General features: G+C 60.2%; 39 protein-coding genes (1 of these 39 running past the window's edge). 24 read left to right on the plus strand and 15 right to left on the minus strand.

Annotated elements, in window-relative coordinates; translation table 11 throughout:
- The 3 genes in view from AWX27_RS12490 to mtnN are tightly spaced (at most 22 nt apart) and all read right to left on the minus strand, a layout consistent with a single transcriptional unit that may run on beyond the window.
- Nucleotides 1-291, minus strand: the 5' portion of a protein-coding gene (locus AWX27_RS12490) for a TRIC cation channel family protein (RefSeq protein WP_038873529.1). It extends 324 nt beyond the left edge of the window; 291 of the gene's 615 nt are visible here — the first part of the coding sequence; its start codon is at nt 289-291; its stop codon lies beyond the left edge, outside the window.
- A complete protein-coding gene (btuF, locus tag AWX27_RS12495) occupies nt 291-1076 on the minus strand; it encodes a vitamin B12 ABC transporter substrate-binding protein BtuF (protein WP_060422567.1) in 786 nt (261 codons plus the stop codon). Before btuF ends, AWX27_RS12490 begins: the two co-directional genes overlap by 1 nt.
- A gap of 22 nt (nt 1077-1098) precedes the next feature.
- Entirely contained in the window at nt 1099-1800 is a 702-nt protein-coding gene (gene mtnN / locus AWX27_RS12500; protein ID WP_049200308.1) for a 5'-methylthioadenosine/S-adenosylhomocysteine nucleosidase, read from the minus strand.
- Nucleotides 1801-1929: 129 nt separating this feature from the next.
- Here mtnN and dgt point away from each other — a divergent pair, with 129 nt between their 5' ends.
- Both dgt and degP read left to right on the plus strand, forming a co-directional pair.
- On the plus strand, nt 1930-3447 hold the full coding sequence (gene dgt / locus AWX27_RS12505) for a dGTPase (protein ID WP_025301593.1): 1518 nt from the start codon (nt 1930-1932) through the stop codon (nt 3445-3447).
- A gap of 179 nt (nt 3448-3626) precedes the next feature.
- The gene (degP, locus tag AWX27_RS12510; RefSeq protein ID WP_033637134.1) at nt 3627-5066 is read left to right on the plus strand and encodes a serine endoprotease DegP; all 1440 of its coding nucleotides are present in this window, start codon (nt 3627-3629) and stop codon (nt 5064-5066) included.
- Nucleotides 5067-5133: 67 nt separating this feature from the next.
- On the opposite strand, the gene barA is transcribed toward degP, so the two are convergent.
- Nucleotides 5134-7860, minus strand: coding sequence for a two-component sensor histidine kinase BarA (barA, locus tag AWX27_RS12515; protein ID WP_038873538.1), 2727 nt, complete (start codon nt 7858-7860; stop codon nt 5134-5136).
- A 66-nt stretch (nt 7861-7926) separates the two neighbouring features.
- On the opposite strand from barA, the gene rlmD reads away from it, so the two are divergent.
- The 5 genes from rlmD to eno all read left to right on the plus strand — a co-directional run bounded on the left by rlmD (nt 7927) and on the right by eno (nt 15777).
- Complete coding sequence (gene rlmD / locus AWX27_RS12520; protein ID WP_060422510.1) at nt 7927-9276, plus strand: 23S rRNA (uracil(1939)-C(5))-methyltransferase RlmD; 1350 nt, start codon at nt 7927-7929, stop codon at nt 9274-9276.
- 9 nt (nt 9277-9285) lie between these two features.
- The gene (gene relA, locus AWX27_RS12525) at nt 9286-11517 is read left to right on the plus strand and encodes a GTP diphosphokinase (protein WP_060422513.1); all 2232 of its coding nucleotides are present in this window, start codon (nt 9286-9288) and stop codon (nt 11515-11517) included.
- Between the two features lie 102 nt (nt 11518-11619).
- Nucleotides 11620-12414 (plus strand): nucleoside triphosphate pyrophosphohydrolase, encoded by a 795-nt coding sequence (gene mazG, locus AWX27_RS12530; protein WP_033649234.1) that lies wholly within the window; start codon nt 11620-11622, stop codon nt 12412-12414.
- 348 nt (nt 12415-12762) lie between these two features.
- Nucleotides 12763-14400: a glutamine hydrolyzing CTP synthase gene (pyrG, locus tag AWX27_RS12535; protein WP_033637139.1), complete on the plus strand. Its 1638-nt coding sequence runs from the start codon at nt 12763-12765 to the stop codon at nt 14398-14400.
- Between the two features lie 81 nt (nt 14401-14481).
- Nucleotides 14482-15777 (plus strand): phosphopyruvate hydratase, encoded by a 1296-nt coding sequence (eno, locus tag AWX27_RS12540; RefSeq protein WP_038873548.1) that lies wholly within the window; start codon nt 14482-14484, stop codon nt 15775-15777.
- Nucleotides 15778-15893: 116 nt separating this feature from the next.
- Here the strand turns inward: eno and AWX27_RS12545 are convergent, their stop codons facing one another.
- The 4 genes from AWX27_RS12545 to AWX27_RS12560 all read right to left on the minus strand — a co-directional run bounded on the left by AWX27_RS12545 (nt 15894) and on the right by AWX27_RS12560 (nt 22330).
- Nucleotides 15894-17288, minus strand: a complete 1395-nt coding sequence (locus tag AWX27_RS12545) for an amino acid permease (RefSeq protein ID WP_060422516.1) — start codon at nt 17286-17288, stop codon at nt 15894-15896.
- Nucleotides 17289-17390: 102 nt separating this feature from the next.
- Nucleotides 17391-18926, minus strand: coding sequence for a histidine ammonia-lyase (hutH, locus tag AWX27_RS12550; protein WP_060422520.1), 1536 nt, complete (start codon nt 18924-18926; stop codon nt 17391-17393).
- On the minus strand, nt 18923-20614 hold the full coding sequence (hutU, locus tag AWX27_RS12555) for a urocanate hydratase (RefSeq protein WP_041033306.1): 1692 nt from the start codon (nt 20612-20614) through the stop codon (nt 18923-18925). The genes hutH and hutU overlap by 4 nt, the downstream gene beginning before the upstream one ends.
- Nucleotides 20615-20989: 375 nt before the next feature.
- The gene (locus AWX27_RS12560; RefSeq protein ID WP_015376678.1) at nt 20990-22330 is read right to left on the minus strand and encodes an MFS transporter; all 1341 of its coding nucleotides are present in this window, start codon (nt 22328-22330) and stop codon (nt 20990-20992) included.
- A gap of 327 nt (nt 22331-22657) precedes the next feature.
- On the opposite strand from AWX27_RS12560, the gene queE reads away from it, so the two are divergent.
- Nucleotides 22658-23329: a 7-carboxy-7-deazaguanine synthase QueE gene (gene queE / locus AWX27_RS12565; protein WP_047728915.1), complete on the plus strand. Its 672-nt coding sequence runs from the start codon at nt 22658-22660 to the stop codon at nt 23327-23329.
- Nucleotides 23330-23359: 30 nt separating this feature from the next.
- On the opposite strand, the gene queD is transcribed toward queE, so the two are convergent.
- A complete protein-coding gene (gene queD / locus AWX27_RS12570; protein ID WP_004932638.1) occupies nt 23360-23719 on the minus strand; it encodes a 6-carboxytetrahydropterin synthase QueD in 360 nt (119 codons plus the stop codon).
- Nucleotides 23720-24155: 436 nt separating this feature from the next.
- On the opposite strand from queD, the gene cysJ reads away from it, so the two are divergent.
- From cysJ to cysH, 3 genes are all read left to right on the plus strand, one after another.
- Nucleotides 24156-25958 (plus strand): NADPH-dependent assimilatory sulfite reductase flavoprotein subunit, encoded by a 1803-nt coding sequence (gene cysJ / locus AWX27_RS12575; protein ID WP_060422522.1) that lies wholly within the window; start codon nt 24156-24158, stop codon nt 25956-25958.
- Nucleotides 25958-27673, plus strand: coding sequence for an assimilatory sulfite reductase (NADPH) hemoprotein subunit (gene cysI / locus AWX27_RS12580; protein ID WP_038871907.1), 1716 nt, complete (start codon nt 25958-25960; stop codon nt 27671-27673). The genes cysJ and cysI overlap by 1 nt, the downstream gene beginning before the upstream one ends.
- A gap of 61 nt (nt 27674-27734) precedes the next feature.
- The gene (gene cysH, locus AWX27_RS12585) at nt 27735-28469 is read left to right on the plus strand and encodes a phosphoadenosine phosphosulfate reductase (protein WP_060422525.1); all 735 of its coding nucleotides are present in this window, start codon (nt 27735-27737) and stop codon (nt 28467-28469) included.
- A 55-nt stretch (nt 28470-28524) separates the two neighbouring features.
- Here the strand turns inward: cysH and AWX27_RS12590 are convergent, their stop codons facing one another.
- Nucleotides 28525-29595, minus strand: coding sequence for an aminopeptidase (locus tag AWX27_RS12590; protein WP_060422571.1), 1071 nt, complete (start codon nt 29593-29595; stop codon nt 28525-28527).
- Nucleotides 29596-29856: 261 nt separating this feature from the next.
- Here AWX27_RS12590 and cysG point away from each other — a divergent pair, with 261 nt between their 5' ends.
- The 5 genes from cysG to AWX27_RS12615 all read left to right on the plus strand — a co-directional run bounded on the left by cysG (nt 29857) and on the right by AWX27_RS12615 (nt 34696).
- A complete protein-coding gene (cysG, locus tag AWX27_RS12595; RefSeq protein ID WP_060422526.1) occupies nt 29857-31287 on the plus strand; it encodes a siroheme synthase CysG in 1431 nt (476 codons plus the stop codon).
- Between the two features lie 22 nt (nt 31288-31309).
- Nucleotides 31310-32218, plus strand: a complete 909-nt coding sequence (gene cysD / locus AWX27_RS12600) for a sulfate adenylyltransferase subunit CysD (protein ID WP_004932620.1) — start codon at nt 31310-31312, stop codon at nt 32216-32218.
- An 11-nt stretch (nt 32219-32229) separates the two neighbouring features.
- On the plus strand, nt 32230-33657 hold the full coding sequence (gene cysN / locus AWX27_RS12605; protein ID WP_055316082.1) for a sulfate adenylyltransferase subunit CysN: 1428 nt from the start codon (nt 32230-32232) through the stop codon (nt 33655-33657).
- Nucleotides 33596-34285 carry an adenylyl-sulfate kinase gene (cysC, locus tag AWX27_RS12610; RefSeq protein WP_080432955.1) on the plus strand — a complete coding sequence of 230 codons (690 nt, stop codon included), beginning with the start codon at nt 33596-33598 and terminating at the stop codon, nt 34283-34285. The genes cysN and cysC overlap by 62 nt, the downstream gene beginning before the upstream one ends.
- An 84-nt stretch (nt 34286-34369) precedes the next feature.
- Nucleotides 34370-34696: a DUF3561 family protein gene (locus tag AWX27_RS12615; RefSeq protein ID WP_004932611.1), complete on the plus strand. Its 327-nt coding sequence runs from the start codon at nt 34370-34372 to the stop codon at nt 34694-34696.
- A 52-nt stretch (nt 34697-34748) separates the two neighbouring features.
- Here the strand turns inward: AWX27_RS12615 and AWX27_RS12620 are convergent, their stop codons facing one another.
- The 3 genes from AWX27_RS12620 to AWX27_RS12630 all read right to left on the minus strand — a co-directional run bounded on the left by AWX27_RS12620 (nt 34749) and on the right by AWX27_RS12630 (nt 37059).
- On the minus strand, nt 34749-35471 hold the full coding sequence (locus tag AWX27_RS12620; protein WP_038871895.1) for an amino acid ABC transporter ATP-binding protein: 723 nt from the start codon (nt 35469-35471) through the stop codon (nt 34749-34751).
- Complete coding sequence (locus tag AWX27_RS12625; RefSeq protein ID WP_042706788.1) at nt 35455-36174, minus strand: amino acid ABC transporter permease; 720 nt, start codon at nt 36172-36174, stop codon at nt 35455-35457. Before AWX27_RS12625 ends, AWX27_RS12620 begins: the two co-directional genes overlap by 17 nt.
- A 114-nt stretch (nt 36175-36288) precedes the next feature.
- Nucleotides 36289-37059, minus strand: a complete 771-nt coding sequence (locus AWX27_RS12630; protein WP_039568898.1) for a basic amino acid ABC transporter substrate-binding protein — start codon at nt 37057-37059, stop codon at nt 36289-36291.
- 403 nt (nt 37060-37462) lie between these two features.
- Between AWX27_RS12630 and ftsB the strand changes: the two genes are divergently transcribed.
- The 4 genes from ftsB to truD are packed head-to-tail and all read left to right on the plus strand — an operon-like array spanning nt 37463 to nt 40029.
- The gene (gene ftsB, locus AWX27_RS12635) at nt 37463-37783 is read left to right on the plus strand and encodes a cell division protein FtsB (RefSeq protein ID WP_016929043.1); all 321 of its coding nucleotides are present in this window, start codon (nt 37463-37465) and stop codon (nt 37781-37783) included.
- Between the two features lie 3 nt (nt 37784-37786).
- Nucleotides 37787-38494: a 2-C-methyl-D-erythritol 4-phosphate cytidylyltransferase gene (ispD, locus tag AWX27_RS12640; RefSeq protein ID WP_060422529.1), complete on the plus strand. Its 708-nt coding sequence runs from the start codon at nt 37787-37789 to the stop codon at nt 38492-38494.
- Nucleotides 38495-38504: 10 nt separating this feature from the next.
- The gene (gene ispF, locus AWX27_RS12645; protein ID WP_004932594.1) at nt 38505-38978 is read left to right on the plus strand and encodes a 2-C-methyl-D-erythritol 2,4-cyclodiphosphate synthase; all 474 of its coding nucleotides are present in this window, start codon (nt 38505-38507) and stop codon (nt 38976-38978) included.
- A 4-nt stretch (nt 38979-38982) separates the two neighbouring features.
- Complete coding sequence (gene truD, locus AWX27_RS12650) at nt 38983-40029, plus strand: tRNA pseudouridine(13) synthase TruD (protein WP_060422533.1); 1047 nt, start codon at nt 38983-38985, stop codon at nt 40027-40029.
- Between the two features lie 70 nt (nt 40030-40099).
- On the opposite strand, the gene AWX27_RS12655 is transcribed toward truD, so the two are convergent.
- A complete protein-coding gene (locus AWX27_RS12655) occupies nt 40100-41833 on the minus strand; it encodes a hypothetical protein (RefSeq protein ID WP_148045838.1) in 1734 nt (577 codons plus the stop codon).
- Between the two features lie 418 nt (nt 41834-42251).
- Here AWX27_RS12655 and surE point away from each other — a divergent pair, with 418 nt between their 5' ends.
- From surE to rpoS, 4 genes are all read left to right on the plus strand, one after another.
- Entirely contained in the window at nt 42252-43013 is a 762-nt protein-coding gene (gene surE / locus AWX27_RS12660) for a 5'/3'-nucleotidase SurE (RefSeq protein WP_060422540.1), read from the plus strand.
- Nucleotides 43007-43633 carry a protein-L-isoaspartate(D-aspartate) O-methyltransferase gene (locus tag AWX27_RS12665; RefSeq protein ID WP_047728898.1) on the plus strand — a complete coding sequence of 209 codons (627 nt, stop codon included), beginning with the start codon at nt 43007-43009 and terminating at the stop codon, nt 43631-43633. The genes surE and AWX27_RS12665 overlap by 7 nt, the downstream gene beginning before the upstream one ends.
- Nucleotides 43634-43958: 325 nt before the next feature.
- Nucleotides 43959-44957, plus strand: coding sequence for a murein hydrolase activator NlpD (nlpD, locus tag AWX27_RS12670; protein WP_038871876.1), 999 nt, complete (start codon nt 43959-43961; stop codon nt 44955-44957).
- Between the two features lie 54 nt (nt 44958-45011).
- The gene (gene rpoS / locus AWX27_RS12675) at nt 45012-46010 is read left to right on the plus strand and encodes an RNA polymerase sigma factor RpoS (protein ID WP_004932578.1); all 999 of its coding nucleotides are present in this window, start codon (nt 45012-45014) and stop codon (nt 46008-46010) included.
- Nucleotides 46011-46141: 131 nt separating this feature from the next.
- Here the strand turns inward: rpoS and tnpA are convergent, their stop codons facing one another.
- On the minus strand, nt 46142-46600 hold the full coding sequence (tnpA, locus tag AWX27_RS12680) for an IS200/IS605 family transposase (RefSeq protein WP_060422544.1): 459 nt from the start codon (nt 46598-46600) through the stop codon (nt 46142-46144).
- Nucleotides 46601-46746 lie beyond the last annotated feature (146 nt).

Genomic DNA, 46746 nt, shown 5'->3' on the forward strand with positions numbered 1-46746 from the left:
CCCGACGGCGTCCAGCACCGGCAGCACCCACTTCGGCAGCCGGCGCGGCTGGCGCACCAGCAGCAGCGTCAAGACGCAGGTGATCATCGCCACCACCAAATCGGTGGGATCCTTGACCCAGAACACCGGGCCGTTGGCCAGCGCCATGTCGCGGATGGTGCCGCCGCCGACCGCGGTGACCACACCCAAGACCAGCACGCCGAACGGATCCATGCGCAGCTTGCCGGCCAACAGCACGCCGGAGACGGCGAACACCGCGGTGCCGAGAATATCCAACCAGAACACCAGCATCAGCGGATCTCCGCCAGCTGGCGGCACAGCTGCTGCGCCGCCAACGCAATGCGCGGCCCGCCGCGGTTGAACCAGTCTTCGTTCAGCGCGATCACCGGCACCTGCAGCTGCGGGGCCCAGAAGGCTTTCACACTGGCGGCTGCTTTCGCGCCCCCGGTGATGACGATGGCCTGCGGCTGGCGCGCCAACACCTGCTCGCGGCTGATCTGCGGCCAAGGGGTGCGGCTGTCGGCGAAGACGTTCTGCCCGCCGCACAGCGCCAGCACCTGGCTTTGCAATGTGGCGCCGGCGCTGGTGAACAGTGGCTGGGTGCCGAACTGCAGCAGCACGCGCCGCGATGGGTTAGCGGCATACTGTTGTTTGAGAGCGGCGAACTGGCGGCGAAGGCCCTCCGCCGCCTGATGCGCCTGCTCCGGGTGCGGGCTGTATTGCGCCAGCTGGTCCAGCAAACCGGCGATCCCTTCGAGGGTGTCGGCGTCCGCATAGAAAATCGGGATGCCGAACGCGGCGAGCTGATCCAGCACGCGCTGCGGATTGCCGCCGCGCCAGGCGAGGATCAGGTCCGGCTTGAGCGCCAGCACCCGCTCCAGATTGATGCCCTGCCAGGAGGCTACCTGCTCCAGCTTGGCGGCCTGCGGCGGATAATCGGAATAGGCGCTCGCCGCCACCAGCACATCGCCCATGCCGGCGGCATAGGCGAGTTCGGTCGCGTTGGGCGCCAGGCTGATCACCCGCTGAGCGGCGCCGGCCGGCATGGCCAGCCAGAGCGCCAACAGACAGAGCATCGAGGTGAAGCGCAGCCTCACATCAACCGCGCTTGGCCAGGGTTTGCAGCATGGCGTTGACCATCAGCGTAGACTGCTTGGCCGCTACCACCAGGAACTCGTCAAAGCTCATGTGCGATTCGCTGTCGGCGACGTCGGAAATGGCGCGCACCACCACGAACGGCGTGCCGAACAGATGGCAGACGTGGGCGATCGCTGCGGCTTCCATTTCCACGGCGGCGACGCGCGGGAAGGTGGCGCGAATGCGCGCCAGCGGCTCGGCGCCGTTGATGAAGGCGTCACCGCTGCAGATCAGGCCGCGCACCGCGTGCAGATCCAGCTGTTTGATGCAGCTTTCCGCCAGCGCGATCAGCGCGTCGTCGGCGACGAACGCCGCCGGGCAGCCGGCCATCTGGCCCGGCTCGTAGCCGAAGGCGGTGACGTCGGCGTCGTGGTAGCGCACTTCTTCCGACACCACGATATCGCCCACGCGCAGGGTGCTGGCCAGGCCGCCGGCGGAACCGGTGTTGATCACCAGATCCGGGCTGCAGTGTTCCAGCAGCAGGGTGGTGCCCATGGCCGCCGAGACTTTACCGATGCCGGATTTCAGCAGGGCCACGTCAACGCCGCCGATCTGGCCGGTGTAGATTTCGCAGCCCGCACGCTGGATGGTTTGACGGTTTTCGATTTGATCGCGCAGCAGGGTGACTTCCTGCTCCATTGCGCCGATGATGCCTACTTTCATAAATAACACTCGCTGATTGGCCGTGAGAATTGCGGCATAGTCTATCATGGCTGTGTATGAGAGATAATGCGTTGCATCCGCTGCCGGGAATTGTTATCACGGGGGCAGGGCGCAACGGCGGAGAAACAGATGTCCGGGATCGACTTCAAGCAAAAAATCAGCTTCCAACGGCCTTTCAGCAAACCGATCGAGGCCGAGGAAGAGTACGACATCGTGCGGCAGTTCGAGAGCGATCGCGGGCGCATCGTCAACTCGGCCGCCATTCGCCGTCTGCAGCAAAAAACCCAGGTGTTTCCACTGGAGCGCAACGCGGCGGTGCGCAGCCGCCTGACGCACTCGATGGAGGTGCAGCAGGTTGGGCGCCACATCGCCAAAGAGATCCTCAACCGCTTCAAACAGGCGGGGAGAATTGATGAGCTCGGCCTGACCCGGCTGCTCGATCCGTTTGAAAGCATCGTGGAAATGGCCTGCCTGATGCACGACATCGGCAATCCGCCGTTCGGTCACTTCGGCGAGTCGGCGATCAACGACTGGTTTGCCCAACGGCTCGATCCCGCCAGCTGCGGCAGCGAGCCGGGCAGCCACGATCGCTGCCAGGTGGCGACGCTGCGCCTGCATGAGGGGGAAAGCGATCTGAACCGGCTGCGCAGCCGGATCCGTCAGGATCTCAGCCACTTCGAGGGCAATGCTCAGGCGATCCGCATGGTGTACAGCCTGCTCAAGCTCAACCTGACCTACGCGCAGGTCGGCTGCATTTTGAAATACACCCGCCCGGCCTACTGGGCGAGCGACATCCCCGCCAGCCACAGTTACCTGATGAAAAAGCCCGGCTACTATCTGGCGGAAGAGGCCTTCGTCGATCGGCTGCGGCGCGAGCTGCACATGGGCGAGTTCGATCGTTTCCCGCTGACCTATATTATGGAGGCCGCCGACGATATCTCGTACTGCGTGGCCGATCTGGAAGACGCGGTGGAGAAGAGCATTTTCACCGTCGAGCAGCTGTATCAGCACCTGATTCAGGAGTGGGGCGAGGTGGTGCCGGGCGATCTGTTCGACAAGACCGTCGCCAGCGCGTTTCGCAAGATCGATCGCGGCGGCGCGCGGCGCAGCGCGGAAGATCAGTTCTTCATGTATCTGCGGGTGTTTACCGTGGCGCGTCTGGTGCCGCACGCGGCGCAGCGCTTTATCGACAATCTGGATGCGGTCTATCAGGGCAGTTTCAATCAGGCGTTGCTGGAGGACTCCAGCCCGGCGTACCGGCTGCTGAAAATATTTAAAAATGTGGCGTTCAAGCACGTGTTCAACCACCCGGAGGTCGAGCAACTCGAGCTGCAAGGCTACCGGGTGATCAGCGGCCTGCTGGACATTTACAGCCCGCTGTTGGCGATGTCGCTGGCGGACTTCAGCCAACTGGTGCGCGAGGATAGCCATCGCGCTTACCCGATCGAAACGCGCCTGTTCCACAAGCTGTCCACCAAGCATCGGCTGGCGTATGCGGAGGCGGTAGAGGGGCTGCAGCATTTATCGCCGGAGCAGCAAGCCATTCGGGAATATTATTTCCGCGCGCGTTTATTGCAGGACTATATCAGCGGAATGACCGACCTTTACGCCTATGACGAATATCGTCGATTGATGGCGGCGGAATAATTACGCTGAAGAATAATTTTAGCAATTCCAATCGGTTGGCTGTCTCGAGTTTTGTAAAGACGGACAATATTTGTTTACTATTGCCAATCATCTGTGCCGGAACTTCGGGCTATTAATTAACTCTGAATAAGCACGCAAGACAGCCATTCTTTTTGAACGACTTTATAAGAGACACACAGATGAAAAAAACCGCATTAGTTCTGAGCGCACTGGCATTCAGTATCGGTATGGCGATGGGCCCGGTCACGGCCAGCGCCGCTGAAACCGCCTCTTCCAGCACACAACAGCTGCCGAGCCTGGCGCCGATGCTGGAAAAGGTAATGCCTTCCGTGGTGAGCATTAACGTTGAGGGCAGCACCACGGTCAATACGCCGCGCATGCCGCAGCAGTTCCAACAGTTCTTCGGCGAAGATTCACCGTTCTGCCAAGACGGCTCGCCGTTCCAGGGCTCGCCGATGTGTCAGGGCGGCGAACAGCCTGGGCCGGATGGCCAGCCGCAGGGCACGCAGCAGAAATTCCAGGCGCTGGGCGCCGGGGTGGTCATCGATGCCGCCAAGGGCTACGTGGTGACCAATAACCACGTGGTGGACAACGCCAACAAGATCCAGGTGCAGCTGAGCGACGGCCGCCGTTTCGACGCCAAGGTGATCGGCAAGGATCCGCGTTCCGATATTGCGCTGATCCAGCTGAAAGACTTCAAGAATCTGACGGCGATCAAGATGGCGGATTCCGATCAGCTGCGCGTCGGCGATTACACCGTGGCGATCGGCAACCCGTACGGGCTGGGTGAAACCGCCACCTCGGGCATCGTATCCGCCCTGGGGCGCAGCGGCCTGAACATCGAAAACTACGAAAACTTTATCCAGACCGATGCGGCGATCAACCGCGGTAACTCCGGGGGGGCGCTGGTTAATCTCAACGGCGAGCTGATCGGCATCAACACCGCGATCCTGGCGCCGGACGGCGGTAACATCGGTATCGGCTTCGCCATTCCGAGCAACATGGTGAAAAACCTGACGGCGCAAATGGTCGAATATGGCCAGGTGAAACGCGGCGAGCTGGGCATCATGGGTACCGAGCTGAACTCTGAGCTGGCCAAGGCGATGAAGGTCGACGCGCAGCGCGGGGCCTTCGTCAGCCAGGTGATGCCGAAGTCTTCCGCGGCGAAGGCGGGCATCAAGGCCGGCGACGTGATCGTCACCATGAACGGCAAGGCCATCTCCAGCTTCGCCTCGTTCCGGGCGGAGATCGGCACGCTGCCGGTCGGCAGCAAGATGTCGCTGGGCATTATTCGCGACGGTAAGCCGGTGACGATTGACGTCACGCTGGAGCAAAGCGCGCAGACCCAGGTGGCCTCGGGCAATATCTACACCGGCATTGAAGGTGCCGAGCTGAGCAACACCCAGGTCGGCAACGTGAAGGGCGTCAAGGTTGACAGCGTGAAAGCCGGCAGCGCCGCGGCGCGCATCGGCCTGAAAAAGGGCGACGTGATCCTGGGCGTGAACCAACAGCCGATCCAGAACCTGGGTGAGCTGCGTAAAATCCTCGACAGCAAGCCGTCGGTACTGGCGTTGAATATTCAACGCGGCGAGAGCCAGCTGTACCTGCTGGCGCAGTGATAGGCGTCAGGCGTTAAAAAAACAAAGGCACGCTGCGGCGTGCCTTTTTGCGTTATGGCCTGAGGATTCAGGCGGGTTGCGCCAGATGCGCGCGCGCCGCGTGGATCACCAGTTCAATCTCATCCAACAGCTCCAGCCACTCCGGCTCCAGTTCGTCGTTGGTGATGCCCTGACGCAGCTGCCGCTCGAGGTAGAAACACAGCTGCTTGAGGCGCGGCACGCCGCTGTAGCTGCAGCTGCCGTGCAGCTTATGGACCAGATCGAGGATCTCGTCGTCATGCTGGCCGTCGAGCAGCGCCTGTACCCGTTCGCGCACCTGCGGCAGGAAATCGAGCAGCATTTGCAGCAGATCGCGCGCCAGGTCCGGTTTGTTGGCCGCCTGACGCAGCGCCAGCGGCCAGTCGAGCGACAGCGGTGCGTCGTCGGCGATGGCGTTTTCCACGTCGCCGCTGTGGTAGCGCGACAGCACGCGGGTCAGCATTTTCTCGTCGATCGGTTTGGCCAGATAGTCGTCCATCCCGGCCTGCAGCAGGTGCTCGCGCTCGCCGCTGGCGGCATGGGCGGTAACGGCGACGATCGGCGTGGAGTTGTGATGCGGCAGCTGGCGGATCAGCTCGCTGGCGTGAATGCCGTCCATCTTCGGCATCTGAATGTCCATCAGGATCAGATCCAGCACGTTGTCGCGCGCTAGCGCCAGCGCTTCCTCACCGCTCTCGCACAGCAGGGTTTTTTCTACCTGTTCCCCCAGCAGCGTGCCGATCAGCTTCAGGTTGGCCGGGTTGTCGTCAACCGCCATCACCGTCAGCGGCAGGCGTTTACGCTCAGGCTGCGCGGTGAGGCGTGCCGGCGCTTCCATCCGGAGCAGAGGGAACAGTCGGGTGCTGGTGATCGGCTTGATCAGACAGCCGAGCGCGCCTTGTTGTTTAAGCAGCTCGGCGTCGATCTGCGCCTGGCACGGCAGCGCCAGAATCACCCGATCGGCCAGCTTCAGCGAGGCCAGCAATTTGTCCTCGTGCTGCGCCATGTTGTCGCGGAACGGGATGGGCACGCCGGCCAGCAGGAAGTCATAGTGGCCTGGCGGCAACTGGCCCAGCGTCGGCGAGTGGGTGATCACCAGCTGCGTGATGCTGAGCATGTTGAGCGTCGCCTGCGCCGCCGTCGGGTTGGACTCGATATAGGCGAGCGTTTTGCCGCTCAGATCCGGCAGGCTCGGCGCCAGCGACAGCATGCCCTCGTTCAGATCCAGCGTGATGTGGAACCAGAAGGTCGAGCCGCGGTTCAACTGGCTGTGGAAGCAGATATCGCCCCCCATTTCTTTCACCAGTTTTTGCGTGATCACCAGCCCCAGCCCGGTACCGCCGTGGCGGCGGGAGATGCTGGCGTCCGCCTGACGGAACGCCTGGAACAGCTGCGACTGCTGGCGTTCGGAGATGCCGATGCCGGTGTCGTGGATCTGCACTTCCACTTCCACCCGGCGATCCAGCTGTTTGCGCAGCTCGACGCGAATGTCGATATTGCCGGTTTCGGTGAACTTGATGGCGTTGCCCAGCAGGTTGGTGATGATTTGCTGCAGGCGCAGCGAGTCGCCGATCACCTGCTCCGGCACGTCGTTGTGCACATCCAGCGTCAGCTCCAGCCCCTTGTCGTGGGCGCTGGGCGCCAGCAACACCACCACTTCGTCCAGCGTTTCACGCAGGGCGAAAGGAATATGCTCCAGCACCAGCTTGCCGGCTTCCAGCTTGGAGAAGTCCAGCACATCGTTGATGATGGTCAGCAGGTTGTTGGCCGAGCGTTCGATGGTCTGTAAATAATCGGTCTGGGTCGCGCTCAGATCGGTTTTCAGCATCTGGCGGGTGAAGCCGATCACGCCGTTGAGCGGAGTACGCAGCTCGTGCGACATGTTGGCCAGGAATTCGGACTTGATGCGCGCCGCCTCCTGCGCGCGTTTTTTCGCCAGATCCAGCTCGACGTTCTGGATCTCCATCTGCTCCAGGGTTTCACGCAGGTCGGAGGTGGCCTGATCGATGTTCTGCTGCATCTCTTCGTGATAGGCGGTGAGCGACATCGCCATCGAGTTGATGCCGTTCTTCAGCATGTGCAGCTCGCCGAGCATGTAGCCCTCCACGCGGCTGTCGAGCTGGCCGCGGCGGATACGGTCGACGGTGTTCACCATGTTGCGGATCGGGCCGGTCACGTCGCGCATCAGCCGGTAAGCGAACAGGATGGCGATGCACATGCACAGCAACAGCAGCAGGGTGGAGACGAAGACCTCTTTATATTGCTGCAGCCGCACTGACTGCAGATCCAGCTCGATCGCCACATAGCCCAGGTTGTTGTCGGGGTGGCTGCCGCCGTCGGCGGTTTCATCCGGATACTGGCTTTCCGACAGGATCGGCGTGCGCAGGATCAGCGAATCGCCGCGTCGGGTGAGCATCAGCTCGGTGGGCAACGGCACGCCTTTCGGCAGCTGCAGCTGAGCGAAGTTGTGATGATAATTGGAGGTGACGAACAAATTGTTCTGCGCATCGAACACGGTGATCGAACGCACGATGTCCGAATGGCGGCGGTGCAACAGGCTGACCAACTGCCTGACCGATTCGCGGCTGCGGAACGTCATGCCGTACTCGCTGGCCACCGCCAGCGGCTCGATGATGCTGGCGCCGGCGTCGACCAATTGCTCCTGCAGCTCGTTATAGCGGTGCACCACGAAGAAGGTGCTGAGCAGCAAACCAATCAGCAAGGTCGGGGCCAGAATCAGGATCATCATGCGCGCACGCAGGCTGTATTTGGTCATGGGATTCCAATGTGGGAGAATTGACAGCTGACACTAGCTTAATGAACCAGCACACAATCGACAAATATGGCGCAATTCTACTCTCCCAAACGCCGCGTGACGACCCGGCAGAGCTCACAAATCTTCACCGTGACGGTGAGCGATCTCGATCCTTTCGGCCAGGGCGTGGCGCGCCACGACGGCAAAGCGGTGTTCGTGCCGGGCGTATTGCCGGGCGAGCAGGCGGAAATCCAGCTGACCGAAGACAAGCGCCAGTTCGCCAAAGGCAAGCTCAAACGCTTGCTGAGCCGTAGCCCGCAGCGGGTGACGCCGCGCTGCCCGCATTTCGGCGTCTGCGGCGGCTGCCAGCAGCAGCATGCGGATGAAGCGCTGCAGCAGCAGAGCAAGGCGGCGGCGCTGGTGCGCATGATCGCCCGCGAAACCGGGGTGACCCCGCAGCAGGAACCGGTGATCGCCGGCCCGGAATACGGCTATCGCCGCCGCGCTCGCCTGAGCCTGGCATGGCAGCCCAAGCAGCAGCGCCTGATGATGGGCTTTCGACAGGCGGCCTCCAGCGAGCTGGTGGCGGTGGAGCACTGCCCGGTGCTGCGGCCGGAGCTGGAACAGCTGCTGGCGCCGGTGCGCGCCTGCCTGAGCGGGCTGCAGGCGGTACGGCGGCTGGGGCATGTGGAGCTGGTGCTGGCGGACAACGGCCCGCTGCTGGTGCTGCGCCATCTCGACGCGCTGAAAGAGGCGGATCGGCAGGCGCTGTTGGCGTTTGGCGAGCGGGAAAACGTCGCCGTCTATCTGGCGCCGGACAGCGATCGCGTGGAGAAACTGTGCGGTGACACGCCGTATTATCAGGTTGACGGGCTACGCTTAGACTTCAGCCCGCGCGACTTTATTCAGGTCAATGACGCCGTAAACCAACAAATGGTGGCGCAGGCCCTTGAATGGCTCGATATTCAACCCAATGATCGGGTGCTGGACCTGTTCTGCGGCATGGGTAACTTCACCCTGCCGTTGGCGCGCCGCGCCGCTGCGGTGGTGGGCATCGAAGGTGTTGCCACGCTGGTAGCGAATGGGCAATATAATGCACATAAGAATAAGCTGAATAATGCATCGTTCTTCCACGAGAATCTGGAGGACGACGTTGCGCGGCAACCTTGGGCAGCACAAGGGTTTGATAAGGTGATGCTGGATCCCGCCCGTGCCGGTGCGGCCGGGGTGATGTCACACATTGTAAAACTGGCGCCGGCGCGGGTGGTGTATGTTTCCTGTAACCCCACAACGCTGGCTCGCGACAGCAAAGTGCTGTTGAGCGCCGGTTATCGTCTTGCGCGCGTGCGGATGTTGGATATGTTTCCGCACACGGGGCATCTTGAATCAATGGCGCTGTTTATCAACGAGCGCGCGCCAGAGGTCGCTGCAAAGTAGGGAGAAGTTATGGTTGCGGTAAGAAGTGCACATCTGAATACGGCGGGTGAATTCGCTCTCGATGAGTGGATCGCTGGCTTGGGGCTACCTAACCCGCAGTCATGTGAGCGATTGGCCGCAACCTGGCGTTATTGTGAGCAGCAGACCCAGAACCATCCCGACGCCTCGCTGCTGCTGTGGCGCGGTCTGGAGATGGTGGAAATCCTCTCGACGCTGAGCATGGACAACGACAGCATGCGCGCCGCGCTGCTGTTCCCGCTGGTGGACGCCGGCATCGTGCAGGAAGAGACCCTGACCGAAGCGTTCGGCAAGGGCATCGTCGCGCTGGTGCACGGCGTGCGCGACATGGACGCCATTCGCCAACTGAAAGCCACCCAAAACGATTCGATGGCCTCCGAGCAGGTCGACAACGTGCGCCGCATGCTGTTGGCGATGGTGGAGGATTTCCGCTGCGTGGTCATCAAGCTGGCGGAGCGCATCGCCCATCTGCGCGAGGTGAAAGACGCGCCGGAAGACGAACGCGTGCTGGCGGCGAAGGAATGTTCCAACATCTACGCCCCGCTGGCCAACCGGCTCGGCATCGGCCAGCTGAAGTGGGAGCTGGAGGATTTCTGCTTCCGCTACCTGCATCCGGAAGAATACAAGCGCATCGCCAAGCTGTTGCATGAGCGCCGCATCGATCGCGAACAGTTCATCGACGATTTCGTCGCCGGGCTGCGCACCGAGATGGCCAGCGAAGGTATTCGGGTGGAGATCTACGGCCGGCCGAAACACATCTACAGCATCTGGCGCAAGATGCAGAAAAAGCACCTGGCGTTCGACGAACTGTTCGACGTGCGCGCGGTGCGCATCGTGGCGGAGCGCCTGCAGGATTGCTATGCGGCGTTGGGCATCGTGCATACCCATTTCCGCCATCTGCCGGACGAGTTCGACGACTACGTCGCCAACCCGAAACCCAACGGCTACCAGTCGATCCACACCGTGGTGCTGGGGCCGCGCGGCAAAACCGTCGAGATTCAGATCCGCACCCGGCAAATGCATGAAGACGCCGAGCTGGGCGTGGCCGCGCACTGGAAGTACAAAGAGGGCGCGGGCGTGACCGTGCGCTCCGGCTACGAAGAACGCATCGCCTGGCTGCGTAAGCTCATCGCCTGGCAGGAAGAGATGGCGGACTCCGGCGAGATGCTCGACGAAGTGCGCAGCCAGGTGTTCGACGATCGGGTCTATGTGTTTACGCCGAAAGGCGACGTGGTGGATCTGCCGGCCGGCTCCACGCCGCTCGATTTCGCTTACCACATTCACAGCGACGTCGGTCACCGCTGTATCGGCGCCAAGATCGGCGGCCGCATCGTGCCGTTTACCTATCAGCTGAAGATGGGCGATCAGATTGAGATCATCACCCAGAAGCAGCCGAACCCGAGCCGCGACTGGCTGAACCCGAACCTGGGCTATGTCACCACCAGCCGCGGGCGCTCGAAGATCCATAACTGGTTCCGCAAGCAGGATCGCGACAAGAACATCCTCGCCGGTCGTCAGATGCTGGACAACGAACTGGAGCATCTCGGCATCAGCCTGAAAGAGGCCGAGAAGCTGTTGATCCCGCGCTACAACATGAACTCGCTGGACGAGGTGTTGGCGGCGATCGGCGGTGGGGACATTCGCCTGAACCAGATGGTGAATTACCTGCAGGGCAAGTTCAACAAGCCGAGCGCCGAAGAGCAGGATCGCGAGGCGCTGCGCCAGCTGGTGCAGCAGAAAGCGCCGCCGCCGACCCGCAACAAGGACAATGGCCGGGTGGTGGTGGAGGGCGTGGGCAACCTGATGCACCACATCGCCCGCTGCTGCCAGCCGATCCCGGGCGACGACATCGTCGGCTTTATCACCCAGGGGCGCGGTATTTCGATCCACCGTGCGGACTGCGATCAGCTGGTCGATCTGCAATCGCACGCGCCGGAGCGCATCGTCGACGCGGTATGGGGTGAAAGCTACTCCAGCGGTTATTCGCTGGTGGTGCGCGTGATGGCCAACGATCGCAGCGGGCTGCTGCGCGACATTACCACCATTCTGGCCAACGAAAAGGTCAACGTACTGGGCGTCGCCAGCCGCAGCGACACCAAGAAGCAGTTGGCCACCATCGACATGGATATCGAAATCTACAACCAGCAGGTGCTGAGCCGGGTGCTGGCGAAGCTGAACCAGCTGCCGGACGTGATAGACGCCAAGCGTCTGCACGGCAACTAAGCCCACATCGCCTTTCGGGCCGTATCGATAGCGGATGCGGCCCGAAATCCATGAATTCGGCGGGCGCTCCCCTGCGCCCCCATGCTTTCTCAGAGATTTTTTATGACCCAATCCACTCCGCTGCAGCGTCTGCTGAACATCATGAAAACGCTGCGCGACCCGCAGATCGGTTGCTCGTGGGACCGCAAGCAAACCTTCGCCACCATTGCGCCTTATACGTTGGAAGAGACTTACGAAGTGCTGGACGCCATCGAGCGGCAGGACTACGCCGATCTGCGCGACGAGCTGGGTGATTTGCTGTTTCAGGTGGTGTTCTACGCGCAAATGGGGCAGGAGCAGGGGCTGTTCGATTTCGATGAGGTGTGTACCGCCATCAGCGACAAGCTGGAGCGCCGTCACCCGCACATCTTCGGCGACGCCGAGGGCGGAGACAGCGAAGCCGTGGCGGCGCGCTGGGAGCAGCTGAAGGCCGGTGAGCGCGCCGAGAAAGCGCTGCACTCGGTGCTGGACGATATTCCGCAGGCGCTGCCGGCGTTGATGAAAGCGCACAAGATCCAGAAACGCTGCGCCTCGGTCGGCTTCGACTGGAATACCCTGGGCCCGGTGCTGGACAAAGTGTACGAAGAGATCGACGAAGTGATGCACGAAGCCCGCCAGGCGGTGGTCGACGAGAGCAAGCTGGAAGAGGAGATCGGCGATCTGCTGTTCGCCACGGTGAACCTGTCGCGCCATTTAGGCCACAAGGCGGAGAACGCGCTGCAGGCGGCGAACCGCAAGTTCGAGCGCCGCTTCCGCCAGGTGGAAGAGATTGTCCAGCAAAGCGGGCTGCGGCTTGAAGACGCCACGCTGGAGCAGATGGAAGAGGCCTGGCAGCAGGTGAAACGTCAGGAAAGTTGAATCGCCGCGACAATGTTGATCGCCGACAAGGTTCGCTCAAGCTGAAACGGTTAAGCTTTCGGTCAGGTTAGAGGCGCATGGCTGCCGGCGGCAGCAAAAGGGCAACAAACTGAAATCTAAGGCGTTTTATCGCTCCTGAGGGGCGGTAAAAAGAAATTTTCTCTGCTAACTCTTTGTTTTACCTGGAGGGTTTAGGCGGCGCCGGCGGAGTAAACCCTGATGAACACGGGAGGGCGGCCGAGATGATGGACAGCAAAACGATCGTTTGTAGGTCAGGAGAGGTTCGGGTATACTACTTTCCCGTCCTGGTTCTTCCATCGTCTTTAAACCTAAACTCTCAGGTTCAGCATGACAACTAATTATATTTTTGTGACCGGCGGGGTCGTATCCTCTCTGGGTAAAGGCATTGCCGCAGCCTCTCTGGCGGCTATTCTTGAAGCCCGTGGCCTCAACGTTACCATCATGAAACTGGACCCGTACATCAACGTGGATCCGGGCACCATGAGCCCGATTCAGCATGGGGAAGTTTTCGTCACCGAAGACGGCGCAGAAACCGATCTGGATTTGGGTCACTACGAGCGCTTCATCCGCACCAAAATGTCGCGTCGCAACAACTTCACCACCGGCCGCATCTACTCCGACGTGCTGCGTAAAGAACGCCGCGGCGACTATTTGGGTGCGACCGTGCAGGTCATTCCGCACATCACCAACGCGATCAAAGAGCGCATCATCGAAGGTGGCGAAGGCCACGATGTGGTGCTGGTGGAAATCGGCGGCACCGTCGGCGATATCGAATCGCTGCCGTTCCTCGAAGCCATCCGTCAGATGGCGGTGGAAGTGGGCCGCGAGCACACTCTGTACATGCACCTGACGCTGGTGCCGTACATGGCGGCAGCTGGTGAAGTGAAAACCAAGCCGACCCAGCATTCCGTAAAAGAGCTGCTTTCCATCGGTATTCAGCCGGATGTGCTGATTTGCCGTTCCGATCGCGCGGTTCCTGCTAACGAACGCGCTAAAATCGCGCTTTTCTGCAACGTGCCGGAAAAAGCGGTTATCTCTCTGAAAGACGTTGATTCTATTTATAAAATCCCAGGCCTATTGAAATCTCAGGGGCTGGACGATTATATTTGTAAACGATTCAGCTTGAACGCACCGGAAGCCAACCTGGCCGAATGGGAACAGGTGATCTACGAAGAAGCCAATCCGGGCGGCGAAGTGACCATCGGTATGGTCGGCAAATACGTTGAGCTGCCGGACGCCTACAAGTCGGTGATCGAAGCGCTGAAGCACGGCGGGCTGAAAAACCGTCTGACCGTAAACATCAAGCTGATCGATTCGCAGGACGTGGAAACCCGCGGCGTGGAAGTGCTGAAAGGGCTGGACGCGATCCTGATCCCGGGCGGCTTCGGCTACCGCGGCGTGGAAGGCAAAGTGATGACCGCACGCTATGCGCGCGAGAACAACATTCCTTACCTGGGCATTTGCCTGGGCATGCAGGTGGCGTTGATGGAGTTCGCTCGCAACGTGGCGGGCATGGAAAACGCCAACTCCACCGAGTTTATGCCAGACTGTAAGTACCCGGTGGTGGCGTTGATCACCGAATGGCGCGATGAAGACGGCAACGTCGAAGTGCGCAGCGAAGAAAGCGATTTGGGCGGCACGATGCGCGTAGGTGGCCAACAGTGCAACCTGATCGACAACAGCCTGGTGCGTCAGCTGTACGGCGAACCGACCATTGTCGAGCGTCACCGTCACCGTTACGAAGTTAACAACATGCTGTTGAAGCAGATCGAAGCCGCAGGGCTGCGTGTCGCCGGTCGTTCCGCCGACAACAAGCTGGTTGAGATCATTGAACTGCCGAATCACCCGTGGTTTGTAGCCTGTCAGTTCCACCCGGAATTTACGTCTACGCCGCGTGATGGGCATCCGCTGTTCGCCGGCTTCGTGAAAGCCGCAGGCGAGCATCAGAAGCGCCAGGTGAAATAAAATATTTGGTAGGCGGCGCGCGGTGAGAACCGCGCGCTGTTTGTCTGGAGTTTTAGTTTAACTTGTACTGAGGAAAACCTAATGTCCAAAATCGTTAAAGTCATCGGTCGTGAAATCATCGACTCCCGCGGTAACCCGACTGTTGAAGCCGAAGTTCATCTGGAAGGCGGTTTCGTAGGCCTGGCTGCTGCGCCGTCAGGTGCTTCTACCGGTTCCCGCGAAGCGCTGGAACTGCGTGACGGTGACAAGTCTCGTTTCCTGGGTAAAGGCGTACTGAAAGCCGTTGCTGCAGTAAACGGTCCGATTGCTCAGGCAGTACTGGGTAAAGATGCCAAAGACCAGGCGAACATCGACAAGATCATGATCGATCTGGACGGCACCGAGAACAAATCCAACTTCGGCGCCAACGCCATTCTGGCGGTTTCCCTGGCAGCAGCGAAAGCGGCCGCAGCCTCTAAAGGCATGCCGCTGTACGAGCACATCGCTGAACTGAACGGCACCCCAGGCAAATTCTCCATGCCACTGCCGATGATGAACATCATCAACGGCGGCGAGCACGCTGACAACAACGTCGACATTCAGGAATTCATGATTCAGCCGGTTGGCGCGAAAACCCTGAAAGAAGCGGTGCGCATCGGTTCTGAAGTGTTCCACCACCTGGCGAAAGTTCTGAAAGCCAAAGGCATGAACACCGCCGTGGGCGACGAAGGCGGCTATGCACCAAACCTGGGTTCCAACGCCGAAGCGCTGGCGGTTATCGCTGAAGCGGTAAAAGCGGCGGGCTACGAGCTGGGCAAAGACGTGACTCTGGCGATGGACTGTGCGGCTTCCGAATTCTACAAAGACGGTAAATACGTGCTGGCCGGCGAAGGCAACAAAGCCTTCACTTCCGAAGAGTTCACTCACTTCCTGGAAGATCTGACCAAACAGTACCCAATCGTGTCTATCGAAGACGGCCTGGATGAATCCGACTGGGCGGGCTTCGCTTACCAGACCAAAGTTCTGGGCGACAAAATCCAGCTGGTGGGCGACGATCTGTTCGTGACCAACACCAAGATCCTGAAAGAAGGCATCGAGAAAGGCATCGCTAACTCCATCCTGATCAAATTCAACCAGATCGGTTCTCTGACCGAAACCCTGGCTGCTATCAAGATGGCGAAAGACGCTGGCTACACCGCGGTGATCTCTCACCGTTCCGGTGAAACCGAAGACGCGACCATCGCTGACCTGGCGGTAGGGACTGCGGCTGGCCAGATCAAAACCGGTTCCATGAGCCGTTCTGACCGCGTTGCCAAATACAACCAACTGATCCGTATCGAAGAAGCGCTGGGTGACCGTGCGCCGTTCAACGGCCTGAAAGAAGTTAAAGGCCAGTAAGTTCGACCGATTCGGTTGTTAAATAAAAACCCGCTGCGGCGGGTTTTTTTATGGCCGGCGTTTGGCCAAAAGCGCAATAAAAAACCCGCCGCAGCGGGTTTTATCAGAAGCGAGCGTTACATCTGCTGCGTTGCCGCGCTCACCGGCGAGCCGCCGCCTTTCTTGCGCACCCACAGCCAGTAAGCCACGGTGAGTAAAGCGATCCACACCAGCCCGACGTACAGCGCGATGCGGCTCTCTTCGAAGTAGCCGAGCAGGCCGATGACAAATGCCATAAAGGCGGTCGCCAATGCCGGCGCCACTGGCCACCACGGCACCGGGAAGCTCAGCTGACGGGTTTCCTCCGGTGACAGCGTGCGGCGCATGACGATCTGCGACAGCAGGATCATCAGCCACACCCAGACGGTGGCGAAGGTGGCGATCGAGGCGATGATCATGAAGACTTTCTCCGGGATCAGGTAGTTGAGCACCACCGCCAGCAGCAGAGCGACCGACATCACCAGCACCGTCATCCAGGGCACGCCGCTGGCGGTCAGTTTGGTGAAGCTGCGCGGCGCCTGGCCGTCCTGCGCCATGCCGTACATCATGCGGCCGGCGCCGAAGATGTCGCTGTTAATGGCCGAGATGGCGGCGGTGATCACCACCACGTTCAGTACGTTGGCGGCGGAGCTGATGCCGAGGTTGCTGAAGATCTCCACGAACGGGCTGCCGTTCTGGCCGATGCTGTTCCACGGATAGATCGCCATCAGCACCGTCAGCGTCAGCACGTAGAACAGCAGGATGCGCACCGGCACGGCGTTGATCGCTTTCGGCAGCACTTTGGCGGGGTCTTTCGCCTCGCTGGCGGTAATGCCGATGATCTCGATGCCGCCGAAGGCGAACATCACCACCGCCAATGACGCGACCACGCCGCCGATGCCGTTAGGCATAAAGCCGCCGTGCTGCCACAGGTTGCTGATACCGGTGGCGTGCTGGGTTTGGCCGAAGCCGAACAGCATCACCGCCGCGCCGCCGACGATCATCGCCACGATGGCGGCGACCTTGACCAGCGACAGCCAGAATTCCAGCTCGCCGAATACCTTGACGCTGCACAGGTTGAGCGCGCCGATAAACAGAATGATGCTGAGTACCCAGACCCACTGGGCGACCTCCGGGAACCACAGCCCCATATAAATGCCGAAGGCGGTGACGTCCGCCAGGGCGACGATCACCATTTCGAAGGTGTAGGTCCAACCGGTGAGGAACCCGGCCAGCGGGCCGAGATAGTGGCTGGCGTAGTGGCCGAACGAGCCGGAAACCGGCTGGTGCACCGCCATTTCACCCAGCGCGCGCATCACCATGAACACCGCCGCGCCGCCCACCAGGTAGGCCAGCAGCACGGCCGGGCCGGCCAGCTGGATGGCGCCGGCGGAGCCGTAGAACAGGCCGGTGCCGATCGCCGAGCCGAGAGCCATGAAACGGATGTGCCGCGCGTTTAGTCCGCGTCTGAGTTGTGTCGTTTCGTTACGCATGTTGCTTCCCGTTAAGTGTTTGCCGAACAGGCACGCGCTGCCCGCGCCGGGTGGAACGCACCCGGCGGGGCAGAACAAACTGCGTGATTCAGAGTGTGATGATTATGCCTGGCTAGGCAGCAGCGCCGCAGGCAGCAGCGATGTCAGGTGACCGGCCGCCAAGAGTTGGTTGGCGGCTTCAATGTCGGGGGCGAAGAAACGGTCCTTGTCGTAGAAACTGACATGCTCGCGCAGCAGACGGCGCGCCTGCTCCAGACCTTCCGAGGTCTTCAGGCCGTTGCGGAAATCCAGGCCCTGGCAGGCGGCCAGCCATTCGACCGCCAGAATGCCGCGCACGTTGTCCGCCATGCTCCACAGGCGGCGACCGGCGGCCGGCGCCATGGAAACGTGGTCTTCCTGGTTGGCGGAGGTCGGAATGCTGTCGACGCTCGACGGGTGCGCCAGCGCTTTGTTTTCGCTGGCCAGCGCCGCAGCGGTCACCTGGGCGATCATGAAGCCGGAGTTCACGCCGCCGTTCTCCACCAGGAACGGTGGCAGCTGCGACATATGCTTGTCCATCATCAGCGAGATGCGGCGCTCGGACAGCGAACCGATTTCGGCAAACGCCAGCGCCAGGTTATCGGCGGCCATCGCTACCGGTTCGGCGTGGAAGTTGCCGCCGGACAGCACGTCGCCCTGTTCCGCGAACACCAGCGGGTTATCGGAGACGGCGTTGGCTTCAATTTCCAGCACCTCGGCGGCCTGGCGGATCTGCGTCAGGCAGGCGCCCATTACCTGTGGCTGGCAGCGCAGGGAGTAAGGATCCTGCACTTTTTCACAGTTGCGGTGCGAGTCGGAGACTTCGCTGCGCGCGCCGAGCAGGTGGCGATAGGCGAGGGCGGCGTCGATCTGGCCGCGCTGGCCGCGCACCTCGTGGATACGCGCATCGAACGGGCTGCGGGAGCCCAGCGCCGCTTCCACCGTCAGGCTGCCCGCCACGGTCGCGGCGGCGAACAGATCTTCGGCATCGAACAGGCCGCGCAGCGCGAAGGCGGCGGAGACCTGGGTGCCGTTCAGCAGCGCCAGGCCCTCTTTCGCCGCCAGCGTCAGCGGTTTCAGGCCGGCTTTGGCCAGCGCTTCGGTCGCCGGCAGCCATTGGCCCTGATGGCGCGCCTGGCCTTCGCCCAGCAGCACCAGGCTCATGTGCGCCAGCGGCGCCAGGTCGCCGGAGGCGCCGACGGAGCCTTTCAGCGGAATATGCGGATAAACTTCGGCGTTGACCAGCGCGATCAGCGCCTGAATGACTTCCAGACGAATGCCGGAGAAGCCGCGCGACAGGCTGTTGATCTTCAGCACCATGATCAGGCGCACCAGGTTGTCGTCGGTCGGCTCGCCCACGCCGGCGGCGTGTGACAGCACGATCGAACGCTGCAGGTTTTCCAGATCGTCGCGGGCGATGCGCGTCGAAGCCAGCAGGCCAAATCCGGTGTTGATGCCGTAAGTGGTGCGGTTTTCTTCAACAATGCGTTCCACGCAGGCCACGCTCTGTTGGATAGGGCCGTAGGCGTTGTCGTCCAGCGTCAGCGTCACCGGGTGTTGATAGACGTCGCGTAGCTGGGCCAGCGTCAGTTTGCCAGGGCGAATAGTCAGCGCTTTCATGCTTTTTCTCCTTGGGTCGCGGCAACCATCGGCAGGTTCAGGCCTTGCTCGCGGGCGCAGTCGATAGCGATATCGTAACCGGCGTCGGCGTGACGCATGACCCCGGTAGCCGGGTCATTGTGCAGGACGCGGGCGATGCGCTCGGCGGCCTCGTCGGTGCCGTCGCAGACGATCACCATGCCGGAGTGTTGGGAGAAGCCCATGCCGACGCCGCCGCCGTGGTGCAGGGAAACCCAGGTGGCGCCGCTGGCGGTGTTCAGCAGGGCGTTCAGCAACGGCCAGTCGGAAACCGCATCGGAACCGTCTTTCATCGCTTCGGTTTCACGGTTCGGGCTGGAAACGGAGCCGGAATCCAGGTGGTCGCGGCCGATGACGATCGGGGCGGACAGTTCGCCGCGGCGCACCATCTCGTTGAACGCCAGGCCCAGCTTGGCGCGCTGGCCAAGGCCAACCCAGCAGATGCGCGCCGGCAGGCCCTGGAAGCTGATGCGCTCGCGCGCCATGTCCAGCCAGCGGTGCAGGTGTTCGTCATCCGGGATCAGCTCTTTCACCATGGCGTCGGTTTTGTAGATGTCCTGCGGATCGCCGGACAGCGCCGCCCAGCGGAACGGCCCGATACCGCGGCAGAACAGCGGACGGATGTAGGCCGGCACGAAGCCCGGGAAGTCGAAGGCGTTGTCGACGCCGGTTTCTTTCGCCATCTGGCGAATGTTGTTGCCGTAGTCGAAGGTCGGCACGCCCATCTGCTGGAACGCCAGCATGGCTTTGACGTGATCGGCCATCGACTGCTTGGCGGCGGCGACCACTTTAGCCGGCTCGGTCTGGGCGCGCTGGCGATACTCTTCCCAGCTCCAGCCCTTCGGCAGGTAGCCGTTCAGCGGATCGTGGGCGCTGGTCTGATCGGTGACCATGTCCGGGCGCACGCCGCGGCGAACCAGCTCAGGCAGAATTTCCGCCGCGTTGCCGCACAGGGCGATGGAGATGGCTTTGCCTTCTGAGGTGTATTTTTTGATGCGGGCCAGCGCGTCGTCCAGATCGTTGGCCTGCTCATCGACGTAGCGGGTTTTCAGGCGGAAATCGATGCGGCTCTGCTGACATTCGATGTTCAGCGAGCAGGCGCCCGCCAGCGTCGCGGCCAGCGGCTGCGCGCCGCCCATGCCGCCCAGGCCGGCGGTCAGCACCCAGCGGCCCTGCAGGCTGCCGTCGTAATGCTGGCGACCCGCTTCGACGAAGGTCTCATAGGTGCCCTGAACGATGCCCTGGCTGCCGATGTAGATCCAGCTGCCGGCGGTCATCTGGCCATACATGGCCAGGCCTTTGGCGTCCAGTTCGTTGAAGTGTTCCCAGGTCGCCCAGTGCGGCACCAGGTTGGAGTTGGCGATCAGCACGCGCGGGGCGTTGCTGTGGGTTTTGAAGACGCCGACCGGCTTGCCGGACTGCACCAGCAGGGTTTCGTCTTCTTCCAGCGTTTTCAGGGTTTCGACGATCTTGTCGTAGCAATCCCAGTCGCGTGCGGCGCGGCCGATGCCGCCGTACACCACCAGCTCGTGTGGGTTCTCCGCAACTTCAGGATCGAGGTTGTTCATCAGCATGCGTAACGGCGCTTCGGTCAGCCAGCTTTTTGCGTTTAATTGTGTGCCGCGTGGCGCGCGTACATCGACATTGCGAACTTTGTTATTTGTAGTCACAGCAGTTTCCTCAAACAGTATCGGTGCAGATTCCATGCCGTGGTGGGGATGAGTACCACGGCATAACAATGCGTAGGGCTTATTAACATATACTTGTATGTACAAGCATATGCAACACTGACCAGTTGCCGCTGAAAAGTGGCATAAGAAAAAGTTATTTTCTTTTTATATCAGGTTGATATGCGATTTTTCATCGCCGGCTTCAGGTACGAAAAGCCGGAGAAAAGTGAGCTGTTCGGCAAAAATGAATTAAAAATGACTCATTTTTGGGCGGCTAGTCACAATATTTTTACAGACTGATTACAGTTGGCGGCGGAGGATAAACAAGCCCTATCACCGCGGGAAGAAAGCCCGCCGTGGGCGGGCTTGCCAGGCTCAGGCGGCCGGTTGCAGCATCGGCTTGCGGCTCATCTTGCACACCGTGGCGATGGCGGCGATCAGCGCCGGTACGCACAGGAACATCAGGATGCTCTGCACTTCCCATTGCATCGCCAGCAGTTGGGCGCCCATCATGGTGCCGGCGACGCCGCCGAAGCGGCCGATGCCCTGCATCCAGGCGATGCCGGTGGCGCGGCTGTGGGTGGGGTAGAAGGTGGCCGCCAGCGTTTGCAGCCCGGACTGCGCACCGTTCATGGTGACGCCCATCAGGAAGATGAAGGCGCCCAGCAATACGATCTGCTTGTCTTCGGTCGCCATCGCCACGATCAGCAGGGCGGTGACGACAAAGCCGCTCGAGACCACCTTGTGCGCATTCCAGCGATCCATCAGCCAGCCGGCTACCAAAATGCCGAGCGTGCCGCCGAAGGTGAACAGCGAGGTGAGCATCGCCGACTGTTCCAGCTGATAGCCCAGCCCCTGCATCAGGATTGGCATCCAGCTCAGCAACACGTAGTAGATCACCAGCCCCATGAAGTAGGTCACCCACAGCATCAGCGTGCCGAGCAGGTAAGGGCGGCTGAACAGCAGGCCGACGCTGGTCTTGGCCTGCGTCAGCTTCTCTTCGTATAGGTAAAAACGCGTTACACCATCAAGGCTCTGACTGACGAAGCGTTGCGCGATGCGCTTGATCTTCGCCGCATCCTGCCCGCGGTTGACCATATATTTGACCGATTCAGGCAGCAGCAGGATCAGCAAGACCGTCAACGCCAGCGGCGCAATGGCGCCGAGCAACAGCACGCTGTGCCAGCCGTAGCTCGGGATCAGCCACGATGAAATGGCACCGCCGCCGGCCGCGCCTAGCGGAAAGCCGCAGTACATGGTATTGATCGCCAGCGAACGGCAGCGCTGCGGCGCGTATTCGGAGATCAGCGTGATGGCGTTGGGCATCGCCGCTCCCAGCCCGAGGCCGGTGAGGAAACGCCACAGCGTCAGGCTATTGAGCGAGCCGGCGTAGGCGGTGGCCAGGCTCGACAGGCCGAAGAACAGGCAGGAAAACACCAGCACGCGCTTGCGGCCGATGCGGTCGGAGATTGGCCCGGCGATCAGCGCGCCGAGCGACAGCCCCAGCAGCGCGGCGCTCAGCACCGGCCCCAGATCCTGTTTGACGATGCCCCAGTCTTTGGCGACCGAGGGGGCGATATAGCCCATGGCGGCGGTATCGAAACCGTCGATGGCGAGGATCAGGAATCCGAGAATGATCAGGGTCCAGTGAAACAGCGAAAACTTGCTGTCGTCGATGGCCTGCTGAATGTTCAACTCGCTGGTGGAATGAGTCATGGCACCCTCTAAACGCAGATGTAGTCGTGATGGATGGAACGTTGCCGAAACTGGCGCTCGGCTTGTGTTTGCTTGTATATACATCTGCGCGTCGGCGCTTTATGTCAAATATAATTATCTTATTTGTTAACTGCGTGTTGTTTTCTGTGGAGCAGGTTGCACCGCGGATGAAAGGCCAAAGCACGACTCACAAATTAAATGAGCGCCATTGGCGGTGGGATATGCTGGCGGCGGCGCGGAGAATAAAATTTAATACAATGTTGGCCGTTTGGTCGGCGGGCCGGAATCTGCGATAATCGCTTTTTACTTTTCCAGATTGAGAAACCGATGCAGTACCCGATCAATGAGATGTTCCAAACCTTGCAGGGCGAAGGCTTTTTCACCGGCGTGCCGGCCATTTTTATCCGCCTGCAGGGCTGCCCGGTAGGGTGCAGTTGGTGCGATACCAAACATACCTGGGAAAAGGAAGCCAATCGGGAAGTCGACCTGCAACGGATCCTGGTCAAAACAGAGGAAAGCGACGCCTGGGGCAATGCCGGCGCCGAGCAGCTGCTGGCGGTGATGCGCCAACAAGGTTACACCGCGCGCCATGTGGTGATCACCGGCGGCGAACCCTGCATCTACGATCTGACGCCGCTGACCGAGCTGTTCGAACAGCATGGCTACGGCTGCCAGATTGAGACCAGCGGCACCCACGACATTCGCTGTTCCGCCAAAACCTGGGTGACGGTTTCGCCGAAGGTGAATATGCGCGGCGGCATGAAGGTGTTGGATCAGGCGCTGCGGCGCGCCGACGAGGTGAAGCATCCGGTGGCGCGCGAGCGCGACATCGAGGCGCTGGACGCGCTGCTGGCGACGCTGCAGGACGACAAGGCACGGATTATTGCGCTGCAGCCGATCAGCCAGAAAGAAGAGGCGACCCGCCTGTGCATTGAAACCTGCATCGCGCGCAACTGGCGGCTGTCGATGCAGACCCACAAGTATCTGAACATCGCCTAAAATCAGGGCGCCTTTGCGGCGCCCTTTCTTTTAACCTTTATATACGCATCCCGCAGTACAGGTCTCTTTCACCATCACCGCAGTCAGTTCCGGCAACTGGGGCTTGAGCTGCTGCCAAATCCAGGCGGCGAGCACTTCGCTGGTGGGATTTTCCAATCCTGGAATATCGTTCAGATAATGGTGATCCAACCGCTCCCAGATCGGGGAAAACACAGCCTTGAGCTCGGCGAAATCCATCACCCAACCGGTGTGGGGGTCCACTTCACCGGTCACTTCCAGACGCACCATAAACGAATGCCCATGCAGGCGGCCGCATTTATGGCCCTCCGGCACGTGCGGCAAACGGTGTGCGGCTTCAAACTGAAAATCTTTAAACAGCGTGGTTGCCATTATTACGGCCTCATTGACTCAAAAACCGCCGCATAGTACCGGAAAGCGCGTCTGCTTGCCATTTATACCGTTATGGTCTAGCGCCGCGATAGCCGCGCCCGGTTAACACTTTTTTTGTTTGGTGTTTGCGGCACCTATCGGCTGGGGTAATGAGCCGAAATGTTGAACGGTGAAAAAACGATGAAAAAAAGCGCTTTAATTTCATCTGGATAAAAAACTTTGTTTAACGGTTTAAGCGTTATCCCTTACCAGAAAAACAGCTTAGTCATTTTGGTTATGATTTATTGCTATCCCTTATTTAATCGTTGCTATTCTGCTCGGTAACCTTACAAACTCTCCTGATCTTTTCCGCACACCCGACGCAGCGAAGAGACAGCGACTGACACTGGCGCGCGCCTGGCAGGAAAGGCGCTAAGTATAGGAAATAAGTACAGCAATGACGACTCAGGCTCCTCCAACATCTTTGCTCCCGCTGACGCCCGAACAGCTGGCGCGCCTGCAGGCGACGATCGGCGACTATTCGCCGACGCAGCTGGCGTGGCTGTCCGGCTATTTTTGGGGCATGGTCAATCAACAGCCCGGAGCCGTGGCCATTGCGCCTGTCGCCCCTGCGGCTGCCGCCGGCATCACCATCATTTCCGCTTCGCAGACCGGCAATGCGCGCCGCCTGGCGGAGCAGCTGCGCGACGATCTGCTGGCCGCCAATCTGAGCGCCACGCTGATCAGCGCCGGCGACTACAAGTTCAAGCAGATAGCCCAAGAGCGCCTGCTGGTGATCGTCGCCTCGACGCAGGGGGAGGGTGAACCGGCGGAAGAAGCGGTGGCGCTGCATAAATTCCTGTTCTCGAAGAAGGCGCCGAAGCTGAATGATACCGCTTTTGCGGTGTTCGGGCTGGGCGATACCTCTTATGAGAATTTCTGCCAGTCTGGTAAGGATTTCGACGGCAAGCTGGCCGAGCTGGGCGCCGAGCGCCTGGTGGAGCGCGTGGACGCCGACGTGGAGTACCAGGAACTGGCCGCCGCCTGGCGTAAACAGGTGGTATCGGTGCTGAAGGCGCGCGCGCCGGCGGAAAGCGCCGCGCCGGGCGTGTTAGCCAGCGGCGCGGTCGATCTGATCGACAGCAGCCCGTACAGCAAGGAACAGCCGCTCACCGCCCAACTGGCGGTCAATCAGAAAATTACCGGCCGCGCGTCGGATAAAGACGTGCGCCATATCGAGATCGATCTGGGCGACTCCGGCCTGCGCTATCAGCCGGGCGATGCGCTCGGCGTATGGTTCGACAACGATCCGGCGCTGGTGGACGAACTGGTGCAGCTGTTGTGGCTGAAAGGCGACGAGCCGGTCGAGGTGGAAGGGCAAACCCTGCCGCTGGCGCAGGCGCTGCGCAGCCATTTCGAGCTGACGCAGAACACCACGCCGATCGTCGATAAATACGCCGCGCTGTCGCGCGATGAAACGCTGATCGGCCTGTTGGCGGATAAAGCCGCGCTGCAGCACTATGCGCACAACACGCCGATCGTCGACATGGTGCGTCAGGCGCCGGCGGACCTGAGCGCCGAACAGCTGGTCGGTCTGCTGCGCCCGCTGACGCCGCGCCTGTACTCCATCGCCTCTTCGCAGGCGGAGAACGAAAGCGAAGTGCACATCACCGTGGGCGTGGTGCGTTACGACATCGACGGGCGCGCCCGCAGCGGCGGCGCCTCCGGCTTCCTGGCGGATCGCCTGGAGGAGGACGGCGACGTGCGGGTGTTTATCGAACACAACGACAACTTCCGCCTGCCGGCCAATCCGGAAGCGCCGGTGATCATGATCGGCCCGGGCACCGGCATCGCGCCGTTCCGCGCCTTTATGCAGCAGCGCGACGCCGACGGCGCCGGCGGCAAGAACTGGCTGTTCTTCGGCAACCCGCACTTTACCGAAGATTTCCTGTATCAGGTCGAATGGCAGCGCTACGTGAAAGACGGCCTGCTGACCCGCATCGATCTGGCCTGGTCCCGCGACCAACAACATAAAATATACGTACAAGACAAACTGCGCGAACAGGGCGCGGAAGTGTGGCGCTGGATTCAGGAAGGCGCGCACATTTACGTCTGCGGCGATGCCAATCGCATGGCGAAAGACGTGGAAAACACATTACTGGAACTGGTGGCCGAGCACGGTGGCATGGATACCGAGCAGGCGGATGAATTTTTAAGTGAGCTGCGCCTTGAGCGCCGTTATCAGCGAGATGTTTACTGATGAGTGATAAACACCCCGGGCCTTTGGTAGTCGAAGGCAAACTGGCCGATGCGGAGCGCATGAAGAAGGAGAGCCACTTCCTGCGCGGCACCATCGCCGAAGATTTGAACGACGGCCTGACCGGCGGCTTCAACGGCGACAACTTCCTGCTGATCCGTTTTCACGGCATGTATCAGCAGGATGACCGCGATATTCGCGCCGAACGCGCTGAGCAGAAGCTGGAGCCGCGCCACGCCATGATGCTGCGCTGCCGCCTGCCGGGCGGCATCATCAGCCCGCAGCAGTGGCTGGGCATCGACAAGTTCGCGCAGGAGAGCACGCTGTACGGCAGCATTCGCATCACCAACCGCCAGACGTTCCAGTTTCACGGCATTCTGAAAGGCAACGTCAAACCGGTGCACCAGCTGCTGAACCGCCTGGGGCTGGACGCGCTGGCGACCGCCAACGACGTGAACCGCAACGTGCTGTGCACCTCCAACCCGGTGGAGTCCGAGCTGCATCAGGAAGCCTACGAGTGGGCGAAGAAGATCTCCGAACACCTGCTGCCGCGCACCCGCGCCTACGCCGAGGTGTGGCTGGATCAGGAGAAGGTGGCCACTACCGACGAAGAGCCGATTCTGGGGCCGACCTACCTGCCGCGTAAGTTCAAAACCACGGTGGTGATCCCGCCGCAGAACGACGTCGATCTGCACGCCAACGACATGAACTTCGTGGCGATCGCCGAAAACGGCAAGCTGGTAGGCTTCAACCTGCTGGTGGGCGGCGGGTTGTCCATCGAGCACGGCAACAAGAAAACCTACGCGCGCCAGGCCAGCGAGTTCGGCTACATTCCGCTCGAACATACGCTGGCGGTCGCGGAGGCCGTGGTGACCACGCAGCGCGACTGGGGCAACCGCACCGATCGCAAGAACGCCAAAACCAAATACACGCTGGAGCGTGTCGGGGTGGACGTTTTCCGCGCCGAAGTGGAAAAACGCGCCGGCATCACCTTCGCGCCGATCCGGCCGTATGAATTCACCGGCCGCGGCGATCGCATCGGTTGGGTGAAGGGCATCGACGATCAGTGGCACCTGACGCTGTTTATCGAGAACGGCCGCCTGCTGGACTATCCGGGGCGCCCGCTGAAGACCGGCATGGCGGAGATCGCCAAGATCCATAAAGGCGACTTCCGTCTGACGGCGAACCAAAACGTGATCATCGCCGGCGTGCCGGAAAGCGAGAAGGCAAAGATCGAAGCCCTGGCGCGCGATCATGGCCTGATCGACGACGAGATCAGCGAGCAACGCAAGAACTCGATGGCCTGCGTATCGTTCCCGACCTGCCCGTTGGCGATGGCGGAGGCCGAGCGCTTCCTGCCGCAGTTCGTTACCAAGGTGGAAGGGATCATGCATCGGCACGGGGTGGGCGACGAGCATATCGTGCTGCGCATCACCGGCTGCCCGAACGGCTGCGGCCGCGCGCTGCTGGCGGAGCTGGGGCTGGTGGGCAAGGCGGTCGGCCGCTATAACCTGCATTTGGGGGGCAACCGCGAAGGCACGCGCATTCCGCGCATGTACCGCGAGAACATCAACGAAGACGAGATCCTGAGCGAGATCGACCTGTTGGTGGGGCGCTGGGCGAAAGAGCGTAATGCCGGCGAAGGCTTCGGCGACTTCACCGTTCGCGCGGGCATCGTCAAACCGGTGCTGGACCCGGCGCGAGATTTCTGGGAGTGAGGCCGGGCGGCCCCTGGGCAGAGGGGCCGCACAGGTAATTTCAAGTAGCAGGAGAGACAACATGGCTGAATTCGATCTGGCGGCGCTGAACGCGTTGCCCAAATCCGGGCAGGCGCTGGCATTGGCGGTGGTCAACGGCCAACTGGAGACCCTCGGCGCCGAACAGCGCGTTGCATGGGCGCTGGAGCATCTGCCCGGCGAGTTCGTACTCTCGTCCAGTTTCGGCATTCAGGCGGCGGTGTGTCTGCACCTGGTGACGCGCATCCGGCCGGATATCCCGGTGATCCTGACCGACACCGGTTACCTGTTCCCGGAAACCTACCGCTTTATCGATCAACTGACCGACCAGCTGAAGCTGAATCTGCAGGTGTTCCGCGCCGAACAGTCTCCCGCCTGGCAAGAGGCGCGCTACGGCAAGCTGTGGGAACAGGGCGTGGAAGGGATTGAAAAGTACAACCAGATCAACAAGGTTGAGCCGATGAACCGCGCGCTGGAGACGCTGGGGGCACAGAGCTGGTTCGCCGGCCTGCGGCGCGAGCAGTCCGGCAGCCGCGCCAATCTGCCGGTGCTGGCGGTGCAGCGCGGGGTGTTCAAGATCTTGCCGATCATCGACTGGGACAACCGCAAGATTTACCAGTATCTTAACGAGCACGGGCTGAGCTATCACCCGCTGTGGGAGCAGGGCTACCTGTCGGTAGGCGATACCCACACCACCCAGAAGTGGGAGCCGGGCATGAGCGAGGAAGAGACGCGTTTCTTCGGACTGAAGCGCGAGTGCGGCCTGCACGAAGGCTAAACGAGGCGAATCACACGACAGGGCTCAGCAATGCTGGGCCCTGTTTTTTTGCGGGCTACTTTTTCTTCTGTGCTTTCGGCGGGTGCGCCTGCGCCAGCTCTTTGATCAGCGGCAGCAGGATCTGCACGCTGTCGCGGCTGCGTTTGTCGATCCGCCCCGGCAGGTAGCGATCCAGGTACTGCAGGTTGTCATACTGCGGGCGGTGCCAGGTGATGCCCTGCGGGAAGTGTGGGCTGACGGCGCGCTGCTGGTAGCCGTCCTTGTCGCCCAGCGACCAGTTGGTGGCCTCCACCGACAGCACCGGGATGCCTGCGGCGTCGAATACCTCTTGATCGGAGCAGCAGCCGGTGCCCTTCGGATGCTGTGCGCTACCCGGATTGCTGGCGGCGGCGATGCCGTAGCGATGGGCGATATCCAGCGCGCGATCGCGGGAGCGTTTCGCCATCTGCGGCGGCGTGTTGCGCCCGGCGTTGAAGTACAGACGATCGCCGGTGATCAGGCTGTCGAGGTTGATCACCAGCACGGTGTTGCTTTTCTCTTCCGCGCTCATGCGTTGCAGGTAGTTCTGTGCGCCCAGCGAGCCGAGCTCTTCGGCGCTGGTGGCGACGAAGCGCAGGCCGTAGGCGGTGGGGATGCTTTTCAGGCGCTCCGCCAGTTCCAGCATCACGCCGATGCCGGAGGCGTTGTCGTCGACGCCCTGCAGCGTCAGGCCGCCGAGGTTGTTATCCAGATCTTCGTCGCTCTGCGGCGTGTAGGTGTCGAAGTGGGCGACGATCACTATCTGTTTCGGGCTGTCGCCGTTGCGGGCGGCGATCACCGAGCTGGCGGTGACGTTGTTCCAGTTCTTCTTGCCGTCTTTGCTGGTGTAGAGGTAGCGCGTGTTGACGCTGCGAATGTCGCTTTGGTAACCCATCTTGGCGAACTGCTGCTTCAGGTAGTCGGCGGTGAGCAATTCGGCCGGGCTGCCCGCCATGCGGCCGGGGAAGTAAGTGGCGATGTGGCGGGTCTGTTCGGCGGCGAAACGGCCCATTGGCGCGTCTTTTGCGGGCTGTGCGGCACAAACGCTGAAGACGCCGCCGAGTGCGAGGGCCAGCAGGCTGGTCTTCAGGTAAAAACGGGAAAACATACCGAAAAATCCTTCTTTGCTATCGGCGCTGCCGATCATTTTTCTGCGGCACCCAGTATGAGACGCCGGGCGGCATTACACAATTTCCCCGTCTCTTAATTTTCGCGCGAATGCGCAAACCGCCGCCGCAGTTATCACCGTTTGCCTCTGGCGTTGCGGCCTATATTCCATAAAGGAACTAATCATTCCTTTTCGTCATTTCAGAGGCTAAATCTCAGCCCGTATAGTCACACTATCTTTCTGTTATATGAAAAGGCTGTTGTGGACTATCTACCAATATTCGCCGATCTGAAACAACGTCCGGTGCTGGTCGTTGGCGGCGGTGACGTGGCTGCGCGCAAAGTCGATCTGCTTCAGCGCGCCGGGGCTGAAATACGGATAGTTGCGCAGTCGCTCTCACCGGAACTGGAACAACAACGTCAGCGAGGGCAACTGCTCTGGCTGGGGAAAACCTTTGACCCGCCGCAGCTGGACGACGTGTTTCTGGCGATCGCCGCCACGGACGACAACGCGCTGAACGCCACGGTGTTCGCCGAAGCGGATAAACGCCGGGTGTTAGCCAACGTGGTGGACGACCAGCCGCGCTGCTCGTTTATCTTCCCATCGATCATCGATCGCTCGCCGCTGGTGGTGGCCGTATCGTCCAGCGGCCAGGCGCCGGTGCTGGCGCGGTTGCTGCGCGAAAAGCTGGAGGCGCTGCTGCCCGCCAGTTTGGGGCAGATGGCGCAGGTGGCGGGCCGCTGGCGCGGCCAGGTCAAACAGCGGCTGGCCTCGATCGGCGAGCGTCGCCGTTTCTGGGAGAAAACCTTCGGCGGCCGTTTCGCCACGCTGGTGGCCAACGGCCAGACGGCGCAGGCGGAGCGGCAGCTTGAGCAGGGTTTGCAAAGCTTCGCCGCAGGCGATGAAGGCGCACAGGGTGAGATAGCCTTGGTGGGCGCCGGGCCGGGCGACGTGGGGCTGTTGACCCTGCGCGGGCTGCAGGTGATGCAGCAGGCGGACGTGGTGCTGTATGACCACCTGGTCAGCGGTGAGATCCTCGATCTGGTGCGCCGCGACGCCGAGCGCATCTGCGTGGGCAAGCGCGCCGGCGCGCACTCGGTGATCCAGGAAGAGACCAACCGGCTGTTGGTGGCGCTGGCGCAGCAGGGCAAACGCGTGGTGCGCCTCAAGGGCGGCGACCCGTTCATCTTTGGCCGGGGCGGCGAAGAGCTGCAGGTAGCCGCCGCCGCCGGCATTCCGTTCCAAGTGGTGCCGGGCGTCACGGCCGCTGCGGGGGCGACCGCCTACGCCGGCATTCCGCTGACGCACCGCGACCACGCGCAGAGCGTGACCTTTATCACCGGCCACTGCCGCCCCGACGGCGATGGCCTGGACTGGGCCGATCTGGCCCGGGCGCGGCAGACGCTGGCTATCTACATGGGCACCATGAAGGCGGCGGACATCAGCCAACGCCTGATCGCCCACGGCCGCGCTGCCGATACGCCGGTGGCGGTGATCAGCCGCGGCACGCGCGCCGATCAGCAGGTGCAGATCGGCGCGCTGTATCAACTGGAACATCTGGCCCAACGGGCGCCGCTGCCGGCGCTGCTGGTGATTGGCGAAGTGGTGGAACTGCACCATCAAATCGCCTGGTTCGGGCATCAATCGCAGACGGAAGGGGCCGCGCGCCCGGCCGTCGTGAATTTGGCATAGGCAAGGCTTTTAAGGACCTGTTATGGACGAAAAACGACTCACTCATTTGCGGCAATTGGAGGCGGAGAGTATCCATATCATCCGTGAAGTCGCCGCTGAATTCGCCAACCCGGTGATGCTGTATTCCATCGGCAAAGACTCTTCCGTGATGCTGCATTTGGCGCGCAAGGCGTTCTTCCCCGGCACGCTGCCGTTCCCGCTGCTGCACGTCGATACCGGCTGGAAGTTCCGCGAAATGTACGAGTTCCGCGATCGCACCGCGAAAGAGTACGGCTTCGAGCTGCTGGTGCATAAAAATCCGGAAGGGGTGGCGATGGGCATCAACCCGTTCGTGCACGGCAGCGCCAAGCATACCGACATCATGAAGACCGAGGGCCTGAAGCAGGCGTTGAACAAGTACGGTTTCGACGCCGCCTTCGGCGGTGCGCGGCGCGACGAGGAGAAATCGCGCGCCAAAGAGCGCATCTATTCGTTCCGCGATCGCTTCCACCGCTGGGATCCGAAAAACCAGCGGCCGGAGCTGTGGCACAACTACAACGGCCAGATCAACAAAGGGGAGAGCATCCGCGTCTTCCCGCTGTCGAACTGGACCGAGCTGGACATCTGGCAGTACATCTTCCTGGAAAAGATCGACATCGTGCCGCTGTACCTGGCGAAACCGCGCCCGGTGGTGGAACGCGACGGCATGCTGATGATGGTGGACGACGATCGCATCGATCTGCAGCCGGGCGAAGTGATCAGCCAGCGCATGGTGCGTTTCCGCACCCTGGGGTGTTGGCCGCTGACCGGCGCAGTGGATTCGCAGGCGCAAACCCTGCCGGAGATCATCGAAGAGATGCTGGTCTCCACCACCAGTGAACGCCAGGGGCGGATGATCGACCGCGATCAGTCCGGCTCGATGGAGCTGAAAAAGCGTCAAGGGTATTTCTAAGGAGCCGCCGGATGAACAACGCAATTGCACAACAAATCGCTGACCAGGGCGGCGTCGAATCCTACCTGCACGCGCAGCAACACAAGAGCCTGCTGCGCTTTCTGACCTGCGGCAGCGTCGACGACGGCAAAAGCACCCTGATAGGTCGCCTGCTGCACGATACCCGCCAGATCTACGAGGATCAGCTGTCGACGCTGCACAGCGACAGCAAACGCATCGGCACCCAGGGCGAGAAGCTCGATCTGGCGCTGTTGGTGGACGGCCTGCAGGCCGAGCGCGAGCAGGGCATCACCATCGACGTGGCCTATCGCTATTTCTCGACCGAAAAACGCAAATTTATCATCGCCGATACCCCAGGGCATGAGCAGTACACCCGCAACATGGCCACCGGCGCCTCCACCTGCGATCTGGCGATCCTGTTGATCGACGCGCGCAAAGGGGTACTGGACCAGACTCGTCGCCACAGTTTTATCGCAACCCTGCTGGGCATTCGCCATCTGGTGGTGGCGGTGAACAAAATGGATCTGGTGGACTACCAGGAAACGGTGTTCGAGCAGTTCAAACAGGATTACCTGACCTTTGCCCAGCAGCTGCCAGGCGATCTGGACATCAAATTCGTGCCGCTGTCGGCGCTGGACGGCGACAACGTGGCGAGCGAAAGCGCCCATATGCCGTGGTACAGCGGCCCGACGCTGCTGGAAGTGCTGGAGAGCGTTGACGTGGTCAGCGAGCGAGAAAACCAGCCGCTGCGCTTCCCGGTGCAGTACGTCAACCGCCCAAACCTCGATTTTCGCGGCTATGCCGGCACGCTGTCCGCCGGCGTGGTGCGGGTGGGGCAACGGGTCAAAGTGCTGCCTTCCGGCGTGGAGTCCAGCGTGGCGCGCATCGTGACCTTCGACGGCGATCTGCAAGAGGCGGTGCCGGGCGAGGCGATTACGCTGGTGCTGAAGGATGAGGTGGACATCAGCCGCGGCGATCTGCTGGTCGACGCCGGCGAAAGCCTGCAGGCGGCGCAGAGCGCGCTGGTGGACGTGGTATGGATGGCCGAGCAGCCGCTGGTGCCGGGACAGAGCTACGACATCAAGATCGCCGGTAAAAAGACCCGCGCCCGCGTGGAGAGTATCCGCCATCAGGTGGAGATCAATACGCTGGCGCAGCACCCGGCAGACACGTTGCCGCTTAACGGCATCGGTCTGGTGGAGCTGACCTTCGACGAGCCGCTGGTGCTGGACAGCTATCAGAGCAATCACGACACCGGCGGGCTGATCTTCATCGATCGCATGAGCAACGTCACGGTAGGCGCCGGTCTGGTGCGCGAAACGCTGCAGGCCACCCCGGCGGCGCACGGCGAGTTCAGCGCCTTCGAGCTGGAGCTGAATGCGCTGGTGCGTAAGCACTTCCCGCACTGGGGCGCACGTGATCTGCTCGGTGGTCGATAAGGTGGCCGCTGAACTGAGGGCGACCGGGCCGGACGATGAGAACGTGGTTTGGCATCCGCACGCCGTGACGCGCGCGGATCGCGAAGCGCGCAACGGCCATCGCGGCGTGGTGCTGTGGTTTACCGGGCTGTCCGGCTCGGGCAAATCCACCGTCGCCGGCGCGCTGGAGCAGGCGCTGCACGGGCTCGGCGTCAGCACCTATCTGCTGGACGGCGATAACGTGCGCCACGGCCTGTGCCGCGATCTCGGCTTCTCTGACGAGGATCGGCGCGAGAACATCCGCCGGGTGGGGGAAGTGGCCAAACTGATGGTGGATGCCGGGCTGGTGGTGCTGACCGCGTTCATTTCGCCGCACCGCGCCGAGCGGCAGATGGTGCGCGAAATGCTCGGCGCCGATCGCTTTATCGAAGTGTTCGTCGACACGCCGTTGGCGATCTGCGAGGCGCGCGATCCGAAGGGATTGTATAGAAAAGCGCGCGCCGGCGAACTGCGCAATTTCACCGGTATCGACGCGGTTTACGAGGCGCCGCAGCAGCCGGAAATCCACCTTGATGGCCAACAATTGGTAACAAATTTGATTGCGCAATTGTTAGACGTGTTGCGTGGTCAGGCTATTATCAAACCCTGAATTCAAAAAAAGCGTGTGGCGTTTTTCGCCATGCGCTTTTTACTCTAAGCCGCCGCAGAGCGAGCCGAATAACCAGGGATCACTATGCAAAATGTCACGCCTATCTTGATCGACTCCAAGCAGTCAAAACAGGAGAGAGAGGAGCCTTCTTATTCTTTCCTGGGCGGCGTCAGCGGCTTTGTTTTCTACTGGCTGGCGTTCGCGTTGCCGTTCCTGGTTTACGGTTCCAACACGCTGTTTTTCCTGCTCTATACCTGGCCGTTCTTCCTGGCGCTGATGCCGCTGTCGGTGCTGATCGGCATCACCCTCAGCATGCTGTTGCGCGGCCGTCTGATCCTGACGCTGCTGCTGACCGGCGCCATCGTGCTGTGCCTGTTCTGGCTGGTGTTTAGCTTCTTGACCGGGTGGTGAGAGAGCGGGCGCCGATGCCGGCGCCCGAAGGATTGCAAAGCGGTGCCGAAGGTTACAAAACTTTGCTCAGAAACGCCTGTGTGCGCGGATTAGCCGGATGGCTGAAGATCTGCTGCGGCGCGCCTTCCTCCTGAATGATCCCCTGATCGATAAACAGCACTCGATCGGCCACCTCGCGGGCAAAGCCCATCTCATGCGTGACCACCACCATGGTCATGCCCTCGTGTGCCAGCGATTTCATCACCGCCAACACTTCGCCCACCAGCTCCGGATCGAGCGCGGAGGTGGGTTCGTCAAACAGCATGATCTTCGGCTCCATCGCCAGCGCGCGGGCGATCGCTACCCGCTGCTGCTGGCCGCCGGAGAGGCTGTTGGGGTAGGCGTCTATCTTGTCGAGCAGCCCGACCTTGTGCAGCAGCTGCTCGGCTTGCGCGATGGCTTCGGCGCGCGGCCGTTTCTTCACGCTCACCGGTGCCATGATGATGTTTTCCAACACCGTCATGTGCGGGAACAGGTTGAAGCGCTGGAACACCATACCCACGCTTTCACGCATCTTGTTCAGGTCGGTTTTTTGATCGTGGACGGCGAAGCCGTTGACCTCGATCTCGCCGCCGGAGAGCGTTTCCAGCGCGTTGATGCAGCGCAGGAAGGTGCTCTTCCCGGAGCCGGAAGGGCCGATGACGCACACCACTTCGTTGGCGGCGATCCGGCAGGAAATGCCGCGCAGCACGTGGCTCTCGCCGAACTGTTTTTGCAGGTTATGTACGCGAATCACTTTTACCGAACCTCTTTTCCATGTGTTGCACCAGCAGCGAGAGCAGGAAGGTGATGACCCAATAGACCAGCGAAATGGTCAGGTAGGGCTCCCAATAGGTGGCGTAGGCGCCGGAGACGGTGCGGGCGGCATAGGCCAGATCCGCCAGGCCGATGGCGGAGGCCAGCGACGAATCCTTGACGATGGCGATGGCGTTGTTGCCCAGCGGCGGCAGCATGCGGCGGAAGGCCTGCGGCAGGATCACCTGGCGCATGGTCTTGCCGTAGCTCATGCCCAGCGAGCGCGAGGCCTCCATCTGGCCGCGGTCAATCGACTGGATCCCGGCGCGGAAGATCTCCGACACATAGGCGCCGGCGTTGAGCGTGATCGCCACTACGCAGGAGAGAAAGGCACCGTAGTCGGCGCGCAGCGCGCGGGCAAAATCGACGCTCATCAGGCCGCTGGTGACCAGCAGGCCGTCGCGCGGGTTGATGAACAGCGGCACCAGCGCGAAGTGTACCACCATGATCTGCACGAACAGCGGCGTGCCGCGAAAGGCGCTGATGTAAATGCGCACCGGCCACTGAACGCCGTAATGCAGGATGGGTTTCCAGATGCCGTGCGGCGCCTGCGCCAAACGGCCCAGACCGAGGATCAATCCCCAGGTGGTGCCCAGCAGCACGCAGATGATGGTGCATTTGATGGTCATCCAGGCACCTTCCATAAACAGCGGCGCGTATTCCTGGATGATCTCCCAGCGGAAGTTCAAAAGGTATTCCTTCTTGGTAGGCTGAAACGGTGGTGCGCCGACGGCCTGGTGGGCGCCGGCGACAGGGCATTATTCCGCCGGCAGCGTCGGTACGTTGCTGTCGAACCAGGTTTGGTAAATCTTGGCGTAGGTGCCGTCGGCGACGATTTTCTTCAGGCCGGCGTTGATCTTGTTGCGCAGTTCGTCGTTGCCTTTGGCGACGGCGATGCCGAAATACTGGCGCTCGAACTTGGCGTCGGGCACCAGCTTGAAGGCTTTCTCAGGGTGGGTTTTGATATAGAACTTGGCCACGCCGACGTCGCCGACCGCCGCGCCGATGCCGTCTTCATACAGCTCCTGCAGCATCAGCGGGGTATTGTCGAAGCGCTTGATGGCGGTGCTGTTTTTGCCCAGCACGTCGGACACCACGATGTCGCCGGTGCTGGAGTTCACCACGCCGACCTTCAGCGCTTTCAGCGCGGCGATGGAGTCTACCGTCGAGTCCTGCGGCACCACGATAGCCTGCTCGGCCGGGAAGTAAGGCGCCGAGAAATCAACCATTTGTTTGCGCTTGTCGGTGATGGTGATGCCGGAAATGATGATGTCGCGATCGCCGGAATTCAACGTGGCGAAGATCCCTTCCCACGGCGTATTGATCAGTTTGATCTGGAAGCCTTCGGCCTTGGCCACCGCTTTGATGATGTCGATGTCGAAACCTTCCAGCTGTTTTTGGCTGTTTTCAAATTCGAACGGCCGATAGGTGCCGCCGGAACCGACGACGTAGGTAGGTTCAGCCGCCAACGCGGCGGTGGAGAAGGTGGCGGCCAGGCAGGCGCCGATCAGAACTAAACGTTTTAACATCGCGATCCCCGATAATGAAAGGTTATATATTGGAATTATTTATGCACTAGTAGTGCATAAAAATAAGCTTCAATGAATGAAAGTACAACCCCTGCATAAGGATTATTCTTTCTATGGTGGTAAATATTCACTTTTTGCATTGTGGCGGAGTAAGCGATGGGGCAGAAAGCGGCGGTGCAGTGGTTCTTGCTGCATAATGGGTGAAGGGCAGTGTGTGCCTCATTGGAAAACGCGTCGTGCGCATCGGGTGTAAGGGGCTTTTTTTGCCGCTTTCGCCGCGGAATTGGGCGATAAACTCGGGAACCCTTCATCCGTATTCTGAATTTGGCGTTGAAATGCCGCTCTCAGTGTGGAGTCCAACGAAAAGTTGTGGGATGATTGGTCGGTTTTTCAGGGGGCGGAGATGGGAAAACTTACGCTGCTATTGCTGGCATTGCTCGGTTGGTTACAGTATTCACTGTGGCTGGGCAAAAATGGTATTCACGATTACGTGCGAGTCAATGAAGACGTTGCGGTCCAACAGGGCAACAACGCCAAGTTGAAAGCGCGTAACGATCAGCTGTTTGCCGAAATCGATGATTTGAACGGCGGTCAGGAAGCGATCGAAGAGCGAGCGCGTAATGAGCTGGGCATGATCAAGCCCGGTGAGACTTTCTATCGTCTGGTTCCTGACCAATCCAGACGCAACGCGGCGTCTTCCTCGCAAAATAACGCACAAAAATAACGCATGAATCACTCCGCAGGCACCTTTCCCTCGGTGATTGCCGTCCTGCCCGCTGCCGGTATCGGCAGCCGCATGCAGGCGGAATGCCCGAAGCAATATTTAACCATCGGCCGGCACAGCATCGTCGAGCACGCCATCCATGCCCTGTTGCGTCATCCACGCATCGAGCGGGTGATCGTGGCGATCGGTCCGGAAGATCGCCAGTTCGAACAGTTGCCGATCGCCCAGGATCCGCGGGTGATCGTCACCGAGGGCGGCAGGCAGCGCGCCGATTCGGTGATGGCCGGGCTGAAGCTGGCGGGCGATGCGGACTGGGTACTGGTGCACGACGCTGCACGTCCCTGCCTGCACGCCGACGATCTCGAGCGCCTGCTGGCGATCACCGCACACAGCAAGGTCGGCGGCATTCTCGCCGCCCCGGTGCGCGACACCATGAAACGCGCCGAACCCGGCCGCGAAACCATCGCCCACACCGTCGAACGCCAGGATCTGTGGCACGCGCTGACGCCGCAGCTGTTTCCGCTGCCGCTGCTCAAGCAGTGCCTGCAGCGCGCGCTGGATGAAGGTGCGAACGTCACCGACGAAGCCTCGGCGCTGGAGCATTGCGGTTATCATCCGCAGCTGATCGCCGGCCGGGCGGACAACATTAAAGTAACGCGGCCGGAGGATTTGGCGCTGGCGGCGTTCTATTTGACTCAGTTGGACAATTAAGGAGCGCATCATGCGTATCGGTCACGGTTTTGACGTACATAAATTCGGCGGCGAAGGCCCGCTGGTGATCGGTGGCGTTCGCATCCCTTACGACAAAGGTTTGCTGGCCCACTCCGACGGCGACGTCGCGCTGCATGCCGCGACCGACGCCCTGCTGGGCGCGGCGGCGCTGGGCGATATCGGCAAGCTGTTCCCCGATACCGATCCGGCGTTCAAAGGCGCCGACAGCCGCGAACTGCTGCGCGAAGCCTGGAAACGCATCCGCGCCAAAGGGTACCGCCTCGGCAACCTCGATATCACCATCATCGCTCAGGCGCCGAAAATGGCGCCGCACATCCCGCAGATGCGCGTCTTCCTGGCGGAAGATCTGCAGTGCCATATGGATGACGTCAACGTGAAGGCCACCACCACCGAGCAGCTCGGTTTCACCGGGCGCGGCGAGGGCATCGCCTGCGAAGCGGTCGCCTTGCTGATCAAGGAATAACCGCATGAATATGGCGAATCTGACCTGGCTGCATGGCCGGCCGCAGAGCACCGGGGTGTTGAAAGCCAATCCGGAAGATTTCGTGGTGGTGGAAGACCTGGGCTTTGCGCCGGACGGTGAAGGCGAGCACGTACTGGTGAACATCCGTAAAAACGGCTGCAATACCCAGTTCGTGGCCGATTATCTGGCGCGCTTCGCCGGTATTCACGCCCGTTCCGTCAGCTATGCCGGCTTGAAGGATCGCCACGCGGTGACCGAGCAGTGGTTCTGCCTGCATATGCCGGGTAAGGACACGCCGGATTTCTCCCGGTTTACGCTGGAAGGCTGCGAGGTGCTCTCGTACGCCCGCCATCTGCGTAAAATGCGCATTGGCAACCTGAAGGGCAACCACTTTACGTTGGTGCTGCGCCAGATTTCCGACCGGCAGGACGTGGAACGCCGCCTGCAGGCCATCGCCGCGCAGGGCGTGCCGAATTACTTCGGCAGCCAGCGTTTCGGCCGCGGCGGCAACAACCTGGTGATGGCGCGCCGCTGGGCGAATGACGAAATTCGCGTCAAAGAGCGCAGCAAGCGTAGTTTCTACCTGTCCGCCAGCCGCAGCGCGCTGTTTAATCAGGTCGCGAGCAGGCGCCTGGCCGACGGCCTGCAGCGCACCGTGCTGGAAGGTGACGCCCTGCAGCTGAGCGGCCGCGGCAGCTGGTTTGTCGCCAAAGCTGATGAACTGGAGACGCTGCAACAGCGCTTGGATGCCGGCGAGCTGGTTGTCACCGCGACGTTGCCGGGCGACGGCGAGCCGGGTACTGCCGGCGATGCGTTGGCATTTGAACAACAATGCTTGGCGGAGCAGCCGGAATTGCTTACGCTTTTAAAGCGCGAGCGTGTCGAACCCGCTCGTCGGGCCCTGCTGCTGCAGCCGCAAAATATGCTGTGGAACTGGTGGGATGACGTTACCGTGGAACTGCGCTTCTGGCTGCCGGCAGGCAGCTTCGCCACCAGCGTAGTTCGCGAGATCATGCAGCAGGATGACAGTGATGCGGATATCAGCGAGTAACGGAGAATAGCCGTTCGGGTTTTGACGGAGCCCGAAAAGCCCCGGCCAATCAGGCTGGGGCTTTTGCGTTTTATGCCAGCGCTTCCAACTGCGGTGGCGTCACGCCGCTCAGCTCGATAGACGGCGAGTTGTAGTGCATGTCCGCCACCGTTTGTTGCAGATCGCGGTTACCTAACGAGAAGACGATATCCTGGCTGTCAAAGCCGTGGTTGCCATTACTGTCGATGATGATATACAGCGCATTGCCCAACTTTATGGCACCGACTTCTGCCAGCGCATGTTCGCTGGCGCCACCGGTGGCTGTACTGAGCGCTGCGCTGAACAGGGATTGCGCATCTGCAGCGCCACCCAATGTGGAGAACAAGGCATTCAAATTGCTCGTATTGCCGTAGTCGCCATAGGAAACCAGTGATTTGCCGCCGGCCGCTGAGAACGTCCATTGTTGTGTGGTGTCGCCTGCATTGATCCGGTCGTTGGCCGCATGATAGTCGGTGATCTTGACCTGGCTGGAAATGGAGCTGTGCGCGAAGTTGATCGTGTCGCCGTGGAAACCCGAACCGTGTCCGGTGATGGTTGTGTTGCCGATGACGCTGAAGCTGTCGTCTTGCGAAGCGCCTTCTACCTCCAATTGCTTGCCGGCCAGCGTGTTGATGATGGCGCTGAACTGCCCGCTATTTTGCAGGCTACCCAGCGTATTATAAAAGTCGCCGCCGCCGGTGCCGCCGATCTCGCTGTGAATGTCCACGCTGATAGGCGCGAGATTGCCGTTCGGGTTGCTCAGTTCGCCCACGGCGATGCGGGCCAGCGAATCGGTAAAGCCCGCTTTGACATTGAGCTTCAGCACATAATTATTCGCACCGCCCAGGGCGAATCCGTTGAGGCTGATATCCGTGATGTGATTGCTTCCACCGGATAACGTTAATTCAGAATGGGTAAAGTTTGCGGTGATATTTAATATTTCCTTTGCCGGGGTGTTCGTGTAATGGCTGGTGACGGCGAAGGTGCCACCGTTGATTTTCTGGTTGCTATAGGCGGGGGGCGTATCGGTATAAGGGTTAAACTCTTTACCAATATCAATATTTAAATCTGTCGTGACATTTTTTCCCTGAACTTTCGCCAGCTCGACATGTAACTTACTGGCGGCCGTTGCGTCATCAAATATACGAATGGTTGTGGGAATATATTGCCCGGCCGAGTAAGAGGCGTTAGCGTTAATTAAATGGACGTTGTCTGCAAATCCGCTAAGGGAAAAAGCGAGTGGCGCGCTGGGGAAGTAGGGAGATTGCGCGATGTTGCTGACATCAGCATAAGCGGTGTTGTTGATGATGGCGTTGCCGAAGATAATGCCGGCGTCAAAGGTGTGGGCGCCCTCGGTCGCTACGGTTTGTCCGTCAAGATGTATGCTGCCGGTGCCGACATAGCCTGCGAGATCGATGTAGCTGAATTGGTCGAAGTTGCCAATGTTACTGTTGATGATTGCGGATTTCGTGCCATTGGCGGCGGTCGCGATCAGGATATCTTTGGTGATGAAGTTGGCGGATAGAATCGTCGTGTTATTTGTGCCGAACTCAGCGCTGCCATTGGCGCGGAAATTGGCGCTGATAATGTTTGGTCCGCCGTTGGTCGAATTACCGGCCCAGCTCAGCATATTAAAACCGCTGCCTATCTTTATATGAGCTTTGGAAATGGTTAAGTCTGATGTTGGAGAGATAATTACATTGGTGTTGTTGATGTTGGTGAACGAAAGGTTTTCTGTTTCCGGTGTCAGTTCAACCGGATAATCCGTCATTGATAAGGTGGTCATAATGGCTTTTTCCTCAGTGAAGAATGGGCTTGAGTAATTAAATTTCAAGCCAATAAAATATAGATGGCAAACAGCAAACTAGCTAAGAAAGTTCTTTGGGTTTTGTTTTGTTTGGTTATTATTTAAATTTTATTTATTCTTTATGGACTGTATTGGGCGCGACAGGGTTCCCTCATGTTGTGCAGGTGTTGGCGAATGTAGACGCGTTTTATCGCCGCAGTGCTACAGACGCCGTTTCTGCAACGAGTTCGGATGCCGTCGGCATGAGTTCGACGCGCTAGTAACACAAGCAAGTTCGGTTATAATTCGGGGCAAAGTGAACCAGGGTGATCCAATGAATCCGCAACCGGACAATAACCGGATAACAAGAGTGCGGTTTTAAGTTTGCTTGTTATGACAACTAGGGGTTGAGTCTACAATGCGGATATTGTTGAGTAACGATGACGGCGTCAGCGCTCCGGGCATTCAGGTGCTGGCGGCGGCTCTGCGGGAATTCGCCGAGGTGCAGGTCGTGGCACCGGATCGTAACCGCAGCGGCTCTTCCAATGCGCTGACGCTGGAATCGCCGCTGCGCACGCAGACGCTGGCCAACGGCGATATTGCGGTGCTGCAGGGGACGCCGACCGACTGTGTCTACCTTGGCGTCAACGCGCTGATGCATCCGGCACCGGATATCGTGGTCTCCGGCATCAACGCCGGGCCGAATTTGGGCGACGACGTCATCTATTCCGGCACCGTCGCAGCGGCGATGGAGGGCCGGCATTTGGGGCTGCCCGCATTGGCGGTGTCGTTGAACGGCCACCAGCACTATGCGACTGCCGCTGCCATTACTTGCCGTATCCTGCGCGCGTTGCAGCGTGAGCCGTTGCGTACCGGAAAAATCCTGAATATCAACGTACCGGATCTGCCCCTGGCGGAGATTAGAGGCCTGCGCGTTACCCGCTGCGGCAGCCGCCATCCCGCCGACAAGGTGTTCTGCCAGCAGGATCCGCGCGGACAAAATCTCTACTGGATCGGGCCGCCTGGTGATAAATTTGATGTCGGGCCGGATACCGACTTTGCGGCGGTGGAACAAGGCTATGTGGCGATCACGCCGCTGCAGGTGGATTTGACCGCCTACGCGGCGCAGGAAGTCGTGAAAACATGGTTAACCAAGGCAGAGGTTAGCGGGGAATGGTGAACAAGCGTATGCAAACATTGCTGACGCAGCTGCGGCAGCAGGGGATCCGGGACGAAAAGCTGCTACGGGCGATCGAAGCGGTGCCGCGCGAGCGTTTTGTCGACGAAGCGCTGGATCATAAGGCCTACGAAAACACCGCGCTGCCGATCGGCTCCGGCCAGACCATTTCCCAGCCTTATATGGTGGCGCGGATGACCGAGCTGCTGAATTTGAAGCCCACTTCACGGGTGCTGGAGATCGGCACCGGTTCCGGTTATCAGACCGCTATCCTGGCACATCTGGTGCAACACGTTTGTTCCGTCGAGCGCATCAAGGGGCTGCAGTGGCAGGCCAAGCGCCGCCTGAAGCAGCTCGATCTTCATAATGTTTCCACCCGCCACGGCGACGGCTGGCAGGGCTGGGCATCGCGCGGTCCGTTCGATGCGATCATCGTCACCGCCGCGCCGCCGGAGATCCCGCAGGCGCTGGTGGAACAATTGGACGACGGCGGCATTTTGGTGCTGCCGGTGGGCGAGCAGGCCCAAACCCTCAAACGCATTCAACGCCATGGCAACGAGTTCGTTGTCGATGCGGTGGAAGCGGTGCGCTTTGTCCCGCTGGTGAAAGGCGAATTGGCCTAGCGATTGTCTGATTTTTCGACCGTCTGCAAAATCTGTTGCACTTTCATCACGTCCGGATAAGGTTTTCTCGTTCCAATCAGGCTAATTTTCACTAGAATTGGCCTTTCTACGTAGTTGTCTTATGGTGCGGCAACGCCAATGTGGTTAGCATTGGCGCGCGTTTTGATGCTCCGGCGGGAGATGACCTGGCGTTCAGGGATCGGCCGGCGGCGCCTTTACATCGCAGGGACTGGGAAGTGGCAAAAGCTCGGCTACGATGTAAAGGGTATTTTGGATATATCACTGATATTGCTGTCATGGGGGAAGCATGAGCACGGGAAGCCCAATGATTACGTTACGCCGGGTAGCGGTGTGTACGATGGTAAGTTTGTGGTTGGCGGGTTGTACGAACAATGCCTCGACGTCGGCCCCTATCAGCAGCGTGGGTGGCGGCGGTGCCGTTCCATCCGGCAATAATAATGGCGGGGCGCAGCAGGTCAGCCCCGAGGGCCGCATTGTCTATAACCGCAGTTATAACGCTATCCCTAAAGGGAGCTACAGCGGCGGTGAAACCTACACGGTCAAGCGCGGCGACACGCTGTTTTATATCGCCTGGATCACCGGCAACGATTTCCGCGACCTGGCGCAGCGCAACAATATTCCCGAGCCATACAGCCTGAATGTTGGCCAAACCATTCAGCTTGGTAATGGTTCTGCCAACGGCGGCGGCGGCATGCTGGCGACGACAGATGCAACCAAAGGCGGCGTTCCGAAGCCACCTTCCAGCTCCCAGATCCAGACGGCAACGGTTGATTCTCAATCAACTAACGCGTATTCTGAAAACTCGGGTAAACAGAATGTAGGTAAGATGTTACCTGCAGCAGGTGCCGCAGCGGTTGGGACCGCGACTGCGCCTGTTACCGCACCGGAAGCCGCTCCACCCGTGAGCAGCACCGTCAGCAACAGTTCTCCGGTCAGTACCTGGAGATGGCCGACTGACGGTAAGATTATTGATAACTTTTCCTCATCAGAAGGTGGGAATAAGGGCGTCGATATCGCCGGTTCCCGTGGGCAGCCTATCTTCGCTACCGCCGATGGCCGCGTAGTGTATGCCGGCAACGCTTTACGGGGTTACGGTAATCTAATCATCATCAAACACAATGATGATTACCTGAGCGCCTACGCTCATAACGACACAATGCTGGTCCGGGAACAACAAGAAGTGAAGGCGGGTCAAAAAATAGCCACCATGGGTAGCACCGGTACCAGTTCAGTACGTTTGCATTTTGAAATTCGTTACAAGGGGAAATCCGTAAACCCGCTGCGTTATCTTCCGCAGCGATAGATTGGGCAGAATACGCTGAGATTCTGCTCGCGGTATCACGGGTAGGAGCAGCATATGAGCCAAAATACGCTGAAAGTTAACGAGTTACATGATGATGCGGATTTCGACGAGAATGGAGCTGAGGCTGAGTCGTTTGATGAAAAAGCGCTGGTAGAAGAAGAGACCAGCGAGAACGATTTAGCGGAAGAAGAGCTGTTGTCTCAAGGCGTTACGCAACGCGTATTGGATGCGACGCAGCTCTATCTGGGTGAGATCGGTTATTCACCTCTGCTGACCGCAGAGGAAGAAGTCTATTTTGCGCGGCGTGCTCTGCGCGGTGACGTGCCGTCCCGCCGCCGCATGATTGAAAGCAACCTGCGGCTGGTGGTGAAAATCGCCCGCCGCTACAGCAACCGCGGTCTGGCGCTGCTGGATCTGATCGAAGAGGGTAACCTCGGTCTGATTCGCGCAGTGGAAAAATTCGACCCGGAACGCGGTTTCCGCTTCTCCACTTACGCAACCTGGTGGATCCGTCAGACGATTGAACGGGCGATCATGAACCAAACCCGTACCATTCGTTTGCCTATCCATATCGTCAAAGAACTGAATGTCTATCTGCGCACCGCGCGCGAGCTTTCCCACAAGCTGGATCATGAACCGAGCGCTGAAGAGATTGCCGAGCAACTCGACAAGCCGGTGGATGACGTCAGCCGCATGCTGCGTCTGAATGAGCGCATCACCTCGGTGGATACGCCGCTGGGCGGGGATTCGGAGAAAGCGCTGCTGGACATTCTGGCCGACGAGAAGGACAACGGGCCTGAAGACACCACGCAAGACGACGATATGAAGCAAAGCATCGTCAAATGGTTGTTCGAACTGAACGCCAAACAGCGTGAAGTGTTGGCGCGTCGTTTCGGCCTGCTGGGCTATGAAGCGGCGACGCTGGAAGACGTAGGCCGGGAGATTGGCCTGACGCGTGAGCGCGTTCGTCAGATTCAGGTTGAAGGCCTGCGCCGCCTGCGTGAGATTCTGCAGATGCAGGGCCTGAGCATTGAGGCGCTGTTCCGCGAATAACGCCGGTTGTTGAACCGCATCAAATAAATATCCTCCGGCATAGCCGGAGGTTTTTCATATGCGCCTGTAAGGCTCTCTTACCAGCCGCGCCCTAACAGGCGCATAGCAATCTGACATTTGCGTTTCGACCGTTACTTACGGCCCGTAAACGGGCTGCCTGGATACGGGATCGACAGTTGCTCTCCCAGCTTATCCTGTTCCAACTGATGCTTTATGTAATCCTTTATTTTTGTTGTATTTTTACCCACCGTATCTACGTAGTATCCTCGACACCAGAATTCCCGATTGCGATACTTGTACTTCAGCTCTCCAAATTGCTCGTAAAGCATCAGGCTGCTTTTGCCCTTCTGATATCCCATAAAGCTCGATACACTCACTTTCGGCGGGATCTCCACAAGCATGTGGATATGATCTGGACAGCATTCTGCTTCCAGGATCGCTACGCATTTCCATTCACATAGCTTTCTTAATATGCTGCCTATTGCCCTACGTTTTTCACTGTAGAACACCTGCCTCCGGTACTTTGGGGCAAATACTATGTGATATTTACAGTTCCATCGCGTGTGCGCTAAGCTCTTTTCGTCCCCCATCGGGACCTCCTTTCGATTCTTCGAATGAACCTTTGCAGTTGCCAGACCGCAAGGTTTTCTAACAAATCAAAAGGGGCTTTAAAAGCATACTCAAAGCTGTAAGCTTTACGGAACCCCCAGCCTAGCTGGGGGTTTTCGGTGCACAA

The sequence above is a fragment of the Serratia sp. 2880STDY5682894 genome (assembly GCF_001537385.1).
Lineage (GTDB): Bacteria > Pseudomonadota > Gammaproteobacteria > Enterobacterales > Enterobacteriaceae > Serratia > Serratia nevei.

Bases quoted from the DNA above. Each gene is read 5' to 3' on its own strand.
- btuF (WP_060422567.1), bottom strand. From the start codon at position 1,076: ATGCTCTGTCTGTTGGCGCTCTGGCTGGCCATGCCGGCCGGCGCCGCT.
- mtnN (WP_049200308.1), bottom strand. From the start codon at position 1,800: ATGAAAGTAGGCATCATCGGCGCAATGGAGCAGGAAGTCACCCTGCTG.
- dgt (WP_025301593.1), top strand. From the start codon at position 1,930: ATGTCCGGGATCGACTTCAAGCAAAAAATCAGCTTCCAACGGCCTTTC.
- degP (WP_033637134.1), top strand. From the start codon at position 3,627: ATGAAAAAAACCGCATTAGTTCTGAGCGCACTGGCATTCAGTATCGGT.
- barA (WP_038873538.1), bottom strand. From the start codon at position 7,860: ATGACCAAATACAGCCTGCGTGCGCGCATGATGATCCTGATTCTGGCC.
- rlmD (WP_060422510.1), top strand. From the start codon at position 7,927: ATGGCGCAATTCTACTCTCCCAAACGCCGCGTGACGACCCGGCAGAGC.
- relA (WP_060422513.1), top strand. From the start codon at position 9,286: ATGGTTGCGGTAAGAAGTGCACATCTGAATACGGCGGGTGAATTCGCT.
- mazG (WP_033649234.1), top strand. From the start codon at position 11,620: ATGACCCAATCCACTCCGCTGCAGCGTCTGCTGAACATCATGAAAACG.
- pyrG (WP_033637139.1), top strand. From the start codon at position 12,763: ATGACAACTAATTATATTTTTGTGACCGGCGGGGTCGTATCCTCTCTG.
- eno (WP_038873548.1), top strand. From the start codon at position 14,482: ATGTCCAAAATCGTTAAAGTCATCGGTCGTGAAATCATCGACTCCCGC.
- AWX27_RS12545 (WP_060422516.1), bottom strand. From the start codon at position 17,288: ATGCGTAACGAAACGACACAACTCAGACGCGGACTAAACGCGCGGCAC.
- hutH (WP_060422520.1), bottom strand. From the start codon at position 18,926: ATGAAAGCGCTGACTATTCGCCCTGGCAAACTGACGCTGGCCCAGCTA.
- AWX27_RS12560 (WP_015376678.1), bottom strand. From the start codon at position 22,330: ATGACTCATTCCACCAGCGAGTTGAACATTCAGCAGGCCATCGACGAC.
- queE (WP_047728915.1), top strand. From the start codon at position 22,658: ATGCAGTACCCGATCAATGAGATGTTCCAAACCTTGCAGGGCGAAGGC.
- queD (WP_004932638.1), bottom strand. From the start codon at position 23,719: ATGGCAACCACGCTGTTTAAAGATTTTCAGTTTGAAGCCGCACACCGT.
- cysJ (WP_060422522.1), top strand. From the start codon at position 24,156: ATGACGACTCAGGCTCCTCCAACATCTTTGCTCCCGCTGACGCCCGAA.
- cysI (WP_038871907.1), top strand. From the start codon at position 25,958: ATGAGTGATAAACACCCCGGGCCTTTGGTAGTCGAAGGCAAACTGGCC.
- cysH (WP_060422525.1), top strand. From the start codon at position 27,735: ATGGCTGAATTCGATCTGGCGGCGCTGAACGCGTTGCCCAAATCCGGG.
- AWX27_RS12590 (WP_060422571.1), bottom strand. From the start codon at position 29,595: ATGTTTTCCCGTTTTTACCTGAAGACCAGCCTGCTGGCCCTCGCACTC.
- cysD (WP_004932620.1), top strand. From the start codon at position 31,310: ATGGACGAAAAACGACTCACTCATTTGCGGCAATTGGAGGCGGAGAGT.
- cysN (WP_055316082.1), top strand. From the start codon at position 32,230: ATGAACAACGCAATTGCACAACAAATCGCTGACCAGGGCGGCGTCGAA.
- cysC (WP_080432955.1), top strand. From the start codon at position 33,596: ATGCGCTGGTGCGTAAGCACTTCCCGCACTGGGGCGCACGTGATCTGC.
- AWX27_RS12615 (WP_004932611.1), top strand. From the start codon at position 34,370: ATGCAAAATGTCACGCCTATCTTGATCGACTCCAAGCAGTCAAAACAG.
- AWX27_RS12625 (WP_042706788.1), bottom strand. From the start codon at position 36,174: ATGGAAGGTGCCTGGATGACCATCAAATGCACCATCATCTGCGTGCTG.
- AWX27_RS12630 (WP_039568898.1), bottom strand. From the start codon at position 37,059: ATGTTAAAACGTTTAGTTCTGATCGGCGCCTGCCTGGCCGCCACCTTC.
- ftsB (WP_016929043.1), top strand. From the start codon at position 37,463: ATGGGAAAACTTACGCTGCTATTGCTGGCATTGCTCGGTTGGTTACAG.
- ispD (WP_060422529.1), top strand. From the start codon at position 37,787: ATGAATCACTCCGCAGGCACCTTTCCCTCGGTGATTGCCGTCCTGCCC.
- ispF (WP_004932594.1), top strand. From the start codon at position 38,505: ATGCGTATCGGTCACGGTTTTGACGTACATAAATTCGGCGGCGAAGGC.
- truD (WP_060422533.1), top strand. From the start codon at position 38,983: ATGAATATGGCGAATCTGACCTGGCTGCATGGCCGGCCGCAGAGCACC.
- AWX27_RS12655 (WP_148045838.1), bottom strand. From the start codon at position 41,833: ATGACCACCTTATCAATGACGGATTATCCGGTTGAACTGACACCGGAA.
- surE (WP_060422540.1), top strand. From the start codon at position 42,252: ATGCGGATATTGTTGAGTAACGATGACGGCGTCAGCGCTCCGGGCATT.
- AWX27_RS12665 (WP_047728898.1), top strand. From the start codon at position 43,007: ATGGTGAACAAGCGTATGCAAACATTGCTGACGCAGCTGCGGCAGCAG.
- nlpD (WP_038871876.1), top strand. From the start codon at position 43,959: ATGATTACGTTACGCCGGGTAGCGGTGTGTACGATGGTAAGTTTGTGG.
- rpoS (WP_004932578.1), top strand. From the start codon at position 45,012: ATGAGCCAAAATACGCTGAAAGTTAACGAGTTACATGATGATGCGGAT.
- tnpA (WP_060422544.1), bottom strand. From the start codon at position 46,600: ATGGGGGACGAAAAGAGCTTAGCGCACACGCGATGGAACTGTAAATAT.